The organism is Bradyrhizobium sp. R2.2-H (assembly GCF_004346455.1).
In the GTDB taxonomy this organism is placed as follows: Bacteria; Pseudomonadota; Alphaproteobacteria; order Rhizobiales; family Xanthobacteraceae; genus Bradyrhizobium; species Bradyrhizobium diversitatis.
Genome location: NZ_SMBR01000005.1, coordinates 451,285 through 507,244, shown reverse-complemented (window position 1 = coordinate 507,244; position 55,960 = coordinate 451,285). Strand labels below are relative to the sequence as shown.

Genomic DNA, 55,960 nt, shown 5'->3' with positions numbered 1-55,960 from the left:
AACAGTGACAAGGGCCGCCGCGGTATCGTCCGCGCCGCCTTCAAGTCGAGGGAAGGCCAGCAGTTCTACGCCGTCGAGAAGGACGGCGCGATGGACTATCTGGAGGAAGACCGGCTGACGCCGGCACCCCGCGTCGAGCTCGCGGCGTAAATCCAGCTCATTTGCCGTCCTCATCGGCCAGCCGATCGAGACGCTCCGCCAGCGGATCGTCGCTGCTCGCGATGCGGTCGTTCGTGATCAGCAGCAGGCGATCGCCGCCCGCCGCGTCCCAGCGTGGCAGGTCGGGACCGTTGGGATCGCCGCTTCTCGCGAAATTGATCCAATAGGCACGCATGCGGCTCGCGACCGCGCGATCACGTCGCGACAGGATGCCGGCGCCGGGCACGCCTTCCGCACCGAAGATGAACTGCAACTCCCGCCCGTGGCCAGCTTCCGGATTCGCGCGCCGGCCCTCCGGCACATAGGCGAAGCGATAGCGAAACGTCGGCGTACCACTTGCGACGTGCAGCCGAGCCAGCAATCGCACCGGCTCCGAGAAGACCTTGTCGGTGTAGAACCTTGCCGCGAGATCCGAGGATCTGGCAAGGTCCGGATAGAGCTTGCGCAGCTCGTCACTGGGAATGCCGGACGACGCAAGCGCCATCTTGATGTCGATCTCATTGTCCAGACCCGTCTCGTCGTCGTTCGAGCCGATCATCAGGGGAATGCGGCTTTGACGTCCGGCCGTAAAGCCCGGGGCGAGATCCTCGGTCACCAGGCGTCCATCCATCATCGGCGCGAAGCTGCGGGGTGACTTCTCCAGCAATTGCTGTTCGGCGGCCAGCACGCGCCGCGGCTCGGCTGCGCGCAAATCTGCATCCCGTCCAAGCGCGGCCACGAACTGCCGGCCGATGGCCTCCGCCTCTTGCATTGAGCGCAGGCGCGCGCGGCCGGGCACCGATTGCAGAATGGCTTTCTGGAAGAGGTCGCGCGATTGCGCAGACAGCATCAGGAGTGCGACCGACGTCGCGCCTGCATCGCTGCCAAGCAAGGTGACGTTATCAGGATCGCCGCCGAAGGCCGCGATGTTGTCGTGCACCCAATGCAGCGCGGCAATCTGGTCCATCAGGCCGTAATTTCCGCCGCTGTCCGAAAGCGCGGGATGAGTGAGCCAGCCGAGCGCGCCGAGGCGATAATTCACGGTGACCACGATGAGGCCCGCCTGCGCCAGCCTGGCGCCATCGAACAACGGATCGTTCGCGGTGCCCGAGACGAAGCCGCCGCCATGGATGAACACCATCACCGGCAATGGGCCGTCGACCCCGAAGGGACGGAACACGTTCAGCGTCAGGCAATCCTCGCTCGCATCCTGCAGCGACGGTTGAAGGCACGGCGCACCATAGCCGTAGGCGGTACGCATCTCCGAGCTTTCGGTCGTCGGCTGCGGCGCGCGCCAGCGCAACGCGCCGACCGGCGGCGCCGCGTAGGCCAGCCCCTTGAAGGACGCCACCTCGCCTTCCACGGCGCCGAGCATCTGTCCTTCACGCGTCAACGCGAATGGAAACTGTCCGACCGGCTGGCCCACGGCCGATCGTGCGCAACACAGGACTGCGCAAGCCGCAACGAGTGCAAGCAAAGACCGCATCTTCGAAGATCTCGATGAAGGATCCCGGGCAGGTTATGTCCAGGGCCGTCAGCGAGGCAAGCCTCGCGCCCCGCGCCTAGCCGCCTTTGCCGATCAACTCCGCCAGCGCGCGCCGCGCGACGATGCCGAGCTCGCCGAGCGTGCAGTGGCCGGACTCCGCCGCCTCGATCAGGCGCTCGGCGATGAACCTGCGGCTGTCATGATCGCCGCCATGCGGCAATTGGCGGCATGTCTGCTCGAGAACGACGTCCATGTTCGCTTTGGTTCGCTCACTCAACTCTGTCATGGCGCCCGGCCGGTACGCGTGGCTTGTAAGCGCAAGCATACACAGAAGGATGCGCTCTGATTACCCCGGGCTATCACGGCCATTGTGCATCGCGATGCGTGTGGTGCCGCAGGCATTCGCGCGGTCACGATGCGCCGCAAACAACCACCGGGGATTGCACTTGCTCTGATGACAAGCTGAACCTGCGGCGATAGCCTGCCGGCAAAACAAAACATACGGGAGGAATGCCATGCCTGACGCAATGGTTGCCACACGTGTCTCCGATGAGCGCGGAACCGCTCAGCAGGTCGACGTCGCCGTGGTCGGCGCCGGATTTGCCGGCCTCTACCTCTTGCACCGCCTGCGCAAGGCCGGCTTCTCCACGGTCGCCCTCGATGAGGCCGGCGATGTCGGCGGCACCTGGTACTGGAACCGTTATCCGGGCGCGCGCTGCGACATCCAGACCATCGACTACAGCTACACCTTCGATCCGGTGCTCGAGACCGCCTGGACCTGGTCGGAAAAATACGCGACCCAGCCCGAGATCCTGCGCTATCTCGGTTTCGTCGCCGATCGCTACGGTCTCAGGCGCGACATTCGTTTCAAGACCAAAGTCATTGAAGCCAGATGGGACGAAGCGTCCGAGCGCTGGCAGCTCACGACCGACAATGGCGCACCGGTCTCCTGCCGCCATTACATCATGGCCACCGGCTGCCTCTCCGCGCCGAAGCCGCCGGAGATCGACGGCGTCAAGGACTTCAAGGGCGAAGTCTATTTCACCGGCCGCTGGCCGCATGACGGCGTCAACCTCGCGGGAAAACGCGTCGCCGTGATCGGCACGGGCTCGTCGGCGATCCAGTCGATCCCGCTGATCGCCGAGCAGGCCGCACATCTCACCGTGTTCCAGCGCACGCCGAATTTCGCGTTGCCTGCGCATAACGGCCCGGCGCCGTCGGACCGCATGAGCCTGCTGCAGGGCGATCGCGCCGCCTATCGCGAGCAGGCGCGCCAGTCGATGGCCGGTGTGCCCTATCCGCAGCAGACGGTCGTGAGCTGGCAGCTCACCGACGCCGAGCGCCGCGCGCGGTTCGAGGAAGCCTGGGACAAGGGCGATCTCGTCTACATCCTGACGCAGTTGTGGGCCGACCAGGCGGTCGACCTCGAAGGCAACAAGCTGATCTGCGATCTCATCCGCGAGAAGATCGCAGCCGCCGTGAAGGACCCGCAAACCGCCGCGGCGCTGATGCCGGACGATCATCCCTTCGGCGCAAAACGTCCCTGCCTCGACACCAACTATTACGCCACCTACAACCGGCCGAACGTGACGCTGGTCAATCTGCGCCAGGAGCCGATCAAGGCGATCACGGCAGGCGGCATTACGACGGCCAGGCGCAGCATCGACCTCGACGTCATCGTGTTCGCGACCGGTTTCGACGCGATGACCGGCGCGATCCGCGCCGTGCACCCGATCACCGGGCGGGGCGGCAAGTCGCTCTCCGACGTCTGGGCGAAGGGACCGGAGACCTATCTCGGCCTCACGGTCGCGGGCTTCCCGAACTTCTTCATGATCACCGGCCCCGGCAGCCCGTCGGTGCTGTCGAACATGGCGGTGTCGATCGAGCAGCATGTCGACTGGGTCGTGGATCGCCTTGCCGCGCTGCGCGAGGCCGGCTTCACCACGATCGAGCCGACAGAAACTGCGCAGGCCGGCTGGGGCCGGCACATGGCGGACTGTTCGACGCTGACGCTGCACCGGCTCGCCAATACCTGGTACACAGGCGCCAACGTACCCGGCAAGGTCCAGGGGCTGATGCCCTATACCGGCGGCGTCGGCCCCTATCGCAGCATCTGCGACGAGGTGGTCAGCCGCGGCATGCTCGGCTTCAGGCTCACCGGACCCTACGTTGCTGCGCAGTGCAATGACGGCGAGGTGGTACGCCTGCAGCCGGACGTGCGGCTGGTGCTGAACCTGCTCGCATCGCTCAATCTGCCGCCGATCGAGTCGATGGGAGCGATCGGGGCACGCGCCTTCGTCAACGAGTTCAACAAGAGCCGCCCGGCCGGACGGCCGATCGGCGAGATCGTCGACGGCACCCTGCCCGGCGCGGACGGTCCGCTGCCCTATCGCGTCTACAAGCCGGCAACGCCCGGGCCGCATCCGGTCGTGGTCTATTTCCACGGTGGCGGCTGGGTGCTCGGCGACGAGCAGTCGGACGAGCCGTTCTGCCGCGACATGGTGCGCCGAACCGGCATGATGTTCGTCAGCGTCGGCTATCGTCACGCGCCGGAGCATCGCTTCCCGACCGCGGCAGAAGACGGCTATGCGGCGACGCGCTGGATCGCCGAGCACGCCGGCGAGCTCGGCGGCAAACCGGGCCCGGTGCTGGTCGCGGGCTGGAGCGCCGGCGGCAACATCGCAGCCGCCACCTGCCAGCTCGCGCGCGATCGTGGCGGGCCCGAAATCGCGGGCCAGCTCCTGATATGCCCGGTCACGGACTGCACCTTCGATCGCCCGTCCTACAACGACAATGCGACCGGCTATTTCCTGACGCTTTCGCTGATGTACTGGTTCTGGGACCTCTACTGCTCGCCGGCCGACCGCACCGATCCGCGCGTCTCGCCGCTGCGCGGCAAGGTCGAAAGGCTGCCGCCGGCCTTCGTCGTCACCTGCGAGTTCGATCCGTTGCGCGACGAGGGCGTCGCCTATGCCGAGGCGATGGCTGCAGCCGGCGTCCCGGTCGAGCAGCTTCAGGCCCGCGGCCATTTCCACTCGTCCTTCACCATGGTCGATGTGGTGATCACCGGAGTGCCAGGCCGGGTGCGGATGGCCGAGGCCTTGCGCCGCTTTGCCGGACTCCCGCCGGAGGTCAGCCGCGGCGACGAGCACAGCAGCGGTCGGGCCAGCCTCAAGATCGCGGCGGCGGCGAGCTGATCGCGACGAGACGGCGGGAACCTTTTTCCTGCTGCCGCGTTGAGGCGCTTGCGGCATTGAGATGCAGCGATAGGTGCGAGCCCCGGCACGTCGGCGTGCTGGGGGCTTCTTGCGTGAGGCGAGACGATGGGGGATGCGGTCGCGGTTTCAAAGGTCGATTTTGGTGCGCTCGCGGCGCTGCATAAATGGCCGTCGCTTGCAAACCAGCGCCGGCCGGACCGGGAATCATACCAGATCAGCGAAGGTACCCTCGACGAGTGCATCTCGGCCTTCATGGAGAAGCCGAGAGCGACCCGGCATCTCTATGAGATCCGGACGGCGCCGCAGCCGCCACTCGTGACCGAGATTCTGTCGCCCGAGCACGTCATCGAGCTGTCGCGGCTGAGGGAGTTTCTCTGACGGCAGCTTGCAAGCACGCGCGTAGGAACCTTCGTCCGGTCCTCTCCGTTGTCAGCGATCGGAAGCCAAGGCGTGAGCACCTCAGATGCTTGAAGCTGGCATACCCTCACCTGTCGTGCCCTACGGCGCAGACCAGACTGTGTTCGTGGTGATCGATCGCCTCGACCGGTCGACCGAAATCCGCATTGAGCGGAGCGATCTCGAAACCACGATCGACGAACTTGTCGCCGGCTGCTTCAGCGATCCCGTCAAGGTGATTTCGTTCAACACGCTCGAGCATTGGATGAAGGACATCTCGGCCGATGTCGCCGGCGAGATAAAGGCGCGCTGCGACATCGATGGCGTGATGCTGCCCGACTATCTCAGCGACTTCGTCGAGAGCCACTGCTAAAGCCCGTTGCGCTCAAAGCATGGTTTACGGGGAACGAGTGCCGCGGTGCTTGCCGGCGATGACCTCGATCTCGCGGCGGCGCTCGCCGGCGAAGCTCAGGAGCTTTTCGATCGTCAGCGTATCCGTGATCCGTTTGGCGAGCCGCTCGGCGCGCGCAGCCTGATCTTCGAGATACTTGATCGTGTTCAAGCGCCACCTCCCCGAATGCCCCGAATTGTGTGGGCAACCATGGTGATCGAGAAGCAGCTAACAGCCGGTTAAGCGCACCGCATTGGTCTTGCCGAGTCGTGCCCTATTGCACGACCTCCAGCCTGACATTGGTGATGCCCTTGTCGACCATGCCGAGCGCCTCGGCCGCAGAAGGGGTGATGTCGACCACGCGCCCGCGAACATACGGTCCGCGATCGTTGACCCTGACGGTGACGAAGCGGCCGGAAGAGGTATCGGTGACCCGCAGCTTGGTGCCGAACGGCAGGGTCGGATGCGCCGCGGTCAACTCGTTCTTGTCGAACTTCTCGCCGCTCGCGGTTTCCGTATCCGAATAGAAGCTGGCGACGCCATGCGAGGGGGTCTGCTTGGCATCACGGTCCGGGGCACGCGCCCGCCTGATCGGGCGAGGATGCAGCGCCGCCACTCTGTGCGGCCGCTCCACCGCGGCATGCCGGGTGGTAGCGGCGAGATCGGCCTTTTGGCGGCCCACCGGCGCTTGCGCGCAGGCGGCGAGCGATGCTGCGGCGACGACCGCGAGCAGCGGCCGGCACGAGGTTGCGAAGGAAATCCGGGCAGTTTCGGCACGTGCAATGCGAGACATGGTACGCCCTCCGAACGGACGGATTTTCCGTCGGCAATGAGGGCAGAACCTTGTCGGAACAAAAGCGGCTCTGGGGCTGCGGCCGTTTCACGACCGGCTGTGACGATTCCACCACAGTGCGTGTTCTGAATCGGGACGGAGAGGGTCAAGCTCGCGCCCTCTCGCCGTTCTTACGGGCAGGGCTATCGCATCTGAATTTTGCAGAGGTCGTCATGCCCGGGCTTGTCCCGGGCATCCACGTTCTTTGTGCCGCGTGGAAAGGCGTGGATGGCCGGGACAAGCCCGGCCATGACGATGTGGAGACGTTGGCGTGAACCGAGCCGTTCCGGTGCCGCAGGCCGCTCAGTATTTCGGCTCGTACATCTGCGATTGGACCAAAGCCTTCACGTCATTCGGCGCAGGTCCGTCCGCGAGCCCGCGCTGATAGGCGACGTCGGCAACGGCCGCAGCGATGCGGACCGAGACCTCGCGGATGCGCGGCAGTGCCGGATAGAGACTGCCTTGCGCGAGATCCTCCTTGCCGACGCAATCGGCAAGCGTATGGGCCGCCGCCATGAACATCTCGTCGGTGACGAGGCGCGAGCCGCTGGCGATGACGCCGAGGCCGACGCCGGGGAAGATGTAGGAATTGTTGCCCTGGCGCGGCACGAAGCTGCGGCCGTTGAGCTTCACCGGGTCGTACGGGCTGCCGCAGGCGAACAGCGCGCGGCCCTCGGTGTAGCGATAGGCATCCTCCGCCGAGCACTCGGCCTTCGACGTAGGGTTGGATAATGCGAACACGATCGGCCGCTCGTTGAGCTCGGCCATCGTCCCGAGCACGTCGGGTGTGAAGGCGCCGCCAACCGCGGCAACGCCGATGATTGCCGTCGGCTTCAGCGTCTTGATCGCGGTGAGGAAGTCGGCGATCGGCGCCTGGTCGGTGTGGGCATAACGGAGCTTGTGACCGGAGAGGCCCTCGCGGCCGCCGACGACGAGACCGCGGGAATCCACCAGCCAGTTGCGGCGGAGCGCCTCGGCCTCGGTGGCACCCTCGGCGATCATGGCGGAGACCACGAGATCGGCGATGCCGGTTGCGGCCTCGCCCGCGCCGAGGAACAGGATGCGCTGATCCCTGAGCTTGCCGCCGGAAATGCGCAAGCCTGAGAACAGGCCCGCGAGCGCCACCGCCGCGGTGCCCTGGATATCGTCGTTGAAGACGCAGGCTTCATCCCGGTACTTGTGCAGCAGCTTGAAGGCGGAGTGATTGGCGAAATCCTCGAACTGGATCAGCACGCCCGGGAACGTCTTTCGCGCAGCCTGCATGAACTCGTCGACGAAGCTGTCATAGGCTTCGCCGGTCAGCCGCCGCTCGCGCAGGCCGATATAATAGGGATCGTTCAACAGCTCCTCATTGTTCGTGCCGACGTCGAGCACGATGGGCAGGCACGCTTCCGGATGCACGCCGGCGCAGGCCGAATAGAGCGAGAGCTTGCCGACCGGAATGCCCATGCCGTTGGCGCCGAGATCGCCGAGGCCGAGGATGCGCTCGCCGTCGGTGACGACGATCAGCCTGGCCGGATAGGGCCAGTTCTTCAGGATCTCCGCGATCTGGCCGCGATCGCGCGAGGAGATGAACATGCCGCGCGGCCGCTGGAAGATCAGGCCGTATTTCTGGCAGGCGAGCCCGACCGTCGGCGTGTAGATGATCGGCTGGATTTCGTCGATATTGTCGACGACGACGCGGAAGAAAAGCGCCTCGTTGCGGTCATGCAGCGCGTTCAGGGCGACGTATTTCTCCAGATCCGTCGGCAGCGTGCGCAGATTGGTGAGCACGCGCTGGGCCTGCGTCTCCATCGTCAGCACGCAAGGCGGCAGGAGGCCGCGCAGGCCGAGCGTCTCGCGCTCCGCTTCCGTGAAGGCGGTCCCCTTGTTGAGCAAGGGATCGCGCAGCAGCGTCATGCCTTGCTGCGAATTGGACGACGTCGATTGGGCAACGACCCGGGCAGGTCTATTCACGAATTCCCCCAAGGAGCTTCTATTTGAACCGCGGGCATTGTCGGCCAGTGCTCCATCCAGATCAAGGACGGAGAGACGGGGGCATTGTGATCTCGCACCGCAGCGAGCTTTTCGCGAACGCTTGGCAGTCTGCACGCGGAAAAAAAGGGGTTAACGCGCTACTCCGGCTTGATGTCGGCCGTCTCAACGAGAGGCTACCATTTCACCGTCTCGGCCTCATGAAAGCGGCCATGGTCGCGCGCTCGGATGCGGACTGAACGCTGCCGAATCAAGCGAGGCAAGCCGAAAATCTTGGGGACTGCTTATCCAGCCGCCCGCCGCGGCGTCAGACTGGCGGCGCCATCCGCCGGTGGCGCGATGTGCATCAAAATGGTCTGGGTGGCGGATGCGACCTCGATACCGTTCTGCTGGAAGCGCAGCTTCATGCGCCGGTTGAATTCGCGCTGGACCGGCCAGCGCCCGGCATCGGTGCAGCGGATCTGGCCGACGATCGACACCATCGCACCGTCGACCTTGTCGACGCCCCAGAGCTCGAGGTCGCCGCGGATCAACGCACGGAATTCCGGTTCGCGGCGCATCTCGTCGACAATGTCCCTGAGGATCTGGCCGGCACGGTCGGTGTCCTCCTTGTAGGCGACGTTGACGCTGACCGAGGCGTTGCCGGCGCCGCGGCTGGCATTGGTGATGGTCGTGACCGCGCTGAAGGGCACGATGTGGACGGCGCCGTCGCCGGCGCGCAGGCGGATGGTTCGGATCGAGACATTCTCGACCACGCCCGAGAGCCCCGAGACGCTGACATTGTCACCGACCTGGACCGTGTTTTCCAGCAGCAGGAACAGGCCGGTGATGAGATCCTGCACCAGCTTTTGCGAACCGAAGCCGATCGCGATGCCGACGATGCCGGCGCCCGCGAGCAGCGGCGCGACATTGACACCGATCTCGCTCAGCGCCGTGAGGCCGACGACGGTTGCGATCAGACAGAGCAGCGCCGTGCGCAGCATCGGCTGGAAGGTGCGCAGACGCGCGGCGCGGGCATAATGGCCGTCCCGGGACAGCGCATTGATCTGGCGGTCCAGCAGCGCGTTGCTGGCTTCCCATATCGCGGCTGCGATGAACACGGCAATGCCGATCGTCACCACGGCGGAGATCAGCCTGCTGCCGATCTGGCCGCCATAGAACCAAACGATGGCGTCGACGCCCCAGACTTCGAGCACGGCGACGAAGCCGATGAAGGTGATCACGCCGGACACGATCCTGCGCAGCAGCGGCAGATAGCGGTTGGCGCGGATCTCGAGACCCGGAAAGCGCTGGAGGATCTCAGGCTTGATGCGGAAGCCGCGGTCGATCAGGCTCAGCGTCACCATGATGACGACGCGCGTAACCAGCACCACCACGGCCGTGCCGACGAAATATTGCAGCAGCAGCGAATAGCCGTTGCGGATGTTGAGCGCCCAAACCGCCCACAACGCGAGATCGAGCGCGATGGCAGGATAGTGCCAGCCCGCGGCGATGCGGTTGCGCAAACGGGCCGCAATCCCCTGCCGCTCGGCCGGCGCGCGGATGGCGTCGGCGACCTGGCGGCGGCATTGCAGGATGATGACGACGATGAAGAGGTGCACGACCAGCATCACCATGCGCAGCAGTGCGGCGTAGCCGGCGCGATGCAGGCCGAGCAGCAGCGCCACATTGGCAAGGGCGATGCCGGAAACGCCGACAGCGACGATGCGACGTGCCCAGATCTCGATATAGGCGGCAGTCTCCGCGCGCACCGCAAACAGGCCGAACGGCCCGGCCAGCGCCCGCACGACGCAGATCAACCCACGCGAGAACGCATAGGCGTTGACGACTGCGAGGATGACGAGGCGGACGGTCGTGGGCTGGCCGATCTCGGTCCCGAGCAGCGCGGTGGCGACGGCGACGAAGACGACGAGCGGAAGCAGTTCAAGGACGATGCGGCCCAGCACGAAGGGCAGCCGCAGCATGACCTGCCAGACCCGCGCAAGGCTGCGACGACGCCTGTGCAGCTCCGGCGCGGGCGTGACGTCCGCGACCGATGGCGGCGGATCGGCGATCGGCAGCGCCTGTATTGGCGGGCGGGCGGTTTGTGGCGCGCGTGCTTCCAGGAACGCGGCCGGACGCCGGATCAGGCGGAAGATCACCCATTCCGCACAGAAGGCCGAGCCGAACACCAGCGCCAGCTTCCAGGCGATCTCGATCAGGAGGTGATAGGCCGCCGGATCGTTCGCAGTCCGCACGATCCAATAATAAAACGCCGGGAAGTGTGTGAGCGTCCGCGCCATGCCAGCGATTTCGCTCGAGATTTGACCGATCTCCTCCGAGACGGTGAGCAGGAGCTGCGCGCCTAGGCCGTCGGCCGAGAGCGGGATCGGCGACTTCGGCTCGGGCACGGGCGTCGCGGGCTGCTGCGGGCCGGATGCATTGGCGATCGCGCGCAGCGTATCGATCATCTGCGCGCGCTTCTTGTCGTCCTGGAGCGTCTCCAGCGCGCGCCTGGCCTCCTCGCCTGACAGTGCGGCACCATTGTTCGTCGCTGGCCGGGGCGCCTCGGCGCGGGCGGCGGGGACAGAGCAGATCGCGAGGAAGAGAACAGCGAGAAGCGCCGGGGCCAGCTTGGGCGACACGAGAAGTCCCTGAAAAAAATGCATGCGCCGACGGTGTCGGGACCGTCACCGCCAAATCGCATGCGTCATGTCGGATAGCCGCTATTCGCCCGCGGCCTGTGTCGGAAATTGGCCTTCGCGGCGACATTCTCTTGGCATTTGCCGCAATGCGAAGATCGGAACCGCAGAGGTCAGTGCGCGCAAAATACAAACGGAGCCGTGCGTTGTTGAACCTGCCAGAGCCGTCATGGCCGGGCTTGTCGAGGCCTGTCCCGGGCATCCACGTTCTTCGTGCCGTGCTGCAAGGCGTGGATGGCCGGGCCTTCGCCGCGTCGAAGCGGCTACGGCCGCGCAGGCGGGACAGGCCCGGCCATGACGATGTGGAGACCAATGTGCCCCAAGCAAATCGTCCCTAACTACTCGCCACTATTCCGGGCGTCGGCCCGGAATGACGGCGAGGAGGAAGGAGGACAAAAAGCGGGATGTAAAAGGTCACGCGTCGCGGCGGCCTCAGCGCGGCCGTCAGACGCGATCAATGTGATGCAAAATACAGCGCCGGGAAGGTAGGGGCTTTGCCTCACTGATGCAGCCCGCTAAACCTTGTCCCGGCGTGCCGTTCGCGGTTTCTGCCGCTATGCGATAGTCCGAACGAGCTCCATCGCAATTAACGCGGCTGGATTTGCGGAGGTGGCGTCATAGACCTCCCCTTGCTCATGAGGTGGACATTGCGTGTCGCTTGTTTGCGACCGCTAATAATGCTCCTCCTGGGACACAAAACTGTCAAGCAAGATCAATGATCTGACGATCACATTTGTCGACCCGGGTTCCCTGGAAGGCCCGCTGTGTCCAGCGCTTCCGCGCGAAGCAAGGATATTGGGAAGGCAGCGGGGCATGGTGACATCATGCTCCTGTCTTGCCCGACGAGTCAAATCCGCTTCGTAAAATCAGCATTACAATGACGCGCCTGCAAAGCCATTGATTCTGCTATGCCCGGCTACTGTGCATGGGGTTGTTTTCGCACTTTTGGTCGATGGCCGGCTCGGCCGCCTAGAGAAACATCTCCGCCAGGTCGACCGTCGAGGCCTTTCCGATCTGGTCGAAGTTTCGCGCCAGCCAGCTCCGCGCCGCCGCGCGGCCCTCGTCGCGCAGGCGGCACAACAGGCTCCATTCGGGATGGAACTGCGTGGCCGTGCCGAGCTGCGACATCAACGCGTCGTTGCCGATCCAATGCATGTACATGCGGCTGTGCTTGTTGCTGTCGAGCTCGCCATCGTCGATCAGCCGGGTGGCGAAAGCGATCGCGCGCATCTCGCGCATCAAGGACGAATTGAAGCTGATCTCGTTGATGCGGTGGAGGACGTCCGCGGCACTGGCCGGCAGCTCGTCGCGCCGGATCGCCGTCACCTGCACGATGACGACGTCGTGACTTCCCTTGCGGTAGATCAGCGGATAGATCGCGGGATTGCCGAGATAGCCGCCATCCCAATAATGCTCGCCGTCGATCTCGACGGCCTGGAAATAGGGCGGCAGGCAGGCCGAGGCAAGCACGGTTTCCGCCGTGAGAAGCGGGCTCTGGAACACCTTGATCTTGCCGGTGCGGACATTGGTGGCGTTGAGAAACAGCTGCGGCGCGTCGGGCGAGGAATTGAGCCGGTCGAAATCGACCACGCGCTGCAGCAGCGCCCGGAGCGGATTGAAATGAAAGGGATTGAGCAGGTTCGGCGGCAGCGTATGTGTCAGCGTATGGATGAATGCGTGGACCGGATGATATTCCGGCGGCAGCCTCAAGGCCTGGATCCACTGGTTCAGCGGCGACATCAGATCGTACGCCATGTCCATGCGCGACACTTCGTACCAGAATGCGTGCAGGCTCTCCCGCGCGGCCTCAGCGCCTCCATGCGCCATGCCGGAGGCCATCGCCACCGCATTCATCGCGCCGGCACTGGTCGCACTGATCGCCTCGATCGCGAGCCTGCCGTCCTCGAGCACCTGGTCGAGCACGCCCCACACGAAGGCGCCGTGCGCGCCGCCGCCCTGGAGCGCGAAGTTGACGTCCTTGCAGTTCGTGGTCCCGCTGGCTGTCACTTTGCTTGCTTCTTGCCTCCCGTCCCTTCTTTCTCCAGCGCCTTGCGCACCTGCTTGAACTCCTCCAGCGAGGCCTTGTCGGCACGGGGGAAGCGCAGGTCGAGCTTTTCCAGCTCGGCATTGATCACCGAGCCGATCACGACGCGGGCGAACCATTTGTGGTCGGCGGGCACGACGTACCACGGCGCATGGGACGTCGCCGTGTGCCGGACGATGTCCTGATAGACCGCCTGGTAGCGCGGCCACAGCGCGCGCTCCTTGATGTCGTCCATCGAGAACTTCCACTGCTTGGCCGGATCGTCCAGCCGCGCGAGGAAGCGCTCGCGCTGCTCATCCTTGGACACGTTGAGGAAGAATTTCAGCACCACGGTGCCGTTGCGGCAGAGATAGCGCTCGAACGCCGAGATGTCCTCGAATCGCTCCCTCCAGATGTTCTTGGTCACGAGCTTTGGCGGCAGCTTCTCCTTGGCGAGAATCTCCGGATGCACCCGCGTCACCAGGCATTCCTCGTAGTGGGAGCGGTTGAAGATGCCGATACGCCCGCGCTCGGGCAGCGCAATCATATGGCGCCAGAGGAAGTCATGGTCGAGCTCCTTGCTGCTCGGTGCCTTGAAGGCATGAACCTCGCAGCCCTGCGGATTGATGCCCTCGAAGATCGCCTTGATCGCAGAATCCTTGCCGCCTGCGTCCATCGCCTGGAACACGATCAGGAGCGACCAGCGGTCCTGCGCGTAAAGCCTCTCCTGAAACTCGATTAGCCGCTTCTTGTTCGAATCGAGGACCGCCTGCGCCTTCTCCTTGTCGAGATCGCCCCTCTCGTCGGTCTTGTGGTCCTTGAGGTGAAACTTGCCCGAACCATCGTGGCGGAATGGCGAGATGTAGCGGTCAAGCTCCTGGGCGAGCGATTTGGACGGCTTCTTGTTCATGAGCGCGGGGCACCTTGCGTTGCGGCTTCAATCGGTCGAGCAAGCTACCAAGGATGCCCTTGGGAAGGAATATGATGAAAAGGACGAGCAGCACGCCGTAGACGAGGTTGTCCCAGCCGACCGCCTTGGTACCGAAGCCGATGCGCAAGGTCTCGGCCAGCAGAATGGTGATGATGGCGCCGACCGTCGGGCCGAGCGAGACGAACAGGCCGCCGACGATGGCCGCGAACACCATCTGGAGCGACACCGCGATGCCGCTGACCGTGTCAGGCGTGATGAACATCTGGTACTGGCAGTAGATCGCGCCGGCGAGCGCCGTCATCAGCGCGCTGAGCAGCGTGATCTTCAGCTTCTCCGCCGTGACATCGACGCCGGCGGCGGCAGCGGCATCCTCGTCCTCCGAGATCGCCTCCAGCGCATAGCGAGCCATGCTGCGATCGACCCAGTGCCAGACCACGATGCCAAACAGCCAGACCGCGAGCGCAATCAGGTACCAGGTCGTCTTGTCGTCGAACTGCAGCGCTAGCAGCTTGCCGCCCGAGGTCCGGTTCGGCGTGTAGCCCAGCGAGCCGCCGGTGTAGTCGCGTGTTGCGGTGATGACCTGGAGCACGATGCCTGACAGCGCCAGCGTCACCAGCACGAAATAGTGGCCGGTGATGCGGAAGCGGAAGCAGGGATAGCCGACGATCAGCGCCAGCGCGCCGGCCGCGACCATGCTGATGGGGATGCCGATCCAGGGCGACAGGCCGAGATGATTCCAGAGCAGCGCCGTGACATAGGCGCCGATCCCCATGAAGCCGCCGTGGCCGAGCGAGACCAGGCCGAACCGCCCCATCATCGACCAGGAGGTGTAGGCGAACGACCAGATCAGGATCAGCACCAGAATGTGCAGATGATAGGGATCGCGATAGACGAAGGGCAGCGCGACCAGCGCCGCCAGGCCTATTCCCCAGGCTGCAAGCCGCCCCTGCCCCATCATCGGCGCCTCGCAAGCAGGCCCGCGGGCCGGATGAACATCATGACGATGAAGAAGGCGAAGGCGAGCACATAGCCCCACTCGAGATCGGAGAACAGGCCGCCGAGCGAGATGATCTCGGCGAACACGAAGGCGGCGATGAAGCCGCCGATGAAATTGCCGAGGCCCCCGAGCACGCAGATCAGGAAGGTGATCGGCCCGAAGGAGAGGCCGACGAAGGGATGCACGTCATATTGCAGGACCAGGAGGCAGGCGGCGAGGCCGGCCAGCGCGCCGCCCAGCGCCGAGGTGATCAGATAGATCCGCCTGGTGTCGACGCCCATCAAGGCCATGATCTGGCGGTCCTGCGAGATGGCGCGGATCGCAGTGCCGGTGAAGGTTCGCGTCATGAACAGATAGACGGCGACCATGCCAACCAGCGCCGCCAGGAACGATAGCAGCCGTGCGTAGCTGAAGTTCATGTCGCCGAAGGCAAGCACCGGCAGGCGGATGCCGAGATTGCGGAAGTCGATGCCGAAGGCGACCGTGGCAAAGCTCTGGAGCACGAACAGCACGCCGCCGGTCGCGAGCAGCTGGTTGATCGGCGGCGCGGTCAGCAGCGGCGCGATCACGAGGTAGTGCAGCGCTGCGCCAAGCACCGCGACCAGCAGGATGGTGAGCGGCGCGGCGACGAAATAGCTGAGCCCGTAGTACTGCACCATGAAGTACATGCCGTACATGCCGATCATCACGAGCTCGGCATAGCAGATCCACGTGACGTCGATGACGCCGAAGATCAGATTGAGGCCGAGCGCGAGCAGCGCCAGCACACCGCCGAGCAGGATGCCGTTGATCACGGCCTCCAACAGGTAGATGTCGAAAATGTCCAGGAACGCCTGCATGCCCGTCACACCCCGAGATATGCTTCCTTGACCGTGTCGCTCGCCAGCATCTCGGCCGAGGTGCCGGAGGCGCGGATCGAGCCGGCCTCGATCAGATAGGCGCGATCGACCACCTTCAGCACCTGCTGCACGTTCTGCTCCACGATCAGCACGGTCAGGCCGCTGGCGCGAATCCGTTTCACCAACTCGAACACCTGCTGCACCACGACCGGCGCGAGGCCCGCCGAGGGCTCGTCGAGCAGCAGCAGCTTCGGATTGGACATCATCGCGCGGCCGATCGCGCACATCTGCTGCTCGCCGCCGGACATGGTGCCCGCCATCTGGTGGCGGCGCTCCTTCAGGCGCGGGAACAGCTCGAACACGACGTCGAGCCGCTCGGCATAGTGCCCGCGCGCTTTCTTCATGAAGGCGCCCATCTTGAGATTGTCGTCCACCGTGAGCTGCGGAAACAGCCGGCGGTTCTCCGGCACATGCGCGATGCCGAGGCTGACGATCTTGTGCGAGGGCGTCGCCACGAGGTCGACGCCTTCCATTCTGATCGAGCCGCGCGAGGGCCTGATCAGGCCGGAGATGACGCGCATCAGGGTGGTCTTGCCGGCGCCGTTCGGGCCGATGACGCCGACGGCCTCACCGGCCTTCACGTCGAGATTGACATCGAACAGGGCCTGGAAGGTGCCATAGCCGGCATTGACGCCGCGAAGCTCCAGCATCGGCTAGCCTCCCGCCCGGCGGCGCGCTTCGGCGGCCGCGGCCTGCGTGGTCTCGGCATCGGTGCCGAGATAGACCTCGATCACCCGCGGATCGCCGGCGACCGCACTCGGCAGGCCCTCCGAGATCTTCTCGCCGTGATCCAGCACCATGACGCGATCGACGACCCGCATCAGCACGCCCATGATGTGCTCGACCCAGATGATGGTGATCCCGAGCTCGTCGCGGATGTTGCGCAGCATGTCGGCGGCCTGATCCATCTCGGCCTCGTCGAGGCCGCCGAGGCTCTCGTCGGCCAGCAGCAGCTTCGGCGCGGTGGCGAGCGCTTTCGCAAGCTCGAGCTTCTTCAGGCCGGCAGCGCCGAGGCCATCGACGCTGGCATGGCGATCGGTGGGCAGGCCGACCATGGCGAGCGAGCGCTCGGCCGCCTCGTCCGCCCTGGCACGGCTGTGGCGGCCCTGGCCGTAGAAACCGGCGAGCGCAACGTTCTCGAAGATGGTCAGGCGGCGGAAGGGGCGCGGAATCTGGAAGGTGCGGCCGATGCCGCTGTTGATGATCCGGTGCGGCGCGAGGCCCGCGATCTCGTGGCCGGCGAAAAGTATCGAACCTGATGTCGGCGCCAGCGTGCCGGAGAGCATGTTGAAGATCGTGCTCTTGCCCGAACCGTTGGGGCCGATCAGGCCGAGGATCTCGCCCTCGTCGACCTTGAACGACACGTTGTTCACGGCGGTGAAGCCGCCAAACCGCTTCACCAGCCCGTTCACTTCCAGCACCGCCGTTCTCCGCCGCTACTGGTTGCTGTAGGTGGTGCCTTTCGGCAGCGGCAGCACGGCCTCGCGCTGCGCCTGACTCTTGGGCCACACCACGTAGGACTTGTCGTCGACGTATTGGATCACGACGGGGAACGAGCGCTCGTTCTGGCCGGCCATTGGCGAGCCCTCGCCGTGGAATTTGACGCCGAAGCCGAGCATGGTGCCGCCTTCGGGTATGTCGGTGTCGAGTGCTGCCTTGCGCAGGGAGTCGGGATCTATGCCGCCATATTTCTTGATCGCTCGCGGCAGCACGTCGGTCAGGAACAGGTAGGTGTTGGACGCAGCCATGCCGACATGAGCCGAACGGATGGCGACGCCCGGCTTGCGCTTGTCGAACTCCTCGCCAACCGCCTTGATGATCGGCGGCAGCTTCGGATCCATGCTCTTCTGGTTGGCGAGCCAGATCGAGATCGGATCGGTGTTGAAGACGTAGTTTACATCGGCGCCCAGGCCTTCCTTCAGCTTCTCATAGACCCCGTAGCCGGCGCCATGTCCCACCAGCGCACCGAACTTCAGCCCTTGTTCGCGGGCTTGCCGGAGCAACAGGGTGATGTCGGGATTGTAGCCGGTGTGGAAGATCACATCCGGCTTGGCCCGCTTCAGCTTGGTGACCAGCGCAGACAAATCCGGGGCCGTGGCCGAATAGCCTTCCCTGAGCACGATGTTGAAACCGGCCTTCTTGGCACCGGCTTCATTGCCCTTGGCAACGTCGACGCCGTAGGCGCCGTCCTCATGGATGATGGCGACCCGCAGGTCCTTCGGATCCTTGCCCAACTTCTCCTTGGTGTTCTGCGCGATGAAGTCCATCGTCATCATGCCGAACTGATCGCCGGAAGCCTGCGGCCGAAACACGTATTTGTAGTTCTTGTTCTCCAGCACCGCGGACGAAATGCAGGTTGTGATCCACATGAACTTCTTCAACTGCTCGACGCGCGCCGCCACCGGCACGCACTGCGCCGAGGAGAAGAAGCCGAGCAGCATGTCGACCTTTTCCTGCTCGATCAAACGGATCGCTTCATTGATGGCGACGTCCGGCTTGCTCTGAGCATCGGCATAGATCGCCTCGATCTTGTAGCCCTCGACATCCTTCGCGCTGTACTGATCCAGCATGATCCTTGCGCCGGTATATTGCAGCTCCGAGCCGCCGCCGGCGAGCGGGCCGGTCAGATCGTAGATGACGCCGATCTTGAGCTTCTTCTCCTGAGCCTTGTCTTGGGCCTCGGCGGACGCCGCCAAGCCCGTCGCCGATACGGCGACCAACAACCCACGTACCAAACGGGCAGCCATGCGCAGGCGCATCAAAACCTCCCTGGACGATTGTGCATTGCATTCTTGGTGCAATTCTTCGGCCCATCACATGGGCTGCGCGCGGCGATGTCAAGCCTCGCGCATCAGCGCGCTGCGAACTGCTGCTCGACGAAGGCCGTGACAAATCGCGGCATGGACGGCCTGAGATCGCTGGTCCCGCGCACGAGGTGAATGGCCGACAGCTCCGGCTCGGTTTCGCGCGCAAGGTTGGCTTCGATCCGGGCGCGAGCCATGTCGCCCGGCATGTCCAGGTTGATGACCTGCAACATCGCGATCGTGGGGCCTGTGACCACGCAATGCCAGCCCGGCTCGATCCGATAGTCAGCCGCGGTCAGGCCGGTCTCCTCGCCGAGTTCGCGGACAACACTGCCGGGAATGTCGAGCGCGCCGTCCCTGACATCGTCGAGATCAGGCGTTCCCGAGGGGAAATAAATGCGGCCCGCATTGGCGGTGTGGGGCGCCATCTCGCCCATGATGAAGGCGCCGTCGGAGGCGCGCAACGCGCCCATGCCAAAGCCGTTGAACACGGCCTTGTCGGGAAAGTCCCAGTCGCGCCAGGCGAGGAAGCTTGCGAAATCAGTCTCGAAATAGGTCGCCGTCAGGTGACCGTTGCTGAACACGGCGTCGCGCCCGAGCAGGACGCGGCCGTTCCAGATCTTCGGCCGCTCACGTTGCTTCTCGGCGAAATGCGCCGCGATCTCGGCACGCCGTTCCTCCGCGAACGGCCACACGATCGGCCGCACCGCAAGATCGAGCGTCGTGACGCGATGTATGACCGGTGACGTCATGACCGGGCGATTGCCACGCCTTCGCGTCGGCTATTTGGCATTGCCCGTGGTCTTCTTGGCCTGCTCGACGAATTTGTTGGTGAAGGTCTTGCTGACGTCGATCTTGGCGTTCGCGACCTCGGGCGAGCCGACGCTGAACACCGCAAGCACGGCATCCGCGCCCTTCGGATCCATCTTGCCGGTTTCCGAGAACATCGGGATCGTGTTCTTCAGCGCGGCGAGATAGAGATCCTTGTTCTTGCCGACCACCTGCTCTGGCATCTTCGCCATGATCTCCTCGGGCGAATGGGAATGGATCCAGGCCAGCGTGGCGAGGATCGCATTGGTGAGCGCCTGCGTCTCCTTCTCATGGCCGTTGATCCAGGCCGCGGTCGAGTACAGCGCGCCGCCCGGATATTCGCCGCCGAAGGTCTCCAGCGTGTCCTTCTGGGTGCGGGTGTCCGAGAGGATGCGCAGATCCTTGTGGCCGCCCTGAAGCACGGTGACGGACGGATCGAGCATCACGGCCGCATCGATCTGGCCCTGCTGCATGGCGGCAACCGCGGTGGCGCCGAGGCCGACACCGATCACGGCGGTATCGGCGGGATCGACGCCGTTCTTCTTGAGCATGTATTTGACGAAGAAGTCGGTGGAGGAGCCGGGCGCGCTGACGCCGACCTTCTTGCCGGCGAGATCCTTGACCGATTTGATGTCGTTGGTGCGCGAGGGTGCGACCACCAGCACGAGACCGGGGTAACGGTCATAGACCACGAAGGACTGGAGCTCCTGCTTCTTGGCCGCGAGATTGACGCAATGGTCGAAATAGCCGGAGACCACGTCGGCGCTGCCGCCGAGCACGGCTTTGAGCGCGTCCGAACCGCCCTTGAGGTCGACGAGCTCGACACTGACGCCGGCCTTCTCGTATTCGCCGAGCTGCCTGGCCAGCACCGTCGGCAGATAGCACAGGCAGGAACCGCCGCCGACCGCGATGGTCACCTTGCTTTGCGCCGCGGCAAGCGAGGTGGTGAGCGTCAGCGCGAGCAGCGCGCCGGCGAGCCTGGCAATCGTGTTCTTCATTGGTGTCCTCCGTTCGGCCGGCGGCACCATAGAGCAGCGGGACGGGCTTGAGAAGCGCTGCCTCGGTGGGCTGGCCATCGGCCTTGGCGCAATAGCATGCCCGGACAAGAGCAATTCCTGATGGGGAGGATCAAGACGCCGCCGCAGGCGCCTGACGACGTCACGCTGCCGGATTGAGCCCTCGCGATCGGGCTCGCGCCGATGCGCGGGCCCGTTTCGTGAATTTCGCCGCTAGATCGGACGCGCCTGCTTCCGGATCTCGTTCGCGATCGGCTTGAGGGTGTCTGTCGGAAGCTGGCCGACGAGGGTATAGCCAAGGCCGTCGTCTATCCAGGCAAAACCCGCGACGTCGCCGGACGACTGCGGCATCATCGGCGCATCCTGATTGCGGCTGCTCATCGGACGCGTCAGTACCACGAGGCGATCGCCGCGATCGTCGTCGTACATGAACATCGCGGCCGGACCGTGCGAGGTCGCGACCAGACGCCCGCCCATCAGCCGATAGCCCGAGACGGAGAGGTCCGGTACCTTGACCGGCTGTTTCAGCCGGTTGGATATCCATTGCGTGAGCTCTGCGCTGTCGGACGCCCGTATCTCGACCGGACGCACGCGATCCGGTGCGAAAACGCCATAGGTATAGGCTGCTTCCTGGGCCAACGCGGATAGTCCGTTCGAGCTATCCTGCAGTACGCTGCGCATGGTCCATCCGCCGAGGCCTCCGATACCTAGAAGCAACATCGCAGCGATTGCCCGCCACGCCCGCAGGGGACGGCGCTTCCGGCTCTCGATGATGTGCGACAGGTTCAATTCCGCGGGCAATGGCTCGTCGGCGATTGAAGCGAGCGCGCCACGCAGCTGCTCGCGCTGGTTGGCGAAGCCCGCAACGCGGTTCGCGACATCCGGATGCTCGTCCAGATAGGATGCGACCTCGGCGCGACGCTCGGGCTCGAGCGCCTGGTCCACATAGGCGTGGAGATCATCTTCCGTGATCGGCCGCTGGTTCATTTCAAGCTCCGCAATGCGACGACGTTCCTCGGCCCCACCGCATCCATTTCCTGCTGCAACCGCTCCCGTGCGCGCGACAGGCGCGACATCACGGTGCCCACGGGAACGCCGAGGACTTTCGCAGCATCCGCGTAGGAGAGATCCTCGACTGCGACAAGCAGCAAGACCGCTCGTTGCTCTTCCGGCAGTCGCGCAAGCTTGCTCAGGAAGTCCCGGTAGATCAGGCTTTGTTCCTGCGCTGCCGCGCTGACAAGCTCCTGCTCACCCGCATCGTCGATCGGCATATGCCTTCCCCGCGCTGTGGCCTGGCGGAATTGCGTGATCGCCAGATTGTGAAGGATGGTGAAGAGCCAGGCGCGGACGCTGCCATCGCGCCGCTGCTGCCAGCGGCTGACGGCGCGCTCCAGGCAATCCTGGACCAGATCGTCAGCCGCCGCGCGATCGCGCATGAGCGCACGCGCATAGCGGCGGAGCGCGGGGATCAGCGGCTCGACCTGAACCAGCATATCCTTCATGACGCGCTCCGCCTCATCTCGGTTGATGCCCGCCGAACGTCATCGCGCCTCGATTTGAATGACGTCGCCCGGCATGGCCGCGTCGCCGGACGCAATCACCAGATATCGCCTGGCAGCCGCGGCAGACTGGTCGACGATCTGCCGGATCGGACCGACCGCGTTGACGATGGCTGATCCGGCCGGATTGGTCATGAACGCTGCCAATGGCTGCAGCGGCCCGCTTCCATCGCCATGGTCCGCCAGCGCCAGCACATATTTCTGCCTGGGTTGAAGTCCCGTCACCGAAGCCTGCAGGACCTGTATCAAGCCCTGATCGAACAACGACACGCTGGTCGGCGCCTGGCCCCCCGCACCACCTTTCGATACAAGCGCGAGATGGGCAACCTGGCCGGCAACACCGAGAGACTGCAAGTTTTGGCGGTCATCCGGGTCAGGCGCGGCGTTTGGGACATAGGCGATCGCCTGCGGCGCCTGGCCGATCGGAACGTTTGCGATGACCTTGTTGGTTGCCGTATCGATAGCCGCAAGCGCGTCGGCATTCTCCAGCCCGACATAGATGCGGGTCCCGTCGCCGGACGGCCACACACCGTGCGGAAGACTACCAACCGGGATCGTCGCGACCTGCGAGAAGTCGTCGGTGCGGAATACCTTCACTTCGTTCAGGCCACCGACAGTGACATAGGCATACGTGCCCTTGGTCGTATGCGCGAAGTTGACGTGATTTGTGATCGGGCCGGTTTCGATGGTCTTGATCGCATTGAACGGCGGCCTCGCGTTGAACACCTGGGTCCGGCCCACGTCTTTCAGCGTGAACCATACTTGGTTCCCATCCGGCGTCGCCGCGATGTTCGGGCAGAATGGGCTCTCCTGCTTCACCCTCGCTATGATCTTGTGCTCGGCAACAGCGACCACGTCAGTTTCCGGATTGAAGGACGAGCAGATGTAACCATACTTGCCGTCGGGTGAGAAAATCTGCATGCCGGGCCCGTTCGGGGTCGCGATGCGGGTTTTCTCCTTGAAGCTGGTCGGGTCGATGACGGAGATGTAGTTTTCGCCGCGGACGGTGACCCACACCTCTTTGCCGTCCGGCGTGTAGAACGCCTCATGTGGCGACCTCCCGACGTAGGTCACGTGCTTGACAGCGTTGGTCGCGGTATCGATGAAACTCACGGAGTTCGAACCGATCGAAACCACGGCGAGCGTCTTGTGATCCGGCGAGAAGCCCATGCCGTGCACGAGGACCTGGCCCTTGTAGAGCGGGCTGAAATTGCCGGGTTGCGGGTCGCCCAGCCGGATCACACCAAGCAGCTTGTTGTCGACGGGGTCGGTGACCGAAACCGTATTCGAGAATTGTTCTGCGGCGTAAACGCGGTCGTGATGGCTGATCGGAATATCGGGGGCGGACAGCGCGCCCGGTGCCTGCCCCGCCCATGCGGCGGATCCGCCTGCAAGCATCGTGGCGGCCAGGAAAATGCTTCTCACAACCCTGCATTTCGATGTGTTCATGTATGTCGCTCCTATTTCTTTATTCCGGCGGGCATATCCATCTGCATGCCCGAATGATGATGAACGTTGGCAACCGGAGCGGATGCCGGTTGCGTCGGAGCAGGTGCGGTGTCCGTGGCCGGCTCGCCTATGGCGAGCTTCATGGCCGCGATCTCCTGCATCTGATCGACAACGATTTCCTGGGCGATGCGCCGCAGCTGCTCGTTCTTGCCATAGCGCAATTCGATGACCGCCATGTCGATCGCGCCCTGATGATGCGGATTCATCATCGCGACGAAGTCGCGATCGACGTCGCCGGTCGGCTTGACCGCCATGTCGTTCATCATCTTGTTCATGGCGGCTTCATTTTCTTCCAGAAAGGCCCGTTCCTCCGTGCTCAGCGCAGCCGGCGGGTTGCCCGGATGGGACTCATGCGCGAACGCGAGCGGAGGCACCGCGAACGCGACGAGAATGCGCGCGGCGAGGAACGCCGCGCCGAAGCCAGAGCCGGGCCATCGACATCTGGCCGAGAGCGCCGCTACGGCGCAGCGAAACTGTGACGGGTACATCAAGAACTCCCATGCGAGTGGTCGCATGGGGGTTTGACGCGCGGCCGCGCGTTCTATTCCGGCCCGCCGATCACATAAATGTCAGCGCGCAACGAGGCGGCTTAACCACGCCCGTCCGACGCAGCCGGCCGCCACACCAGCAGCCGCCGCTCCACCAGCGTAACGCCGTAGTCGATCAGGATGACGAAGGCGGACAGCACGAACATGCCCGCGAACACGCCGCCGACGTCGAACACGCCCTCCGCCTGCTGGATGAGATAGCCGAGGCCTGCGGCCGAGCCCAGGTACTCGCCGACCACCGCGCCGACCACGGCGAAGCCGACCGAGGTATGCAGGGAGGAGAACATCCAGGACAGCGCCGACGGCCAATAGACGTGCTGCATCAATTGCCGCTCGCTCATGCCGAGCATGCGGCCGTTGTCGAGCACGGTGCGGCTGACCTCTTTCACGCCCTGATAGACGTTGAAGAACACGATGAAGAACACCAAGGTGACGCCGAGCGCGACCTTGGACCAGATGCCGAGCCCGAGCCACAGCGCGAAGATCGGCGCCAGCACGACGCGCGGCAATGCGTTGACCATCTTCACGTAGGGATCGAACACGGCGGCGACCAGCGGCTGGCGTGCGAACCAGAAGCCGACCAGCACGCCGCCCAGCGATCCGATCACGAAGGCGAGGATCGATTCCGCCAATGTGATGCCGAGATGCTTCCAGATCACGCCGGAGGCGAACCATTTCACGATCTGGCTGAACACGTCGAACGGGTTGGAGAAGAAGAACGGCGGCAGCAGGATCTTGCCGAACACGGGCACGGTCGTCAGCACCTGCCACAGCACGATGCCGACGACGGCGACCAAGATCTGCAGCGCGAACAGCGTCGGGCGCGACATCAGACCGCCTCCGCCGCATGAGTCGATTGCGCGTAGCCCTTCATCACCTCGTCCTTCAGCACGCTCCAGATCTCGCGATGCAGCGCATGGAATTCCTTGTCCAGCCGTACCTCGAAGATGTCGCGCGGGCGCGGCAGGCTCACCTGCCAGTCGCCGATGATGCGCGAGGACGGCCCGGCCGACATGATCACGACGCGGTCGGCGAGCGCGATCGCCTCTTCCAGATCGTGGGTGACGAACAGCACGGCCTTGCGGTCGGCGTTCCACAAGTCGAGCAGAAGGTTGCCCATGACCTGGCGGGTCTGTGCATCGAGTGGCCCGAACGGCTCATCCATGAGCAGGATTTTTGGATCGCGGATCAGCACCTGCGCCAGCGCCACGCGCTTGCGCTGGCCGCCGGAGAGCATGTGCGGATAACGGCCCGCAAAGGCGCCGAGGCCGACGGAGGTCAGCCATTTCTGCGCCCGCGGCAGCGCATCAGTGCGCGGCGTGCCCTTGATCTCGAGCCCGATCGCGACATTGTCGAGCGCGGTCTTCCACGGGAACAGCGCGTCGGCCTGGAACAGGTAGCCGGCATCCCGGTTCAGCCCCGCCAGCGGCCGGTCGAAAATCCGGACGCTACCGGCGGCGGGCTTGAGCAACCCGGCCGCAACGTTGAGCAGCGTCGATTTCCCACAGCCGGTCGGGCCGACGATGGCGACGAACTCGCCCTGGGCGACCGTGAGATGGGCTTTCTCGACCGCCGTATAGACCCGCCCGTCCCCGAGGCGGAACGCGACCTTGGCATCTTCCAGCGCCACTGCCGTGGGCGTCGTCATGTGCTTCCTCCGAATTCAGGCCGATGCCTTAGCCGCTCGCGCGGCCAAGTTCAATCAAGGCGCCAAGCGTGCTACGCATGGGTCCCGTCACCCCGCCCCTCAGAGGCAACCGAGCCGAGCGCAGGTCTGATGCCGTCCAGTCCCATGATCGGCTATGCACACGTCACCAAGAGCTTCGGCTCCCTCAGGGCTCTGAGCGATGTATCGCTCGACATCGCCGAGGGCGAGTTTGTGGCGATCGTCGGCGGCTCCGGCTCGGGCAAGACCACGCTGCTGCGGCTCACCAACCGGCTGATCGAGGCCGACGGCGGTACCATCACCGTCGAGGGCGAGGATGTGAGAGACGTCGATCCGGTCGCGCTGCGGCGGCGGATCGGCTACGTGTTCCAGAGCGGCGGGCTGTTCCCGCATTTGAGCGTCGCCGACAATATCGGGATCACGCCGAGACTACTGGGTGTGTCGGCGGCGGATATCGCGGCGCGTGTCGACGAGCTGCTCGAGCTGGTGCAGCTCGACCGTGCTGCGCATCGCGACCGTCTGCCGGAAGCGCTCTCGGGCGGCCAGCGCCAGCGCGTCGGCGTGGCGCGGGCGCTCGCGGCAAGGCCTCGCATCGTGCTGATGGACGAGCCGTTCGGCGCGCTCGATCCCCTCACCCGCGATGCGCTCGGCGACGACTATCGCTCGCTGCATCGCAAGCTCGGCCTGACCACAGTGATGATCACCCATGACATGACGGAGGCTCTCTTGCTCGCCGACCGCATCGCAGTGATGCGCGGCGGACAGCTGCGCGCGCAGGGCACGCCCGATGAGCTCACCAGGAGCGGCGACGGCTACGTGCTGGAGCTGCTGCGCACGCCGCGGCGCCAGGCCGAGCGGCTGAATGCGCTGTTGCCGCAGGGCGGCGCGGCATGAGCCTCCTCACCGATCCGCGCTGGGGCGAGGCGCTGGCGCATCTGCCCGACTACCTCGGCAACCATGTGCAGGTCAGCCTTGCCGCACTGGCGCTCGGTCTCGCCGTCAGCCTGCCGCTGGCGATCCTCACGCGCAATCGCCCGGCGCCTCGCGGCTTGCTGCTCGCGTTCGCCAGCATCGTGCAGACCGTGCCTGGGTTGGCGCTGCTTGCACTGTTCTATCCGCTGCTGCTCGCGGCGGCCTCGGTCGCGCTGGCCTGGTTTGGCGTTTCCTTCTCCGCCTTCGGCTTCCTGCCGGCGATGCTGGCGCTGGCGCTCTATTCGATGCTGCCGGTGCTGCGCAACGGCATCACCGGGCTCAACGGCATCGATCCCGCGCTGATCGAAGCCGCCAAGGGCGTCGGCATGACCGGACGCCAATCGCTGCTCATGGTCGAGCTGCCGCTGGCACTGCCGGTGATGATGGCGGGCATCCGCACCGCCGCAGTCTGGGTGATCGGCACCGCGACGCTGTCGACCCCGATCGGGCAGACCAGCCTCGGCAATTACATCTTCGCCGGGCTCCAGACCCAGAACTGGGTGTTCGTCCTGTTCGGCTGCCTGGCCTCGGCCCTGCTCGCGCTCGCCGTCGATCAACTGCTTGGCCTGATCGAGAATGGTCTGCGTCGTCGCAGCCGTCTGCGCGCGGCGCTCGGCTGCATCGGGATCGCAGCTCTCGTTGCCGCAACATTGGTGCCGACAATGGGCCGCTCCTCGCAGGGCTACGTCGTCGGCGCCAAGACATTTGCCGAGCAGTATGTGCTGTCCGCGCTCCTCAGGGACCGTCTCCAAGCCGCCGGCCTGTCCGCGACGGCGCGCTCGAGCCTCGGTTCGAGCGTGATCTTCGAGGCGCTGAAGGCCGGCGACATCGATCTCTATGTCGACTATTCCGGCACGCTTTGGGCCAACCAGCTGCATCGCAGCGATATCAAGCCGCGCACCGAGCTGCTCGCGGAACTCAAGACAGCGCTCGCCAGGGACAACATCACCCTGCTCGGCGACCTCGGCTTCGAGAATGCCTATGCGCTGGTGATGCCGAGGAAGCGCGCCGAGGCGCTCGGCATCCGCACCATCGCCGATCTCGCCGCACACGCATCGACGATGTCGATTGCCGGCGACTACGAATTCTTCTCGCGGCCCGAATGGGCGGCCCTGCAAAGGGCCTACGGCCTTTCGTTCCGCGCCCAACGCCAGATGCAGCCGGATTTCATGTATGCGGCAGCCGCCAGCGGCGAGGTCGACGTGATCGCCGGCTACACCAGCGACGGCCTGATCGCGAAGTACGATCTCGTCGCGCTGGACGATATCAGGCACGCCATCCCGCCCTACGACGCCATCCTGCTGCTCGCGCCGAAACGCGCCGGTGACGAGCGACTGCAGGCGGCGCTGAGGCCGCTGCTCGGCAAGATCGACATCGCCACCATGCGCGAGGCGAACCTGCGCGCCAGCGGCAATGACGCGAACTCCTCGCCGGATGCGGTCGCGAAGTGGCTGTGGGGGAAGGTTCAGCAGTAGGTCAGCGGTTCACCCCGTCATCCTGAGGTGCGAGGCGTGCGCTGCGAAGCGGTGCGCGCGGAGCCTCGAAGGATGAGCGGCCCCGATGTGGATGCAGCCGGGCAGTCGCCCATCGAGGCTCACCAAGCGGCCTACGCCGCTTGGTGAGCACCTCAGGGTGACGGTTAGAGAGTGGCCGCAGATTTCGTAGAGCGGCGATCGAGGAGTTGGGTCCGCAATCCAACGAGATGCTAAAGCCCCCTGATCATCCCCGCGTCGATCAGCAGCCGGTTCAACCGCCGCGCCTCAGCGCCGTCCTTGCAGCCATAGAAGATGCCGTTGCAGCGGAGCATGATCTCCTTCTGCTCGGCGAACGACGGGTCCAGCGGGATGCCGGCGGCTTCCTGGATCACCAGCGGCAGATAGGGACCGTCGATTGTGTCCATCACCGCCGCGCTCTTCAGCGGCTCGAAATTGACCGCGTCGATCGCATAATAGGTCGCATAGAGACGCGGATCGTAATTGTCCAGCTTCTTGCCGAGAGCGCCCTCGTCGAGCCCGGGTTCGAGGATCTGCGGTGCGAATTCCGGCTGGTGATCGCCGTAGCGCACGATCAGGAAGGGCTCGCCCGGAAAGTTCTTCTTCAGGCCTGCGACGAAGGCCTTGTACTGCTCGGCGCTGATTGCCTGCCGGCGCAGATATTCGTCGATCGACGGCACATTGCCCGGCGCGCGCCAGTTCGGCAGCAGGTCGGGACGGAAGCGCGTCTCCCAGGGGAAATGATTGGCGCCGAGATAGATAAAGGTGAACAGCGGCTTGTTCGGCGGCTGCTGGCCCATCAGCTGGAGCGCCTTGTCGTAGAAGAAGCTGTCGGGCTCGACATCCTTCGCGCCGAGGTCCTTCGCATCGAGAAAGCGCTCGATGCCGGTCGTCATCTGGAAGCTGCGCGCGCCCATGAAACCGCCATTGGCGGGATAGAGCGAGAGCGTCTCGTAGCCGCAGCGGCGCAGCGCCAGCGGCAGGCCGCGCTCAACCCGGCTCGAGGCAATGCGCGTCACGAAATAGGCGAAGCGTCCGAACGAGCGCGAGGAAAGCCCCGCGAGCACGTTGTATTCGGTGAACCAGCTCGGTCCGCCATTGCTCTCGGCGAGGAACGTGCGCTGCTTGCCGTCCCAGGACGTGAAGTGGCTGCCATAGCCCTGCGACACCTTGATGCCCTGCGCCGCGCGGATATCGAAGCTCGATTCATCATGGATCATGATGATGTTCGGCCGGCGGCCGGCGGGGTGGCAGGCATCGACCAGTGGCATGTTGAGCCGTTCATCGGTCGAAGCGGCCGCCTCCATGAAGCCGTATTGCGCGAAATCCGACACCGCGCTGACGCCCGAACGGAAGAATTTCGAGAGATAGCCGTCGTCGTAATAGCTGCGCCAGGCTTCATCCGGATGATAGAGCGAATACCCGACAAGCCCGGCGAGGCAGGCGAGCTTGCAGGCCAGCGCCGGCAGGCGGCGGACGCGGAACGGGTCGAGCCACCACAGCGAATACATCAACGGCAGCGTGATCAGGCCGGCCAGAATCACCGACCAGCGCAAGTTCGGGAAGATCGTGAACAGGAACGCGACGGTGTCGCGGTCGATCATCATCAGGTCGATGAAATTGACCGTCATCTGCACGACCTCGTGCTTGAGCTGCGACAGCAGCACCAGCACGACGACCATGGTCAGCGACAATGCGCCCGAGAGCGCCGGCCGCCGCAGCAACGTGATCCAGAAGAAGTTCAGGATGCCCCAGGCGAGCGCAAAGGACAGGCGCGAGCCGAAATCGGTCTCGGTTTCGTACATCAGCGCGAGGGCAGCGAGATGCGGCGCTGCAACCGCGAGCAGGCGCCAGATGCCGAGCGCGGCGACGCTCGCCAGCACGGCGGTCGCGGCAGAAGGACCTGGATTGGGCGCGGACGCCATCGAAAATACGCTGAACTTCAAGTCCGGCCCGGTGACACGTCTGACCGGCCGGTCAGGGCGTCCGGCGCAGCCGGAAGCCTGCACCGTGTCATAAAACTGTAACGGAATGGTCAAGGACAGGCAACGCACGGAGCGGCCCGACCTTCGCCTAATGTTAGCGAGCGGCGAAGCTGCTACGGCTTGGCAACGCCCGCGATGAACAGGTCGAGCACCGCCTCCGCCACCCGCTCGATTTCACGCTCCTCCACGCGCCAACGCCATGGACGAAATCGCGCCCGTTGGAGATGATCTGGACATGCGCGGGGTTGCGCCGTGGCCCAGCGCAGACAAGCGAGGCGGAACGCGTGAAAGCCGGCCAGCGGGTCGGCGGCCGGCAACGAGGCCAGCGCCGTCTCGATCTTGGCACGAAAGCGCCGCTGCGCCTCCTCTGCCACGGCCACCATCAAGGCATCGCGGTTTCGGGAAGCGCCGGAACGGTGCCCCCCGCCGACATTGCCGCCCGGCAGGCGGCCTCACGGACGGAGATCTCGATTCCCTCCGCCGCAGGTTGCAGCGCAGCATCGATCAGTACGCGGCAGCGGCAAGACGGCCCCGATCAGGTGGCGCATCGGCTCCGGCGTGATCTGACGGCGCACCTTGGGACCTGCCGCGGTCAGCGCTCGAGCACGATTTCGGCGATGCGCTCGGCCGGCATGCAACGGCCCGGCTCTCAGTGGACACGAGATGAGAATGTGGATGAAGAGCCGAATCCTTGCCCCTGAAGACGCAGAGGTTTTGATGTTCGGAATGCAGCGAGAAAGTGCGACAAACGCCGCGATGCCAAGAATGTGGTTTAAAAGTCGGTTCTTCGCGTTCAGGCCGCGCGTCAACTTGCGAAGAATTTGAATAAAGCAGCACTGCTTCGCGCGGGATGGAAAGAGCGAGACCACTGTTTGCGATCTCGCTCGATCATAGCCGCGAAGATTTAAGATTTGGTTTGGCGAGCAAGGTTGCGTTCGTTCGTCATTCCGGGGCGCGCGTTAGCGCGAACCCGGAAATCTCGATCCACAACCTCTGGATTCCGGGTTGCGCTTCGCGCCCCCGGAATGACGGCGTAGCCGTCAGTTCTTGCTCTTGTCGACCAGCGCGCCCTTCTTGATCCAGGGCATCATGTCGCGCAGTTTCGCGCCGACTTCCTCGATCGGGTGCGCGGCGAGCTTGGCGCGGGTCGCCTTGAACGAGGTCTGGTTGACCTTGTTCTCGAGCATCCAGTCGCGCGCGAACTTGCCGCCCTGGATGTCGGCCAGAACTTTCCGCATCTCCTTCTTGGTCTCGTCGGTGATGATGCGCGGGCCGGTGACGTACTCGCCGTACTCGGCGGTGTTGGAGATCGAGTAGTTCATGTTGGCGATGCCGCCTTCATAGATCAGGTCGACGATCAGCTTCACTTCGTGCAGGCACTCGAAATAGGCCATCTCGGGCGCATAGCCGGCTTCGACCAGGGTCTCGTAGCCGCCCTTGATCAGTTCGACCAGGCCACCGCAGAGCACCACCTGCTCGCCGAACAGGTCGGTCTCGCATTCTTCCTTGAAGGTGGTCTCGATGATGCCGGCGCGGCCACCGCCGATGGCGGAGGCGTAGGACAGGCCGAGGTCATGGGCGTTGCCCGAGACGTCCTTGGCGATCGCAATCAGGCAGGGCACGCCGCCGCCGCGCTGATATTCCGAGCGCACGGTGTGGCCGGGGCCCTTCGGCGCGATCATCAGCACGTCGAGGTCGGCGCGCGGATCGAGCAGGTTGAAGTGGACGTTGAGGCCGTGCGCGAACACCAGGGCGGCGCCCTTCTTCATGTTGTCGTGCAGGTGCTCGCGGTAGATGTCGCCCTGGAGCTCGTCCGGCGTCAGCATCATGACGAGGTCGGCCCATTTGGCGGCTTCGGCGACTTCCATCACCTTGAAGCCGGCGTTCTCCGCCTTCTTGGCCGAGGCCGAACCCTTGCGCAGCGCAATGGCAACTTCCTTGACGCCGGAGTCCTTGAGGTTGAGCGCATGGGCATGGCCCTGGCTGCCATAGCCGACGATGGCGACCTTCTTGCCCTTGATCAGGTTCAGGTCGGCGTCGCGATCGTAATAAACACGCATAGGTCGTTTCCTCGTTCAGGGCCGAAAATCGGCCGATGGTCAGTGTCCGAAGGGTGAAATTTGCGGATTTCGGGGGCTGTCTAGAGCATTTTCAGCCCTGAGGGAAACCCGTTTCTGCATGGAAATCCGCGGCATCATGCATCCATGAAAACGGGGTAGAGGGAAGCGAGCAGCAGGACCGCCATCAGGATATTGAAGGCGCGGACCAGCCGCTCGGAGGTCAGGACCGGGCGCAGCGCGGTGCCGAACAGGGCCCAGACCACTGTCGAGACCGTGCCGACGACGAGGCTGATCACGGTCTGAATGGCGATGTTGAGCGGGAATTGGGCGATCGCGGCATAGGCGGTGATGGTACCGATCACAATCACCCAGCCCTTGGCGTTGATCCACTGGAACATCGCCGCGCCCCAGAAGGTCATCGGGCCGCGCGCCTTCTCCTCGCCCGGCTTCGCCGGACCGGACATCGCGATCACGGCGGCAAGATAGATCAAGTAGGCGGCACCGGCATATTTCAGGATGGTTTGCAGGATCGGATAGGCCAGGAACACGGTGCCGAGCCCGAGGCCGACGGCTGCGATCATGAAGGCGAAGCCGATGACGATGCCGACAATATGCGGGATCGTGCGCCGGAAGCCGTAGGTCAGGCCGGAGGACAACAGCATGATGTTGTTCGGCCCCGGGGTGAAGTACATCACCGCCATGAAGGCGAGGAAGGCGTAGAACAGCGAGTAGGTCATATTCACCTCACGCGGTCTTGGGCAGGACTTGCGGGCGCTTCGCCAGCACCATCACGGCGATGCCGCCGATCACGGTCAGCATGCCGGCGAGGCGCAACGGTCCGAACCGCTCGCCGAACATGATGCTGGAGGCGGCCGAGCCGACGAACGGCACGAGCAGCGCGAACGGCACCACTTGCGCGGCGGGATAGTCGCGCAACAGGCGGCCCCACAGCCAATAGGCGATGCTGGTGGAGATGCCGCCGAGCATCAGCATGCAGAGCGCCGACGTCAGCGATAGATGCGTCAGCGACGTCCAGGTCGGCGACGGCCCATCGGCGATCAGCGCCAGCGCGAACAGCGGCACGGCGGCGCTGAGGCACAGCCAGGCGAAAAGATCGAACATCGGCACGCCGCGTGCCTGGCGCAGCAAGAGATTGCCAACCGCAAAGCTGATCGGCGAGATCATCAGCACCGCGAAGGCGGCAACGCTGAAGTCGTAGCCGACCGTTCCGCAGATCATCAGCAACCCGGCAGCGGCGATCATGATACCGAGCGTCTGCACCAGCGTCGGGCGTTCGCCGAAGACGAGCGCAGCGAAGCCGATCGTGAACAGCGCCTGGCTCTGCACGACGACGGAGGTCAAACCCACCGGCACGCCATGGGCGATGCCATAGGCCTGGCTCAGGAACTGACCGAGGAACAACGTGAAGCTGATCGCGATCAGGAGCGACCAGGCAATCTTCGGCTTGCGAATGAACAGGCAGGGCGCCGCGGCAATGGTGAAGCGCAGCGCCGTCATCAACTCCGGCGACAGCTCGTCGAGCGCCATTCGGCTCGCCACGAAGGCAAGCCCCCATACGATCGCCACCATGACGGCGATGAGGATGTCGGCCGGCTTCATTGTTGTTTCCGGTTCTGTCTTGTCGTGCAGCCTTGCTTATTCTTGTTCTCGTCTAGCCTTGCTCGCCGGCTTTCGGTTTGCGCAGCAGATACGTGCCGTGCATCGGTGCGTGGTAGTCGACCGAGACCAGCGTGAAGCCGACGTCAGTCAGCATCCGCTCCATCACCCAGCCGAAAGTGGAATATTCGTCGCGCATGTGGGTCACCACGCCCTCGCGGGAGAAATCGTGGTTCTTGATCTGGAAATCGGCCCATTGCTCGACGTCGCGCTCGATCGCGTCGGGCATCGATGAGTAAACAATGTCACGGAGATAAAACGTCGCTCCGGGCTTGAGCGCGCGAAAGATCCGCGACATCGCCACCGCTTTCCAGAAATCCGGCAGATGGTGCAGCGTAAACTCGCTGACGATGAGATCGTAGGATTCCGGCCGGTAAGCGAAGCTGAGCAGACCGGCGGATTGGGTGCGCACGGGCGCCTTGCGGTCGCGGGCATAGATCTCGGCCAGCGCCAGCATCGCCGGCGAAATGTCGATGGCGTCGACGTCGGCCCCCATCAACGCCGCTTCGGTGGCGAGCACGCCGTTGCCGCAGCCGATATCGGCGATGCGCCAGCCACGCTGGACCCCGAGCATCTTCAGCGCGGCGCGCGCCTGCAGATCGGCATCGTCATGGCTGTCGTAGATCGAGGCCACCGCGGGCTCGATCCCCATCCGGTTCCGCTCGTTGTAGTACCAGTCGCGCGCCAACATGGCTCACATCCCTTCAGGTCCGCGACCGATCGCGGCGACGCCGGTGCGCGACACCTCGACGAGGCCGAGCGGACGCATCAGGTCGATGAACTGGTTGATCTTGTCCGTATTGCCTGTGATCTCGAACACAAAGCTCTCGGTGGTGGCGTCGATCACGCGGGCGCGGAATGCATCCGCCAGCCTGAGCGCCTCGACCCGGTGCTCGCCCTGCCCGCGCACCTTCACCATGGCCAGCTCGCGCTCGATCGAGCGCCTGGTCAGGGTCATGTCGACGACGCGATAGACCGGGATCATGCGATCGAGCTGGTGCTTGATCTGCTCGATCACCATCGGCGTACCCGTGGTTACGATGGTGATTCGCGACAGATGCTTCTGGGCCTCGGTCTCCGAGACCGTGAGGCTCTCGATGTTGTAGCCGCGCCCCGAGAACAGGCCGATGACGCGCGCGAGCACGCCCGGCTCGTTCTGCACGAGCACCGCGAGCGTGTGCGTCTCGTTGGGATCGTGGCGGTCCTCGATGAAGTAGGCGGATGCGGGCTGGTTCATTGTCGTCCCCTTCAAATCTCTCTTGTCACACCAGAGCCTTGCCGCCGGCGAATGCCTTCGCCGTGGCTTCATCGTTCGCCTGCTCCGGCAGCAGCATCTCGTTGTGCGCCTTGCCGGAGGGGATCATCGGGAAGCAGTTTTCCAGCGCGGCGACGCGGCAGTCGAACAGCACGGGGCGCTTGACCGAGATCATCTCCTTGATGGCGCCCTCGAGATCGGCGGGCTTGTGCACCTGGAGGCCGACGGCGCCATAGGCTTCCGCGAGCTTGACGAAATCCGGCAGCGCCTCCGAGTAGGAATGCGACAGCCGGTTGCCGTGCAGCAGCTGCTGCCACTGGCGCACCATGCCCATGTACTGGTTGTTCAGGATGAAGATCTTGATCGGCAGCTCATACTGCACAGCCGTCGACATCTCCTGCATCGTCATCTGCACCGAGGCATCGCCCGCGATGTCGATGACGAGACTGTCGGGATGGGCGACCTGCACGCCGACCGCCGCCGGCAGGCCATAGCCCATGGTGCCGAGACCGCCCGACGTCATCCAGCGATGCGGCTCCTCGAAGCCATAGAACTGTGCCGCCCACATCTGATGCTGGCCGACCTCGGTCGTGATGTAGGTGTCCTTGCCGCGCGTCGCCTCGAACAGGCTCTGGATCGCGTGCTGCGGCAGGATGACGTCGTTGCTCTTCTTGTAATAGAGCGAGTTGCGGGCGCGCCATTGCGCGATCTGCTGCCACCACGACTTGATGTCGGGCTTCTTCGCCTCCGCCTTGAACACCTGGAGAATGTCGCCGAGGATGTTGCCGCAATCGCCGATGATCGGCACGTCGACGCGGATGTTCTTGTTGATCGAGGACGGATCGATGTCGATGTGGATCTTCTTCGAGCCGGGCGAGAACGCATCGACGCGACCGGTGATGCGATCGTCGAAGCGCGCGCCGACGCACAGCATGACGTCGCAATCATGCATGGTCATGTTGGCTTCGTAGGTGCCGTGCATGCCGAGCATGCCGAGCCAGTTCTTGCCTGAGGCCGGATACGCACCGAGGCCCATCAGGGTGGAGGTGATCGGAAAACCGGTGACCTCGACCAGCTCGCGCAGCAGCCTGGTCGCCTCGGGGCCGGAATTGATGACGCCGCCGCCGCTGTAGATCACGGGACGCTTGGCATTGGCCAGCAGCGCCACGGCCTTGCGGATCTGCGTCGCGTCGCCCTTCACGCGCGGCGCATAGGAGCGGTGCACGTCGGACTTGCGCGGGGGATGGTAGGTGCCGGTCGCGAACTGCACGTCCTTGGGGACGTCAACCAGCACCGGGCCCGGACGGCCCGAGGTTGCGACATAGAACGCCTCATGCAGCACCTTGGCCAAATCGTTGACGTCGCGCACCAGCCAGTTGTGCTTGGTGCAGGGACGCGTGATGCCGACGGTGTCGCATTCCTGGAAGGCATCGTTGCCGATCAGATGCGTCGGCACCTGGCCGGAGATGCAGACCAGCGGGATCGAGTCCATCAGCGCGTCGGTGAGCGGCGTCACCATGTTGGTGGCGCCGGGACCGGAGGTCACCAGCGCAACGCCCGGCTTGCCGGTCGAACGCGCATAGCCCTCGGCGGCATGCCCCGCGCCCTGCTCGTGGCGGACCAGGATGTGCTGGACCTCGCTCTGCTGGAAGATCTCGTCATAGATCGGAAGCACGGCGCCGCCGGGATAGCCGAAAATGTCGGTCACGCCGTGATCGATGAGCGCGCGGACAATCATCGCGGCGCCGGTCATCTGGTTCGGGTCGTGGCTCTTGTCGCTCATTGGCTTGCTCCGGATGCGCTGTTGTCAGCGGCTTCGTTCGTGTCGGGTTCGGGAAATAAAAAAGGCCCCGAAGAGGGCCCATGCACACCGCCTGTCTTGTGGATGGCAGCTAGCCATCCCCGGCGGTGTGCCTGGGTACGACGGCGATAAGGAGTTTGGTAATAATGTTACGCATGGCAGGCGATCGGCTTCCCAAAGGTTGCGCGAAACATAGCGGCCAAAGCCCGGATGTCAAGGCAATGCGGCCAATCCCGCGCGATTTCGGCAGTGTAGCGGTGTTCCCCGGTTTCGGCGAGGGGTAAATTCCCGGAACCACGCACAAAAGCGCGTCAACCCGGGTCCGCCGCATTCACGACCGCCGCGAGCCAACCCCTTGCCTCCTCCGGCCTGATCCATTCGAATTCCGGCAATTGGTGCCGGAACCAGGTGAATTGCCGCTTGGCGTAGTGGCGGGTGTCGGCGCGGCCGATGCTGGCGGCCTCCTCCAGGCTGAGCTCGCCGCGCAGATGCCGGATCAGGGCCGGCACGCCATGGGCCTTCATCGCCGGCAGCAGCGGATCGAGGTGTCTGGCGGCGAGCCGCTCGACTTCCCTCAACGCACCGGCACCCAGCATGACGTCGAAGCGGGCGTCGATGCGGGCGTAGAGCTCGTCCCGCTCAGGCGCGAGAAACACCGCGCGAAAGCTGTCCTTGGGCAGCAGCGGTGGCTGTCCCTCCCGGTGCCAGTCGAGCAGTGAACGCCCGGTCGCCTCGATCACCTCGAGCGCGCGCGCAATCCGCGTGCGGTCGCGCAGGTTCAATCGCTCGGCTGCAGCTGGGTCCCGGCGCGCAAGTTCCGCGTGCAACGCCTCGACGCCCCCCCGTTCCAACCGCGCACGCACATCGTCGCGCACCTCGGCCGGGATCGGCGGCACCACGGAGAGGCCGGCCGTCAGAGCCTTGAAATAGAGCCCCGTGCCGCCGACGAAGATCGGCAGACGGCCTTGAGCCCTTGCTTCATCGAGCGCCGTCGCCGCGTCGCTGACCCAGGCGCCCGCCGAAAAATTCACGGCGGCATCGACATGGCCATAGAGGCGATGCGGCACGAGCGCCTCGTCCGCCGCTGTCGGCCGCGCCGTGATGATGCGGAGGTCGCGGTAGACCTGCATGGAATCGGCATTGATGACGAGACCGCCGGTGGCGAGGGCAAGCTCGAGCACCAGCGCAGACTTGCCGCTGGCGGTCGGGCCTGCGATAAGCACGGCCTTGCTTGAATGCCCCTCGCTCACGAAACCCTCAATGTCCCTCGTTGCCACGCTGATCTGCAACCCCGACAATCCCGCGCTCGACTCGACCATCGTCGACGGCGCCCGCGCCGTGCTGCCACAAGCGGCGCCCGCGCACTGGCTGTTCGACGGGGTCGCGGTCGACATCCCCTTCGGCACCGACAGTAACCTCGGAGGCGACCGTCACGCCATCGAGCAGCGGTTGCGCGAGCTCCGCGGCGACCTGCCCATCGATATCGTCGTGCAGCCTGTTGGCTTCAGGCGCAAGAAGCTTTTTCTCGCCGACATGGATTCCACCATGATCGGCCAGGAATGCATCGACGAGCTCGCCGATTTCGTCGGGGTGAAGGCGCATGTCGCTGGCATCACCGAGCGCGCGATGCGCGGCGAGATCGAGTTCGAGCCGGCGCTGCGCGAGCGCGTCGCGCTGCTCAAGGACCTGCCCGCAAACGTGGTCGACGAGGTGCTGGCCAAGCGCATCACGCTGACGCCGGGCGGCAGGACACTGGTCGCGACCATGCGCGCGAACGGCGCTTACACCTGCCTCGTCTCCGGCGGATTCACGCTGTTCACGCGCGCGGTCGCCGCCGAGATCGGCTTCCAGGAGAACCGCGCCAACGAGCTCGTCGTACGCGACGGCAAGTTCACCGGCGAGGTGAAGGAGCCGATCCTCGGCCGCGCCGCAAAGCTCGCGACGCTCGTGGATTTGATGGAGTCGTTCGATCTCGACGACATCGACTCGGTGGTGGTCGGCGACGGCGCCAACGATCTCGCGATGATTCAGGCGGCAGGGCTCGGCGTCGCCTATCACGCCAAGCCCGCAGTGGCCGCTGCCGCGGCCGCGCGGATCGATCACGGCGATCTCACTGCGCTGCTCTATGCGCAGGGGTATCGCCGCGACGAGTTCGTCGAGGCGTAGCTTCCCTGCGTCATTCCGGGCCGGTGCTTGCGCGCCATCCCGGAATGACAGCCCGGCTTACTGCACGCTCAGCGCGACGAAACGCAACTCGCCCTCGCCGTTCGAGACCAGCAGCAGCACCGACTTCTTGCCGTCCTTCTTGAGCTGATCGACCCGCTTCTGGATGTCGGCGCCGCTGGACACTGCCTCCTGCGCGACCTCGACGATGACGTCACCGGCCGAGAGGCGCTTCTCGGCAGCATCTGAATTGGCGTCGACATCGGTGACGACCACGCCCTTGACACTGTCCTTGATCTTGTAACGCGTGCGCAGATCCTTGTTGAGCGCTGCGAGGTCCAGGCCAAGCGCCTTCTGCGTCACCGGCTTCTCGGGCGCGGGCTCGTCGGTCTTCACCGCGGCCTGCACCTTTTCGGGGTCCTGGAGGCGGCCGAGCGTGACCTTCTTGGTCTCTTCCTGTCCCTTGCGGATGATGACGACGTCGACCTCCTTGCCGACCGCCGTGTCGGCGACGACGCGGGACAAGTCCTTCGGGTCCTTGACGTCCTTGCCGTCGAACTTGACGACGACGTCGCCCGGCTCGATGCCGGCGGGCTTGGCCGGACCCTTGTCGTCGACGCCGGCGACCAGCGCACCGCGCGCCGGCTTGATGTTGAGACTCTCGGCGATCTCGTCAGTGACGCTCTGGATGCGCACCCCAAGCCAGCCGCGGCGCAGCTCGCCGAACTGGCGGAGCTGATCGACGACGCCCACCACCGTCTTCGACGGCACGGCGAAACCGATGCCGATGGAGCCGCCGGATGGGGAGATGATCAGCGTGTTGACGCCGACGACGTCGCCGTCGAGATTGAAAAGCGGACCGCCGGAATTGCCGCGATTGATGGAGGCGTCGGTCTGGATGTAGCTGTCGTATGGCCCTGAGGAGATGTCGCGGTTCTTGGCCGAGACGATGCCGGCCGTCACCGTGCCTCCCAGGCTGAAGGGGTTGCCGATCGCGACCACCCAGTCGCCGAGGCGCAGCTTGTCGGAGTCGCCGAACTTGACCGCGACCAGCGGCTTCGGCGGCTTGATCTTGAGCACGGCGAGATCGGTCTTCTTGTCGACGCCGACCAGCTCGGCCTTGATCTTGGTGCCGTCGTTGAGAATGACGTGAATCTCGTCGGCGTCCGCAATGACGTGGTTGTTGGTGACGACGACGCCTGACGCATCGATGATGAAGCCGCTTCCGAGCGAGTTGGTCTTGCGCGGGGGATTGTTGTCGCCGCCCTTGCTGCCGCCACCGGGGCTCCGGCGGTTCTTGAAGAAGTCGTCGAAGAACTCTTCGAACGGCGAGCCGGGCGGCAGTTGCGGCATGGTGTTGCTGCCGCCGCCGCCCTTGGCCGCGACCGTCTGGGAAGTCGAGATGTTGACGACCGCGTCGATCACCTTCTCGGCGACGTCGGCGATGCCATCCGGCCCACGCGCATGGGCCGGCGTGCCGAACGCGCTGAAAGCACTGACGGCGAGCGCGGCCAGCCCAATTCGCACACCAAGTCGCACGCAACGGCGCGAGCGGGACGGGGCAGTGGTGGCAGCGATCATTGTGATCTCCAGACAAAGGGATTCGGCGCCAGACTGCGCTCGAACGGGGGCACGGCGCAAGCGCGGAGCTTAACGGGCTTCAAGACCCCGACAATATGACGAAAACCAGTCTGTCGCCTTCACTTTGGCGTTGGCCTGATGCCCTAAATCGGGCGCCGGATAACCCAGATCAGGACCAGACCGGCCACGGCAGAGCCGATCCCAACCGCCCGCAGGACGTTGTCCGGCGTAGCGATGGCGCTCTTCATGGCCTTGCGCATCCAGTTGGGACTGGCCGCGAACATCAAGCCTTCAAGCACGAACAGGATGCCTAGGCCGATGAGGAAGTCGGCGAACGCAATGGACCTCATCGGAATGGAACCTCCCGCTATACTGTTCTTGTCTGGACAAAGGGCGGCCAGACCGGCCGCCCTTGTCTAGCTTACGGCTTCGCCGGCGTCTCATTTGCCATCTTGCCCGACGGATTACTGAAGTACCGGAAGAAATCCGAGTCCGGCCGCAGCAGGAAGCGGGTGTCGTTCGAACGCAGCCCGTTCTCATAGGCCGTCATCGACCGGTAGAAGGCGAAGAAGTCGGCGTCCTTGCTGTAGGCTTCCGCAAACAGGCGGTTGCGCTCGGCATCGCCCGCACCGCGGGTCTGCTCGGCCTGCGAATTGGCCTCCGCGACGATGACGGTGGCCTCGCGATCGGCCTTGGACTTGATCTCCTGCGCCTTCTGTCCACCCTGCGCACGGAACTCGGCGGCCTCGCGCTCACGCTCCGTCTTCATGCGCTGGTAGACCGCCTGGCTATTCTGCTCCGGCAGGTCGGCACGGCGGATCCGGACGTCGACGACCTCGATGCCGTAGCCGTCGGCCTCGCGATCGAGCTGGTCGCGAATGCGCTGCATCAGCTTCTCGCGGTCGTCGCGCACCACGTTGATGAAGGTGACCTCGCCGAGCACGCGGCGCAGCGCCGCGTTCAGGAGCGTGGTGAGCTGGACGTTGGCAGCCTGGATCGAGCCGATGCTCTGATAGAAGCGCAACGCATCCTTGATGCGGTAGCGCGCGAAGGCGTCGACCACGAGCCGCTTCTGGTCGGACGCGATCGCTTCCTGCGACGGATTCTCCAGGTCGAGGATCCGCTTGTCGATCTTGATCACCGAATTCCACGGCGCCTTGAAATGCAGGCCGGGCGCGGTGACGACGTCGACGGGCCTGCCGAACTGGAGCACGATGGTCTGCTCGGTCTGCTGCACCGTAAACAGCGACATGTAGGCCACGATCACGACCAGAAGCAGCCCGAGCAGCGTGACGAAACCTGTAACCGGCGACCTCATCGGCTGCCTCCGCTCGACTGCGGACCGGTGGTAGGCGGCCGCTTGGTCGTCAGTTCGGGAAGCGGCAGATAGGGCACGATGCCCTGCCCCGAGGCGCCGCCGTCATAGACGAGCTTGTCGGCGCCGCCGAGCACGCGCTCCATCGTCTCCAGATAGATCCGTTCACGCGTCACGTCGGGCGCCTTCTTGTATTCCTCGTAAACCTTCAGAAAGCGCGCGCTCTGGCCCCTGGCCTCGGCGACCGCCTGCTCCTTGTAGCCCTCGGCAGCCTGCAGGATCTGCGCGGCACGGCCGCGCGCCTGGGGGATCACCTGGTTGGCGTAAGTCTGCGCTTCGTTCTGCAGCTGCTCGAGATTGGCGCGCGCTGCCTGCACGTCGCGGAAGGCGTCGATCACCTGCGCCGGCGGATCCACCTTCTGCATCTGCACCTGGCTGATCTGGATGCCCGCGCCGTAGCTGTCCAGCGTCCTCTGGATCAGTTCGTGCACGTTCTGCTCGGTGACGTTCCGCGCGCCGGTCAGGATCGGCTGGATCTGCGAGCGGCCGATCACCTCGCGCATCGCGCTCTCGGCGACCGCCTTGACCGTGCCTTCGGGGTTCTGGATGTTGAAGAGGAAGTCGCCGACGCCGTCCGGCTTGATGCGCCAGAGCACGGTGAAGTCGACGTCGACGATGTTCTCGTCGCCGGTCAGCATCAGGCTCTCTTCCGGCACGTCACGAACCGAGCGGCCGCGCCGCGCCGGATCGTCGATCAGCGTCATGCCGATGGAGATGGTGTTGACGCGCAGAGCCTTCGGCAGCAGCACGGTCTCGATCGGGTAGGGCAGGTGATAGTTCAGGCCCGGCTGCACGGTGCGGACATGCTTGCCGAAGCGCAGCACGACACCGAGCTCTTCGGACTGCACGCGGAAGAAGCCCGACAGCAGCCAGACTGCCACAATCAGCAGGATGATCAGCGTGATTCCGATGCCGGAGAAATAGCCGCCCGGCATGATCTGCTGGAGGCGGTCCTGGCCGCGCCGCAGAAGGTCTTCCAGATCCGGCGGCCTCGGCCCGACCGGTTGCGGGCCTGAGCCCCATGGTCCCTTTGGACCCGAGCCCCACGGGCCACCGCCCTGATTCTTCCACGGCATTCGACGCTCTCCTCGGCAGGGTGGAATTGCCCCCGCCCGCTTTCTCCGGTCCGGCTTTATAGGGGACAGGCAGGTCCCTTACAACGCAGCCCGGGTCGTCTTCCGAGCTATGCTCGGGCACGAAAAAGTCAATGTAAACATTGGCGAATGCGGTTAATGGCCCGCCCGCCGACGATATGTCACATAGGAGAAGTCGGCGCTGTCATCGGGTCCGGCAGGATGACGTATGCGCGCCGTCTCCTCCCACCCGGCCTTGTCGATGTCGAAATGCGTATCGCCTTCGGGCCGCGCATGCACTTCGGTGATTTCGAGACGATCGGCGCGATCGAGCCATTGCCGATAGATCTCGGCGCCGCCGATCACGGCGATCTCAGTGACCGAACGTCGCAGGGCATCGCCGCGCGCGACCGCCTCCGCATCCGGAGCCGACGTCGTGACGACGGCACCAGCGGCACGATAAGCCGCATCGCGCGTGATCACGATGTTGGTGCGGCCCGGCAGCGGCCGGCGCAGGGATTCGAAGGTCTTGCGGCCCATGATCACCGGCTTGCCGATCGTGAGCGCCTTGAAGCGGGCCATGTCGGATTTCAATCGCCACGGGATGGCGCTGCCGGCGCCGATGACGCCGTTCTCCGCAATAGCAACGACGAAGACGATCTCCATCAGGGCGTGTTCCCGGCAAGCCGCGTCAGCGCAGGCCCGGTGACGCGGCACAGCGTCCAGTCGTCCATCATGACGGCACCGAGCGACTTGTAGAACGCGATCGACGGCGCGTTCCAGTCAAGCACCGCCCATTGCAGGCGCGACCAGCCGTTCTCGATGCATTCCCTGGCGAGATAGACCAGCAGCGCCTTGCCCAGGCCCCTGCCCCGATGCGACGGCCGCACATAGAGATCTTCGAGATAGATGCCGTGGCGGCCGCTGAAGGTGGAAAAATTCGCAAACCACACCGCGAAGCCGACCGGCTCACCTTTCCATTCGGCGATCGCGCAATAGAGTTGCGGCCTATCACCGAACAGCGCGTCGTTGATGTCAGCCTCGGTCGCCTCCACCTCGTGCGAGAGCTTTTCGTATTCGGCAAGCTCGCGGATGAAGGACAGAACGAGGCCGGCTTCTCCAGCCTGGGCACGACGGATGGCCAACGACATCTGCGCTAGACCGCGACTTCCGCCTTAATATGTGGATGCGGATCGTAGCCGACGAGCTCGAAATCCTCGAAGCGGAAGGAGAAGATGTCCTTTACAGCAGGGTCGATACGCATCAACGGCAGCGAGCGCGGCGCGCGGGTGAGCTGGAGCTTCGCCTGCTCCAGATGGTTGGAATAGAGATGGGTATCGCCGAGCGAGTGCACGAAGTCGCCTGGCTTCAGCCCGGTAACCTGCGCCACCATCATGGTGAGCAGCGCATAGGAGGCGATGTTGAAGGGCACGCCGAGGAAGACGTCGGCGGAGCGCTGATAAAGCTGGCACGACAGTTTGCCGTTCGCGACATAGAACTGGAACAGCAGGTGGCAGGGCGGTAGCGCCATCTTCTCGACGTCGGCCGGATTCCAGGCGGTGACGATCAGCCGGCGGGAATCGGGAGTGCGCTTAATCATGTCGACGACATTGGCGATCTGGTCGATGCTGCGCCCGTCGGCCGTGGGCCAGGAGCGCCATTGATGGCCGTACACCGGGCCGAGATCACCATTGGCGTCCGCCCATTCGTCCCAGATGGTGACGCCGTTGTCGCGCAGATATTTGATGTTGGTGTCGCCCTTCAGGAACCACAACAGCTCGTGCACGATCGCCTTTAGCGGCAGCCGCTTGGTGGTCAGCATCGGGAAGCCGGCGGACAGATTGAACCGCATCTGGTGGCCGAACACGGAAAGCGTGCCGGTACCGGTCCGGTCGGTCTTCTCGGCGCCGTCGGAAAGAATCCGCTCGAGCAGGTCCTGATACTGGTGCATGTGCCAAAAACCTTAGGAAGACGGCAGCCTCTGGGGGAAGCGGCGAAGTTAACGGCCGCCCCCATGCTACGACAGCAGCGATTCGCTGTCTGTGGCGATTATACCCGGAAAAATGAGCGGTCCCGGCACAAACGACAAGGGCGGAACCTGCGTCCCGCCCTTCCGGCCTATCAGCTTGATCGCATTGCCTAAGTTGCCGGCTTGAGCACCGGGGTCCACTTCGCGATCTCGCCCTTGACGAGGGCGGCCAGCGATTCCGGCGTCCGTTCGGCAGCACTTGGGATAACGCTGCCGAGCTCGAGCAAGCGCTTGCGCACGGTCTCGTCATCGAGCGCCTTGACCCCCGCAGCGTTCAGGCTGGCGACGATCGCGGGCGAGGTTCCCTTGGGCGCGAATATCGCGTTCCAGGCCTGGGCCTGGAACTTCGGCAGGCCCGCTTCGGTCGTCGTCGGCACGTTCGGCAGCGACGGATTGCGCTCCGGCGTTGCGATCGCATAGGCCTTGATGGTGCCGGCGTTGATCTGCGGCACGGCGTTGACGATCTGGTCGCACATGTAATCAACCTGGCCCGCCACCAGCGCGTTCATCGCAGGGCCGGTGCCGTTGAAGGGCACACCGACCGGCTTGATGTCGAGGATCGAGTGCAGCAATTCGCAGGAGACATGCGACACGGAGCCGACGCCGGCATGTGCGGCGTTCACCTTCTCGGCGTTCGCCTTCACATAGGCGACGAACTCCTTCAGGTCCTTCGGTGGAAAGTCCTTGCGCGCGAGGATCAGGATCGGCGTGCCCGCGAGCAGCGCGATGGGCTCGAAGTCCTTCTCGGGATGGTAGGCGAGCTTCGGATAGAGCGGCACCGATGCGGCATGCGTGCCCATATGCCCGGTGATCAGCGTATAGCCGTCATTGGCCGCGCGCGCGGCGCGCGTGGTCGCGGTGGTGCCGCCGGCACCGACGACGTTCTCGATGATGATGCTTTGTCCCAGCGTCTGCGCCATGTGCGAGGTGACGATGCGCGCGACGACGTCGGTTGGCCCGCCGGCCGCAAACGGCACGATCATGGTGATGCTGCGCGTCGGATAGGTCTGCGCTTCGGCCGGTGTAACAAAGGCGCCCAGCGAGGCGAGCGCCGCGGCACATGCGCCCGCGAGCGCGCGAATAAAGGTCATGTCGATCCCCTGTAGTCCCCTTGGCTATACACAAATGCCGGCCAAGAGACCGGCATTTTCACTTCACGAAGCCGTCACACAAGTCGATTCGACTTTCGAATGCGGCACGCCGACGCAGGACCCGAGCCGACGCAAGGCGCAGGCGACCTCAGTTCTCGGACTCCGTGAACACCTCGTCGCGCTTGGCGCGCAACACCGGTAGCACGGTGAGGATCAAGAGGCTCGCCGCGACCGCAAGCAGCACCGCCGACAACGGGCGCGTGACGAACACGCTCCAGTCACCGCGCGAGATCAGCAGCGCACGGCGCAGGTTCTCTTCCATCAGCGGTCCGAGCACCATGCCGAGCAGCAGTGGCGCCGGCTCGAAATCGTGCTTGATCAGCCAATATCCGACCAAACCGAACACGCCTGCGAGGATGACGTCGACCGGCGCGTTGTTCACCGAATAGATGCCGATCGCGCAGAAGATCACGATCGAGGGGAACATCAGCCGGTACGGCACGCGCAGCAGCCGCACCCAGATGCCGACCAGCGGCAGGTTGATGATGATCAGCATCAGATTGCCGATCCACATCGAAGCGATCATGCCCCAGACGAGATCCGGCTGCTTCTGCATTACCTGCGGACCCGGCACGATGCCGTGAATCGTCATCGCGCCCACCATCAGCGCCATCACCGCGTTCGGCGGGATGCCGAGCGTGAGCAGCGGGATGAACGAGGTCTGCGCCGCTGCGTTGTTGGCGCTCTCCGGCCCCGCCACGCCCTCGATCGCGCCGCGACCGAACCGCGACGGGTTCTTGGCGAGCTTCTTCTCGAGCGTATAGGCCGCGAACGACGAAATCACGGCGCCGCCGCCAGGCAGGATGCCGAGGATCGAGCCGAGCACGGTGCCGCGCAGGATCGGCGGCGTCGCATCGCGCAGATCCTTTCTGGTCGGCATCAGGCCGGTGATCTTCTGCTGCACGAGATCGCGGTTCATCTCGGCGCCATGGTCGAGATTGCGGATGATCTCGGCAAAACCGAACACGCCCATCGCCACGGTCGCAAAGCCGAGACCGTCGGCGAGCTCGGGAATGTTGAAGGCCATGCGCGAGGCGCCGGTCTCGATGTCCGAGCCGACCATCGACAGCAGCAGGCCGAACACGATCATCGCGATCGCCTTCAGCACGGAGCCCTTGGCCAGCACGACCGCGAAGATCAGGCCGAGCACCATCAGCGAGAAATATTCGGCCGGGCCAAACGCCAACGCGAGCTTCGTGAGCGGCGCACCGAGGATGGCAATCAGGACCGTCGCGACGCAGCCGGCGAAGAACGAGCCGATCGCGGCGATCGCCAGTGCCGGGCCGGCACGGCCCTGCTTGGCCATCTGGTGACCGTCGATGGCGGTGACGACCGATGTTGCCTCGCCGGGTATGTTGACCAGGATCGACGTGGTCGAGCCGCCGTACTGGGCACCATAATAGATGCCGGCGAGCATGATCAACGCGCCGACCGGCGGCAGTCCGAAGGTGATCGGCAGCAGCATCGCGACCGTCGCAATGGTGCCGATGCCCGGCAGCACGCCGACCAGCGTGCCGACGAGGGCGCCGATCAGGCACATCAGGAGGTTGATCGGAGAGAAGGCGACGGTGAAGCCGAGAGCGAGGTTGGCAAAAATATCCATTACGCCCTCACTGGTTCAGGAAACGCGGATACATCGGCATCGGCAGCCCGAGCACGTAGGGAAACAGGATGGCGCAGCCGACCGTCAGGCAGGCGCCGACGATCACCGCTTCCAGCCACCGCGTCTCGTGCGAGCCCGTCGCTGCAATCATGAAGCTCGAAAAGGCCGTAACCACGAGGCCGAGCGATCGAATCGACAGGGCGAAGAAGAGGATCGCGGCCACCACGAACAGCGGTCCGCGCCAGGAGTAATGGGCCATCGGCGGCCCATCGGTGAGAAGACCGGTCAGGGCAATGCCGGCGGACAAGGCAACCAGCAGCCCGCCGAACATGCGCGGCGCGGTGCCCGCGCCGAAGGAGAAGCCCCGCATGCCCTGCAAGTCGCTCCCTGCCCACAAAGCGAATAGAGCAAGCGCCATGAGAACGACGCCGCCGACATAGTCTTGCGCCGAGCGGATCGTCATGAACAGCGTGAGGATCGCCACCACGAACAGCGGATAGGAATAGATCAGCGCCAGCAGCACCTCGGACGACATCTTCTTGGTGCCACTGCCCAACGAGCCGAAGATGGCACTGGGCGCACCGGCGAGCAGCGCCGTCACGTGGCTGGTGATCACCGTCACCGGGCCGCGGCCGGCCCCCCAGCCGAAGATCGTTCCGATCGACCAGATCAATTCGAAGATCTGCGGCGCAATCGCCAGCAGACAAAAGCCAACCGCCAACCGGGTATTTCGGGTGGCTGTCGCTGAACGGCCCATCGTCTCGGCCATGCCTGTCTCCTCCGCGACCGTAAGTCACGAGCACTGTTGTTCTAAATCGGCTGGAACTGGGTCCCCCGCCCGGATCACTGCCTAGCGATTTTCATCACACAATGCCAGCAAAACCCAACATGCCCCCGGCGAGCAGGAGCCACAGTGGATTGACCCGCGAGACGGATGCCACCACCGCAACCATTGCGGTCAGAAGCAATGCAGCAATACTGCGATCGGTGGACTGGGCCAGGATCAGGGCACTCGCCGCCATCAAACCAATCGAGAGCGGAACCAGTGCAGCCTGGATCAGGCCGGGCCAGCGCGATTGGCTGGGGCGATTCAGGAGCCGGCTGACATAATAGGCAAGCAGCGCCGTCGGCAGGCACATCGCCAGCGTCGCCGCCAGCGCACCGGGGACGCCGGCCACGGCATAGCCGATTAACGTCACGATAAGCACGTTCGGACCTGGCGAGAGCTGCGCGATCGCATAGGCGTCCGCGAACTGCTTGTCGGTCATCCAGTGATTCACCTCCACCGCGATCCGGTGCATCTCGGGCACCGCTGCCGCGGCCCCACCAACGGCAAATAGCGACATCAGACCGAAGGTGGAGATCAGCGACCAGATCGGGCTGTGGCCGGTCATGCTGCTACTTTCCGCCGCAGGAAATAAGTGAGGCCGATACTGATGGGGATCGCGATCAGCAGCACCGCCTGGAGCGGCAGGCGAAGCACGCCGATGGCGAGGAACACGCCGAGCATCAGGATCACCGCGAAGGGATCCGCCCGCTTGAGCAGGGGCATCATCATGCGGAAGACCACGGCGATCAAGAGGCCGACCGCCGCGCAGGAGATGCCGGCAAGGATGCGGCGCAGCACCTCGAGATCGCCGAAACGGGCGTAAGCGATCGCAAGCGCCGTCATGATCAGCGTCGGCGGCAGCAACAACCCGGCAAAGGCGGCAACGCCGCCGGCGATGCCGCGCAGCCGCGATCCGAACACCATCGACAGATTGACGATGTTGGGCCCGGGCAGGAAGTGGCAGAGCGCAAAGGTTTCGTTGAACTCGTCCGCCGTCATCCAGCGGTGCTGCTCGACGATCGCTCGCCGGGCAAACACCAGGACTCCGCCGAAACCCGCCAGCGACATCCTGGCGAAGGCCAGAAACAGCGCGACCAGACTTGGCGGTGCGGTGGCGAGATCCGGCTCTTGGACGGCCGGTGCTGAACCCGAAGACATGGCAGGAGCTTAGAACGAGGGTCGCGCCGTGGCCAAGACGATCCGGAACCTATCCAAAGGGAACCGCAGCCAATCCGCTCGAAACCCCTGTTTTTCGAAAGCTTTGCGTCCTATATTGGGAGTGCCGGTTCGCCGGCTATGGAAATAAACGGTCGTCGCAATAAACCATTCGGACCCGGGGGCGGTACCCGGCGCCTCCACCAAAGCCCACCATCGGGCAGTCCCGAAGCGGGCTTTGGCGGGGGCGAAATAGGATCGACGAGGGCGTAAAGGGCGTACTTTTTCCCGGTATTGTTCCGCCGTTATCGGGCTACTGCAATAGTTGCCAACGACAACTTTGCTCCGGTTGCTCAGGCTGCGTAACGCAGTTTGAAAGACCACTCTAAAGTCCTAGCGGGTTAAGCTCCGCTAGGCGGGGTTCGGAGGCACCTGGCAACAGAAGCCTCCACTTAACTCTTTCATTTCTTCCCGGCGGGGACTCCTGCTCACCCGTCAGGCGCGGTACTATCGCGGCTTGGCGAGTCGGGCCGGCAGGGTCCGGCTTCGGGGATGCAACAGGACCACCATGGCGACCGATCATATCCGATATGATGTGCTGGCCCGCGACGCGCTGCGCGGCGTGCTGCGGAAGGTGCTGACCGATGCCGCGGCCCATGGCCTGCCGGGCGAGCACCATTTCTTCATCACCTTCGTGTCGAAGGCCGAGGGCGTGAAGCTGTCGCCGCGGCTGCTCGCGCAATACCCGGAAGAGATGACGATCATCCTCCAGCACCAGTTCTGGGACCTGACCGTGCTCGAGGACCGCTTCGAGGTCGGCCTGTCCTTTGGCGGCATTCCGGAGCGGCTGGTGGTGCCGTTCAGTGCCATCAAGAGCTTCCTCGATCCGTCCGTGAAGTTCGGCCTCCAGTTCGACACCTCCGACGTCGCCGAGGTCGCGCCCGAGACTTTGCCTGCAGCGCCCGCGCCGTCGGCTGTATCGGTCCCGGCACCTGCGACCGAGACAGCGGAAGCCGCCGACGAGCCGACCCCGCCGAGCCAGGGCGGCGCCGAAGTCGTGCGGCTCGATCGTTTCCGTAAGAAATGATCTAGGTTGGCCTCGAGCCCGTCGCACGCAGCCAAACTGCGTATATAGAGAAGCACATGAAATGGCCGTGCGGCTTTCGCGCGGCGGAATGGATGTGCTCATGGCCAAGAAGACCCGCCCCTCAAGCTCCGCGACCCGCATCGAAACCGACAGCTTCGGTCCGATCGAGGTCCCCGCCGACCGCTATTGGGGGGCCCAGACCGAACGCTCGCGCCAGAATTTTCGCATCGGCACCGATCGCATGCCGATCTCGCTGGTTCATGCTCTCGGCATCGTCAAGCTCGCTGCGGCGCAGTCCAATCTCGAGCTCGGCCTGCTCGACCGGCGCCGGGCGGGCGCCATCATCCGCGCCGCGCGCGAGGTGATCGAAGGCAGGCTGGACGATCATTTTCCGCTTATCGTGTGGCAGACCGGCTCCGGCACGCAGAGCAACATGAACCTCAACGAGGTGATCGCCAACCGCGCCAATGAGCTGCTCGGCGGCGAGCTCGGCGCCAAGAAGCCGGTGCACCCCAACGACCACGTCAACATGAGCCAGTCGTCGAACGACTCGTTTCCCACCGCGATGCACATCGCGGCTGCAAGCCGCATCAATGCCGATCTCGTCCCTGCCCTCGGCGAATTGCTGCGTGCGCTGCGCAAGAAGGAGAAGGAGTTCGCAAGGATCGTCAAGATCGGTCGCACCCACACCCAGGATGCGACGCCCCTGACGCTGGGCCAGGAATTTTCCGGCTATGCCGCGCAGGTCGAAAGCGGCATCGCCCGGCTCAAGGTCGCGGTGAAGGACCTCTATCCGCTGGCGCAGGGCGGCACCGCCGTCGGCACCGGCCTCAACTCGAAGCCGCGCTTTGCAAAACTGTTCGCAAAGCATGTTGCCCGCATCACGAAGCTGCCGTTCACCAGCGCCGCCAACAAATTCGAGGCGCTGGCCTCGAACGACGCCTATGTGCTGGCGCACGGCGCCATCAATTCGGTCGCGACCGGCCTGTTCAAGATCGCCAACGACATCCGGCTGCTCGGCTCCGGCCCGCGTTCGGGCCTCGGCGAGCTGATCCTGCCGGAGAACGAGCCGGGCTCCTCGATCATGCCCGGCAAGGTCAATCCGACCCAATGCGAGGCGATGACCATGGTGTGCTGCCAGGTGTTCGGCAATCACACCGCCATCACCGTCGCCGGCAGCCAGGGCCATTTCGAGCTCAACGTCTACAAGCCCGTGCTCGCCTACAACATGCTGCACTCGATCCGCCTGATGGCGGATGCCGCACGCTCCTTCACCGAACATTGCGTCAGCGGCATCCGCGCCGACGAAAAGCGCATCAAGGAGCTGATGGAGCGCTCGTTGATGCTGGTCACGGCGCTGGCCCCGAAGATCGGCTACGACAACGCGGCAAAGGTCGCCAAGACGGCGCATGCCAACGGCACCACGCTGAAGGAGGAGGCGCTGCGGCTCGGCTTCGTCTCGGCCGACGAGTTCGACCGTCTGGTACGCCCCGAGAAGATGACCAGCCCGGGATAGATTTCCGAATTCCGACAGCCATCCGTAATGATACGGAGCCTCGGCCCTCCAGAAATATGCGGTTTTGGGGGAGGGATTTGATTACCGTCAATGTTACGGCGGAGCGGCGTGTTACGCAGCTCTACTGCCCTCGACGGGCGAAATTCATCGTTTGATGGCCCGATGGGCCGATTGACGAGGACGAGCGAATGGCGATCAAGTCTTTCGGGGCGCAACGCGGCACCCTGTTTCTGAATGTTTCATCCTGCCTAGCGAGGATCGGATGATGGAGACACGGCATGGGGAACGTCATCAACCTGAATCGATTCAGGAAGCGCGCCGAGCGGGAAGCCTCGGCGAAGCAGGCGGACGCCAACCGGGCGAAATTCGGTCGCACGAAGGCGGCCCGCTCGGCGGAGGAGAAGCGGGCGGACCAGGCCAAGGAGCATCTGGACCAGCACCGGATCGATCACGAGGAGCAGCCATGAAGTCGCCCGTCGTGAAACGGTCGATCGTCGTCGCCGGCCACAAGACCAGCGTCAGCCTGGAAGAGGCGTTCTGGAACGGCATGAAGGAGATCTCCGGCCTGCGCAACATGACGTTGTCCGAGCTGGTCGGCGAGATCGACAACAACCGCCAGCAAGGCAATCTGTCTTCGGCGATCCGCCTCTTCGTCCTGGACTACTTCAAGAGCCGCGCCATGGCCGCCCAGCCGGACAAGGTCCCGGCCCAGTAGCCCTCCGGGGCGCCCACGACGGCACCCCGGCTGCAACACTTTAAAATCACTCTAAGGTGCAGCTTCCGCGGGCACGCGCGCTTGACCTCAATGCCTTGCGTTGAAAATACAGGGCATGACCGACACCACTGACACGCGTCCGCACATGCCGCTGGGTCTGGCCCAGCGCGGCTATACCGGCGTCATCCAGCACCTTTCCGCCAAGCAGGCGGGCTCGGCGCTCTCGGACGTCGAGCTCGAAAGCCGCCTGATCGAACTCGGCTTCGTCGAGGGCGCCCGGGTCGAGATCCTGCATGAGGGGCTGGTCGGGCGCGATCCGATCGCCGTACGGGTCGACAGCATCACCATCGCGGTCCGCCGTCGCGAAGCCATGGCCATCATCGTCGCCTAGATCGCGACGGGACGCCTCATCCGGGCCCTGATTACATGGAACTCCCCCTGCTGCATCTCGCCCTGGTGGGCACGCCGAACAGCGGCAAGACCTCGCTGTTCAACGCCCTGACCGGCAGCCGGCAGAAGGTCGCGAACTATCCCGGCGTCACGGTCGAGCGCAAGGAAGGCTTCTTCGTCACCCCCCTGGGACGCCAGGTCTCGGTGGTCGACCTGCCCGGCACCTATTCGCTGCGCGGCCGCAGCCCGGACGAGGAGATCACTCGCGACTTCGTGCTCGGCAAGGCCAGCGGCGAGACGGTGCCCGATCTCGTGCTGTGCGTCGCCGATTCCACCAATCTGCGCCTGACCATCCGCCTGCTGCTCGAGCTCAAGCGCACGGGACGGCCGATGATCCTCGTGCTCAACATGTTCGACATCGCGAGCCGTCGCGGCATCACCGTCGACGTCGAGCGGCTCGCCAAGGAGCTCGGCGTACCCGTGGTCACCTCGATCGCGGTGCGCAAGGGCGGCACGGCCGATCTGCTCCAGTTGACCGACGACATCTCGGCGAAGCTCGCCGAGCCGCAGGAGAACAGCTGGCGCGTGCTCAGCGTCAGCGAATTGCGCGCCACCCAGCGCGAGGCCGACCGCATCATCGCCGACTGCGTCAGCCTGCCTGCCAGACCCGACACCTGGACCGCGCGGATCGACGCGGTGGTGCTGCATCCGGTCGGCGGCCTGATCGTGCTCGCGCTGATCCTGTTCGTGATGTTCCAGGCGGTGTTCGCCTGGGCGCAGCCGCTGATGGACCTGCTCAATTCGGGCTTCGATGCCCTCGGCGAGTTCGTCCACGACACCCTGCCCGGCGGCCTGCTGCAGAGCTTCCTCCAGAACGGCGTGATCTCGGGCGTCGGCAGCGTGATCGTGTTCCTGCCGCAGATCATCATCATCTTCCTGTTCATCCTGCTGCTGGAAGATTTCGGCTACATGGCGCGCGCCGCCTTCCTGATGGACCGCATCATGGGCGGCGCAGGCCTGCACGGCCGCGCCTTCATTCCGCTGCTGTCGAGCTTTGCCTGCGCCATTCCCGGCATCATGGCGACGCGCGTGATCGACAACAAGCGCGACCGGCTGACCACGATCCTGATCGCGCCGCTGATGACCTGCTCGGCGCGCATTCCGGTCTACACGCTGATCATCTCCGCCTTCATTCCCGCGAAGGACGTTTGGGGCTTCATCAACCTCCAGGGGCTCGTGATGTTCGGCCTCTATGCCACCGGCATCGTCAGCGCGCTTGCCGTCTCGTTCGTGATCAAGTTCTTCATGATCCGCGACTTTGCGCCGGCGCCGTTCATGCTGGAACTGCCGGACTACAAGATGCCGCGGCTGAAATCGATCGCGATCGGGGTCTATACGCGCGCCAAGATGTTCCTGCACCGCGCCGGCACCACGATCTTCTCGATGATGGTGCTGATCTGGTTCCTGGCCTCGTTCCCGCAGCCGCCCGCGGGCGCGACCGAGCCGGCCATCGACTTCAGCCTGGCGGCGATGATCGGTAAGGCGCTCGCCCCGCTGCTCGCGCCGGTCGGCTTCAACTGGCAGATCGCGGTCGCCCTGATCCCGGGCATGGCGGCGCGCGAAGTCGCGGTCGCTGCCCTCGGCACCGTCTACGCCATCGAGGGCGGCAAGGAGGCGGCCGAGCAGATCGGCCAGGTGCTGGCGACGAAATGGTCGCTGGCGACCGCCCTGTCGATGCTCGCTTGGTACGTGTTCGCCCCGCAATGCGCCTCGACGCTGGCCGTGATCCGGCGCGAGACCGGAAGCTGGGCCTGGATGGCCGTGACCTTCGCCTACATGCTGGTGCTGGCCTATGCGGCGAGCCTCGTGACGTACAATGTCGCGGTCGCGCTGGGCGCGGGATGATCCCCCAAAACAAAACTGCGAAAACAACCCCATGCACAGTAGACCGTGGGTCGTGAAATCAATGACTTACGGATTATCCTAAGTCCGCTTGCGCCGTCGGGCAAAACAGCGGCATAATGGCATCATCGGCCCGCTACGGCATGGCGACCTTCTCGAAATGCATCCATCTGGCTCCATCGATCGCTTCGTCACCGAACGACTGACCGCCGAACGACTGCGCGAGGCCGATCTCGCAGATCTCGTCGCATTGCATCTCGATGCCGAGGT

56 protein-coding genes and 1 other RNA gene (2 of these 57 running past the window's edge) are annotated in these 55,960 nt (G+C 64.6%); 15 read left to right on the top strand and 42 right to left on the bottom strand.

The features are described from left to right. Positions 1-150 carry the 3' portion of a hypothetical protein gene (locus tag EDE08_RS16540; protein WP_126255372.1) on the top strand. Its footprint begins 30 nt before the window's first position, so the window shows 150 of its 180 coding nt (coding positions 31-180); the start codon falls outside the window, past its left edge; the stop codon is at positions 148-150. Positions 151-157: 7 nt separating this feature from the next. On the opposite strand, the gene EDE08_RS16535 is transcribed toward EDE08_RS16540, so the two are convergent. Next, positions 158-1,624: a carboxylesterase/lipase family protein gene (locus EDE08_RS16535; protein ID WP_131869840.1), complete on the bottom strand. Its 1,467-nt coding sequence runs from the start codon at positions 1,622-1,624 to the stop codon at positions 158-160. A 76-nt stretch (positions 1,625-1,700) separates the two neighbouring features. Next, positions 1,701-1,949, bottom strand: coding sequence for a hypothetical protein (locus tag EDE08_RS16530; RefSeq protein ID WP_131869839.1), 249 nt, complete (start codon positions 1,947-1,949; stop codon positions 1,701-1,703). A 190-nt stretch (positions 1,950-2,139) separates the two neighbouring features. Between EDE08_RS16530 and EDE08_RS16525 the strand changes: the two genes are divergently transcribed. From EDE08_RS16525 to EDE08_RS16515, 3 genes are all read left to right on the top strand, one after another. Further along, positions 2,140-4,821, top strand: a complete 2,682-nt coding sequence (locus EDE08_RS16525; protein ID WP_131869838.1) for a flavin-containing monooxygenase — start codon at positions 2,140-2,142, stop codon at positions 4,819-4,821. Between the two features lie 126 nt (positions 4,822-4,947). Beyond that, positions 4,948-5,220: a hypothetical protein gene (locus tag EDE08_RS16520; protein ID WP_131869837.1), complete on the top strand. Its 273-nt coding sequence runs from the start codon at positions 4,948-4,950 to the stop codon at positions 5,218-5,220. Between the two features lie 85 nt (positions 5,221-5,305). Next, the gene (locus tag EDE08_RS16515) at positions 5,306-5,611 is read left to right on the top strand and encodes a hypothetical protein (RefSeq protein ID WP_131869836.1); all 306 of its coding nucleotides are present in this window, start codon (positions 5,306-5,308) and stop codon (positions 5,609-5,611) included. 24 nt (positions 5,612-5,635) lie between these two features. On the opposite strand, the gene EDE08_RS38465 is transcribed toward EDE08_RS16515, so the two are convergent. From EDE08_RS38465 to EDE08_RS16425, 19 genes are all read right to left on the bottom strand, one after another. Then, the gene (locus EDE08_RS38465) at positions 5,636-5,800 is read right to left on the bottom strand and encodes a hypothetical protein (protein ID WP_165935930.1); all 165 of its coding nucleotides are present in this window, start codon (positions 5,798-5,800) and stop codon (positions 5,636-5,638) included. A 103-nt stretch (positions 5,801-5,903) separates the two neighbouring features. After that, positions 5,904-6,422 carry a septal ring lytic transglycosylase RlpA family protein gene (locus tag EDE08_RS16510; protein ID WP_131869835.1) on the bottom strand — a complete coding sequence of 173 codons (519 nt, stop codon included), beginning with the start codon at positions 6,420-6,422 and terminating at the stop codon, positions 5,904-5,906. Between the two features lie 342 nt (positions 6,423-6,764). Next, entirely contained in the window at positions 6,765-8,417 is a 1,653-nt protein-coding gene (locus EDE08_RS16505; protein ID WP_131869834.1) for an NAD-dependent malic enzyme, read from the bottom strand. Between the two features lie 302 nt (positions 8,418-8,719). Then, positions 8,720-11,059 (bottom strand): mechanosensitive ion channel domain-containing protein, encoded by a 2,340-nt coding sequence (locus EDE08_RS16500; protein WP_131869833.1) that lies wholly within the window; start codon positions 11,057-11,059, stop codon positions 8,720-8,722. Positions 11,060-12,085: 1,026 nt separating this feature from the next. Beyond that, entirely contained in the window at positions 12,086-13,123 is a 1,038-nt protein-coding gene (locus EDE08_RS16495; protein ID WP_131869832.1) for a patatin-like phospholipase family protein, read from the bottom strand. Beyond that, positions 13,120-14,049, bottom strand: coding sequence for a polyphosphate kinase 2 family protein (locus EDE08_RS16490; protein WP_131869831.1), 930 nt, complete (start codon positions 14,047-14,049; stop codon positions 13,120-13,122). The genes EDE08_RS16495 and EDE08_RS16490 overlap by 4 nt, the downstream gene beginning before the upstream one ends. After that, on the bottom strand, positions 14,009-15,028 hold the full coding sequence (locus EDE08_RS16485; RefSeq protein WP_131869830.1) for a branched-chain amino acid ABC transporter permease: 1,020 nt from the start codon (positions 15,026-15,028) through the stop codon (positions 14,009-14,011). The genes EDE08_RS16490 and EDE08_RS16485 overlap by 41 nt, the downstream gene beginning before the upstream one ends. Next, on the bottom strand, positions 15,025-15,906 hold the full coding sequence (locus EDE08_RS16480) for a branched-chain amino acid ABC transporter permease (RefSeq protein WP_131869829.1): 882 nt from the start codon (positions 15,904-15,906) through the stop codon (positions 15,025-15,027). Before EDE08_RS16480 ends, EDE08_RS16485 begins: the two co-directional genes overlap by 4 nt. Positions 15,907-15,911: 5 nt before the next feature. Further along, complete coding sequence (locus EDE08_RS16475) at positions 15,912-16,616, bottom strand: ABC transporter ATP-binding protein (RefSeq protein ID WP_131869828.1); 705 nt, start codon at positions 16,614-16,616, stop codon at positions 15,912-15,914. 3 nt (positions 16,617-16,619) lie between these two features. Continuing rightward, on the bottom strand, positions 16,620-17,387 hold the full coding sequence (locus tag EDE08_RS16470; protein ID WP_131869827.1) for an ABC transporter ATP-binding protein: 768 nt from the start codon (positions 17,385-17,387) through the stop codon (positions 16,620-16,622). A 15-nt stretch (positions 17,388-17,402) separates the two neighbouring features. After that, entirely contained in the window at positions 17,403-18,725 is a 1,323-nt protein-coding gene (locus EDE08_RS16465) for an ABC transporter substrate-binding protein (RefSeq protein ID WP_131869826.1), read from the bottom strand. 92 nt (positions 18,726-18,817) lie between these two features. Continuing rightward, positions 18,818-19,522: an NUDIX hydrolase gene (locus EDE08_RS16460; RefSeq protein WP_131869825.1), complete on the bottom strand. Its 705-nt coding sequence runs from the start codon at positions 19,520-19,522 to the stop codon at positions 18,818-18,820. A 30-nt stretch (positions 19,523-19,552) separates the two neighbouring features. Then, positions 19,553-20,578, bottom strand: a complete 1,026-nt coding sequence (locus tag EDE08_RS16455; RefSeq protein ID WP_165935931.1) for an ABC transporter substrate-binding protein — start codon at positions 20,576-20,578, stop codon at positions 19,553-19,555. A 231-nt stretch (positions 20,579-20,809) separates the two neighbouring features. Further along, complete coding sequence (locus EDE08_RS16450; protein WP_131869824.1) at positions 20,810-21,583, bottom strand: anti-sigma factor family protein; 774 nt, start codon at positions 21,581-21,583, stop codon at positions 20,810-20,812. Next, on the bottom strand, positions 21,580-22,098 hold the full coding sequence (locus tag EDE08_RS16445) for a sigma-70 family RNA polymerase sigma factor (RefSeq protein ID WP_131869823.1): 519 nt from the start codon (positions 22,096-22,098) through the stop codon (positions 21,580-21,582). Before EDE08_RS16445 ends, EDE08_RS16450 begins: the two co-directional genes overlap by 4 nt. A 39-nt stretch (positions 22,099-22,137) precedes the next feature. Continuing rightward, positions 22,138-23,604: a YncE family protein gene (locus EDE08_RS16440; protein WP_131869822.1), complete on the bottom strand. Its 1,467-nt coding sequence runs from the start codon at positions 23,602-23,604 to the stop codon at positions 22,138-22,140. 11 nt (positions 23,605-23,615) lie between these two features. Further along, entirely contained in the window at positions 23,616-24,152 is a 537-nt protein-coding gene (locus EDE08_RS16435; protein ID WP_165935932.1) for a DUF305 domain-containing protein, read from the bottom strand. A gap of 101 nt (positions 24,153-24,253) precedes the next feature. Further along, positions 24,254-25,042: an ABC transporter permease gene (locus EDE08_RS16430; RefSeq protein ID WP_131869820.1), complete on the bottom strand. Its 789-nt coding sequence runs from the start codon at positions 25,040-25,042 to the stop codon at positions 24,254-24,256. Continuing rightward, complete coding sequence (locus tag EDE08_RS16425; protein ID WP_131869819.1) at positions 25,042-25,860, bottom strand: ABC transporter ATP-binding protein; 819 nt, start codon at positions 25,858-25,860, stop codon at positions 25,042-25,044. The genes EDE08_RS16430 and EDE08_RS16425 overlap by 1 nt, the downstream gene beginning before the upstream one ends. A 129-nt stretch (positions 25,861-25,989) precedes the next feature. Here EDE08_RS16425 and EDE08_RS16420 point away from each other — a divergent pair, with 129 nt between their 5' ends. Together EDE08_RS16420 and EDE08_RS16415 are read left to right on the top strand one after the other, a co-directional pair. Beyond that, the gene (locus EDE08_RS16420; protein ID WP_131869818.1) at positions 25,990-26,772 is read left to right on the top strand and encodes an ATP-binding cassette domain-containing protein; all 783 of its coding nucleotides are present in this window, start codon (positions 25,990-25,992) and stop codon (positions 26,770-26,772) included. Beyond that, positions 26,769-28,325, top strand: coding sequence for a glycine betaine ABC transporter substrate-binding protein (locus EDE08_RS16415; protein ID WP_131869817.1), 1,557 nt, complete (start codon positions 26,769-26,771; stop codon positions 28,323-28,325). The genes EDE08_RS16420 and EDE08_RS16415 overlap by 4 nt, the downstream gene beginning before the upstream one ends. Before the next feature lie 230 nt (positions 28,326-28,555). Here EDE08_RS16415 and EDE08_RS16410 read toward each other — a convergent pair whose 3' ends face one another. The 9 genes from EDE08_RS16410 to miaA form a co-directional block, all read right to left on the bottom strand. Beyond that, entirely contained in the window at positions 28,556-30,268 is a 1,713-nt protein-coding gene (locus EDE08_RS16410) for a sulfatase-like hydrolase/transferase (protein ID WP_131869816.1), read from the bottom strand. Positions 30,269-30,441: 173 nt separating this feature from the next. Next, on the bottom strand, positions 30,442-30,711 hold the full coding sequence (locus EDE08_RS16405; protein ID WP_245524797.1) for a hypothetical protein: 270 nt from the start codon (positions 30,709-30,711) through the stop codon (positions 30,442-30,444). Positions 30,712-31,368: 657 nt separating this feature from the next. Next, positions 31,369-32,388 (bottom strand): ketol-acid reductoisomerase, encoded by a 1,020-nt coding sequence (gene ilvC / locus EDE08_RS16395; protein WP_035700280.1) that lies wholly within the window; start codon positions 32,386-32,388, stop codon positions 31,369-31,371. A gap of 134 nt (positions 32,389-32,522) precedes the next feature. Continuing rightward, positions 32,523-33,125, bottom strand: a complete 603-nt coding sequence (locus tag EDE08_RS16390; protein ID WP_165935933.1) for a LysE family translocator — start codon at positions 33,123-33,125, stop codon at positions 32,523-32,525. Positions 33,126-33,132: 7 nt separating this feature from the next. Beyond that, entirely contained in the window at positions 33,133-34,008 is an 876-nt protein-coding gene (locus EDE08_RS16385; protein ID WP_131869814.1) for an EamA family transporter, read from the bottom strand. Between the two features lie 52 nt (positions 34,009-34,060). Beyond that, positions 34,061-34,756 (bottom strand): class I SAM-dependent methyltransferase, encoded by a 696-nt coding sequence (locus tag EDE08_RS16380; protein WP_131869813.1) that lies wholly within the window; start codon positions 34,754-34,756, stop codon positions 34,061-34,063. 3 nt (positions 34,757-34,759) lie between these two features. Then, positions 34,760-35,302, bottom strand: a complete 543-nt coding sequence (ilvN, locus tag EDE08_RS16375; protein ID WP_028177127.1) for an acetolactate synthase small subunit — start codon at positions 35,300-35,302, stop codon at positions 34,760-34,762. Positions 35,303-35,327: 25 nt separating this feature from the next. Next, positions 35,328-37,103 carry an acetolactate synthase 3 large subunit gene (locus EDE08_RS16370; RefSeq protein ID WP_131869812.1) on the bottom strand — a complete coding sequence of 592 codons (1,776 nt, stop codon included), beginning with the start codon at positions 37,101-37,103 and terminating at the stop codon, positions 35,328-35,330. A gap of 329 nt (positions 37,104-37,432) precedes the next feature. Continuing rightward, positions 37,433-38,371 carry a tRNA (adenosine(37)-N6)-dimethylallyltransferase MiaA gene (gene miaA, locus EDE08_RS16365; RefSeq protein ID WP_207913000.1) on the bottom strand — a complete coding sequence of 313 codons (939 nt, stop codon included), beginning with the start codon at positions 38,369-38,371 and terminating at the stop codon, positions 37,433-37,435. 10 nt (positions 38,372-38,381) lie between these two features. Here miaA and serB point away from each other — a divergent pair, with 10 nt between their 5' ends. After that, positions 38,382-39,287, top strand: coding sequence for a phosphoserine phosphatase SerB (serB, locus tag EDE08_RS16360; RefSeq protein WP_131869811.1), 906 nt, complete (start codon positions 38,382-38,384; stop codon positions 39,285-39,287). Between the two features lie 57 nt (positions 39,288-39,344). Here the strand turns inward: serB and EDE08_RS16355 are convergent, their stop codons facing one another. The 12 genes from EDE08_RS16355 to EDE08_RS16300 all read right to left on the bottom strand — a co-directional run bounded on the left by EDE08_RS16355 (position 39,345) and on the right by EDE08_RS16300 (position 50,083). Further along, positions 39,345-40,865 (bottom strand): Do family serine endopeptidase, encoded by a 1,521-nt coding sequence (locus EDE08_RS16355; RefSeq protein WP_131869810.1) that lies wholly within the window; start codon positions 40,863-40,865, stop codon positions 39,345-39,347. Positions 40,866-41,008: 143 nt separating this feature from the next. Continuing rightward, positions 41,009-41,215 (bottom strand): DUF2065 domain-containing protein, encoded by a 207-nt coding sequence (locus EDE08_RS16350; protein WP_028177121.1) that lies wholly within the window; start codon positions 41,213-41,215, stop codon positions 41,009-41,011. A 71-nt stretch (positions 41,216-41,286) separates the two neighbouring features. Further along, a complete protein-coding gene (hflC, locus tag EDE08_RS16345; protein WP_131869809.1) occupies positions 41,287-42,183 on the bottom strand; it encodes a protease modulator HflC in 897 nt (298 codons plus the stop codon). Then, positions 42,180-43,316 (bottom strand): FtsH protease activity modulator HflK, encoded by a 1,137-nt coding sequence (hflK, locus tag EDE08_RS16340; RefSeq protein WP_131869808.1) that lies wholly within the window; start codon positions 43,314-43,316, stop codon positions 42,180-42,182. Before hflK ends, hflC begins: the two co-directional genes overlap by 4 nt. A gap of 153 nt (positions 43,317-43,469) precedes the next feature. Further along, a complete protein-coding gene (locus tag EDE08_RS16335) occupies positions 43,470-43,979 on the bottom strand; it encodes a dihydrofolate reductase (protein WP_131869807.1) in 510 nt (169 codons plus the stop codon). Then, positions 43,979-44,464: a GNAT family N-acetyltransferase gene (locus tag EDE08_RS16330; RefSeq protein ID WP_131869806.1), complete on the bottom strand. Its 486-nt coding sequence runs from the start codon at positions 44,462-44,464 to the stop codon at positions 43,979-43,981. The genes EDE08_RS16335 and EDE08_RS16330 overlap by 1 nt, the downstream gene beginning before the upstream one ends. Positions 44,465-44,469: 5 nt before the next feature. Then, positions 44,470-45,264: a thymidylate synthase gene (locus tag EDE08_RS16325; RefSeq protein WP_131869805.1), complete on the bottom strand. Its 795-nt coding sequence runs from the start codon at positions 45,262-45,264 to the stop codon at positions 44,470-44,472. A gap of 188 nt (positions 45,265-45,452) precedes the next feature. Next, positions 45,453-46,433, bottom strand: a complete 981-nt coding sequence (locus EDE08_RS16320) for a tripartite tricarboxylate transporter substrate binding protein BugD (RefSeq protein WP_131869804.1) — start codon at positions 46,431-46,433, stop codon at positions 45,453-45,455. A gap of 148 nt (positions 46,434-46,581) precedes the next feature. Beyond that, positions 46,582-48,096, bottom strand: coding sequence for a tripartite tricarboxylate transporter permease (locus tag EDE08_RS16315; protein WP_131869803.1), 1,515 nt, complete (start codon positions 48,094-48,096; stop codon positions 46,582-46,584). 7 nt (positions 48,097-48,103) lie between these two features. Beyond that, complete coding sequence (locus EDE08_RS16310; RefSeq protein WP_131869802.1) at positions 48,104-48,865, bottom strand: tripartite tricarboxylate transporter TctB family protein; 762 nt, start codon at positions 48,863-48,865, stop codon at positions 48,104-48,106. Positions 48,866-48,959: 94 nt separating this feature from the next. Beyond that, on the bottom strand, positions 48,960-49,490 hold the full coding sequence (locus EDE08_RS16305) for a chromate transporter (RefSeq protein WP_131869801.1): 531 nt from the start codon (positions 49,488-49,490) through the stop codon (positions 48,960-48,962). Then, positions 49,487-50,083, bottom strand: a complete 597-nt coding sequence (locus EDE08_RS16300) for a chromate transporter (RefSeq protein WP_131869800.1) — start codon at positions 50,081-50,083, stop codon at positions 49,487-49,489. The genes EDE08_RS16305 and EDE08_RS16300 overlap by 4 nt, the downstream gene beginning before the upstream one ends. A gap of 84 nt (positions 50,084-50,167) precedes the next feature. Here EDE08_RS16300 and ssrA point away from each other — a divergent pair. The 8 genes from ssrA to EDE08_RS16260 form a co-directional block, all read left to right on the top strand. After that, positions 50,168-50,533, top strand: a transfer-messenger RNA (tmRNA) gene (ssrA, locus tag EDE08_RS16295). Positions 50,534-50,648: 115 nt separating this feature from the next. Continuing rightward, positions 50,649-51,167 (top strand): SspB family protein, encoded by a 519-nt coding sequence (locus tag EDE08_RS16290; RefSeq protein ID WP_131869799.1) that lies wholly within the window; start codon positions 50,649-50,651, stop codon positions 51,165-51,167. 88 nt (positions 51,168-51,255) lie between these two features. Further along, a complete protein-coding gene (fumC, locus tag EDE08_RS16285; protein ID WP_131869889.1) occupies positions 51,256-52,683 on the top strand; it encodes a class II fumarate hydratase in 1,428 nt (475 codons plus the stop codon). Between the two features lie 278 nt (positions 52,684-52,961). Next, positions 52,962-53,150 (top strand): DUF4169 family protein, encoded by a 189-nt coding sequence (locus tag EDE08_RS16280; protein ID WP_028177109.1) that lies wholly within the window; start codon positions 52,962-52,964, stop codon positions 53,148-53,150. Beyond that, positions 53,147-53,398 carry a ribbon-helix-helix domain-containing protein gene (locus EDE08_RS16275; RefSeq protein WP_025038043.1) on the top strand — a complete coding sequence of 84 codons (252 nt, stop codon included), beginning with the start codon at positions 53,147-53,149 and terminating at the stop codon, positions 53,396-53,398. The genes EDE08_RS16280 and EDE08_RS16275 overlap by 4 nt, the downstream gene beginning before the upstream one ends. A 115-nt stretch (positions 53,399-53,513) precedes the next feature. After that, the gene (locus EDE08_RS16270; RefSeq protein WP_061879324.1) at positions 53,514-53,789 is read left to right on the top strand and encodes a FeoA family protein; all 276 of its coding nucleotides are present in this window, start codon (positions 53,514-53,516) and stop codon (positions 53,787-53,789) included. Positions 53,790-53,824: 35 nt separating this feature from the next. Continuing rightward, entirely contained in the window at positions 53,825-55,693 is a 1,869-nt protein-coding gene (gene feoB, locus EDE08_RS16265; RefSeq protein WP_131869798.1) for a ferrous iron transporter B, read from the top strand. 175 nt (positions 55,694-55,868) lie between these two features. Then, a protein-coding gene (locus EDE08_RS16260; protein WP_165935972.1) for a GNAT family N-acetyltransferase crosses the window boundary here: on the top strand, positions 55,869-55,960 show its 5' portion. 406 nt of this gene lie beyond the right edge of the window; the window shows 92 of its 498 coding nt (coding positions 1-92); it begins with the start codon at positions 55,869-55,871; the stop codon falls past the right edge of the window.

Excerpts from the sequence above, each read along its gene's own strand:
- EDE08_RS16520 (WP_131869837.1), top strand. The coding sequence starts at position 4,948 with ATGGGGGATGCGGTCGCGGTTTCAAAGGTCGATTTTGGTGCGCTCGCG.
- EDE08_RS16270 (WP_061879324.1), top strand. The coding sequence starts at position 53,514 with ATGACCGACACCACTGACACGCGTCCGCACATGCCGCTGGGTCTGGCC.
- serB (WP_131869811.1), top strand. The coding sequence starts at position 38,382 with ATGTCCCTCGTTGCCACGCTGATCTGCAACCCCGACAATCCCGCGCTC.
- EDE08_RS16405 (WP_245524797.1), bottom strand. The coding sequence starts at position 30,711 with ATGGTGGCCGTGGCAGAGGAGGCGCAGCGGCGCTTTCGTGCCAAGATC.
- EDE08_RS16480 (WP_131869829.1), bottom strand. The coding sequence starts at position 15,906 with ATGCAGGCGTTCCTGGACATTTTCGACATCTACCTGTTGGAGGCCGTG.
- EDE08_RS16370 (WP_131869812.1), bottom strand. The coding sequence starts at position 37,103 with ATGAGCGACAAGAGCCACGACCCGAACCAGATGACCGGCGCCGCGATG.
- EDE08_RS16435 (WP_165935932.1), bottom strand. The coding sequence starts at position 24,152 with ATGTACCCGTCACAGTTTCGCTGCGCCGTAGCGGCGCTCTCGGCCAGA.
- hflC (WP_131869809.1), bottom strand. The coding sequence starts at position 42,183 with ATGAGGTCGCCGGTTACAGGTTTCGTCACGCTGCTCGGGCTGCTTCTG.
- EDE08_RS16475 (WP_131869828.1), bottom strand. The coding sequence starts at position 16,616 with ATGCTGGAGCTTCGCGGCGTCAATGCCGGCTATGGCACCTTCCAGGCC.
- hflK (WP_131869808.1), bottom strand. The coding sequence starts at position 43,316 with ATGCCGTGGAAGAATCAGGGCGGTGGCCCGTGGGGCTCGGGTCCAAAG.
- EDE08_RS16390 (WP_165935933.1), bottom strand. The coding sequence starts at position 33,125 with ATGACCTACTCGCTGTTCTACGCCTTCCTCGCCTTCATGGCGGTGATG.
- EDE08_RS16460 (WP_131869825.1), bottom strand. The coding sequence starts at position 19,522 with ATGACGTCACCGGTCATACATCGCGTCACGACGCTCGATCTTGCGGTG.
- EDE08_RS16420 (WP_131869818.1), top strand. The coding sequence starts at position 25,990 with ATGCCGTCCAGTCCCATGATCGGCTATGCACACGTCACCAAGAGCTTC.
- EDE08_RS16535 (WP_131869840.1), bottom strand. The coding sequence starts at position 1,624 with ATGCGGTCTTTGCTTGCACTCGTTGCGGCTTGCGCAGTCCTGTGTTGC.
- EDE08_RS16315 (WP_131869803.1), bottom strand. The coding sequence starts at position 48,096 with ATGGATATTTTTGCCAACCTCGCTCTCGGCTTCACCGTCGCCTTCTCT.
- EDE08_RS16290 (WP_131869799.1), top strand. The coding sequence starts at position 50,649 with ATGGCGACCGATCATATCCGATATGATGTGCTGGCCCGCGACGCGCTG.
- EDE08_RS16445 (WP_131869823.1), bottom strand. The coding sequence starts at position 22,098 with ATGAAGGATATGCTGGTTCAGGTCGAGCCGCTGATCCCCGCGCTCCGC.
- EDE08_RS16525 (WP_131869838.1), top strand. The coding sequence starts at position 2,140 with ATGCCTGACGCAATGGTTGCCACACGTGTCTCCGATGAGCGCGGAACC.
- EDE08_RS16425 (WP_131869819.1), bottom strand. The coding sequence starts at position 25,860 with ATGACGACGCCCACGGCAGTGGCGCTGGAAGATGCCAAGGTCGCGTTC.
- EDE08_RS16325 (WP_131869805.1), bottom strand. The coding sequence starts at position 45,264 with ATGCACCAGTATCAGGACCTGCTCGAGCGGATTCTTTCCGACGGCGCC.
- EDE08_RS16350 (WP_028177121.1), bottom strand. The coding sequence starts at position 41,215 with ATGAGGTCCATTGCGTTCGCCGACTTCCTCATCGGCCTAGGCATCCTG.
- EDE08_RS16305 (WP_131869801.1), bottom strand. The coding sequence starts at position 49,490 with ATGACCGGCCACAGCCCGATCTGGTCGCTGATCTCCACCTTCGGTCTG.
- EDE08_RS16440 (WP_131869822.1), bottom strand. The coding sequence starts at position 23,604 with ATGAACACATCGAAATGCAGGGTTGTGAGAAGCATTTTCCTGGCCGCC.
- EDE08_RS16380 (WP_131869813.1), bottom strand. The coding sequence starts at position 34,756 with ATGTTGGCGCGCGACTGGTACTACAACGAGCGGAACCGGATGGGGATC.
- EDE08_RS16415 (WP_131869817.1), top strand. The coding sequence starts at position 26,769 with ATGAGCCTCCTCACCGATCCGCGCTGGGGCGAGGCGCTGGCGCATCTG.
- EDE08_RS16355 (WP_131869810.1), bottom strand. The coding sequence starts at position 40,865 with ATGATCGCTGCCACCACTGCCCCGTCCCGCTCGCGCCGTTGCGTGCGA.
- EDE08_RS16430 (WP_131869820.1), bottom strand. The coding sequence starts at position 25,042 with ATGTCGCGCCCGACGCTGTTCGCGCTGCAGATCTTGGTCGCCGTCGTC.
- EDE08_RS16275 (WP_025038043.1), top strand. The coding sequence starts at position 53,147 with ATGAAGTCGCCCGTCGTGAAACGGTCGATCGTCGTCGCCGGCCACAAG.
- EDE08_RS16490 (WP_131869831.1), bottom strand. The coding sequence starts at position 14,049 with ATGAACAAGAAGCCGTCCAAATCGCTCGCCCAGGAGCTTGACCGCTAC.
- EDE08_RS16310 (WP_131869802.1), bottom strand. The coding sequence starts at position 48,865 with ATGGCCGAGACGATGGGCCGTTCAGCGACAGCCACCCGAAATACCCGG.
- EDE08_RS16510 (WP_131869835.1), bottom strand. The coding sequence starts at position 6,422 with ATGTCTCGCATTGCACGTGCCGAAACTGCCCGGATTTCCTTCGCAACC.
- EDE08_RS16485 (WP_131869830.1), bottom strand. The coding sequence starts at position 15,028 with ATGATGGGGCAGGGGCGGCTTGCAGCCTGGGGAATAGGCCTGGCGGCG.
- ilvN (WP_028177127.1), bottom strand. The coding sequence starts at position 35,302 with ATGAACCAGCCCGCATCCGCCTACTTCATCGAGGACCGCCACGATCCC.
- EDE08_RS16450 (WP_131869824.1), bottom strand. The coding sequence starts at position 21,583 with ATGAACCAGCGGCCGATCACGGAAGATGATCTCCACGCCTATGTGGAC.
- EDE08_RS16385 (WP_131869814.1), bottom strand. The coding sequence starts at position 34,008 with ATGAAGCCGGCCGACATCCTCATCGCCGTCATGGTGGCGATCGTATGG.
- EDE08_RS16320 (WP_131869804.1), bottom strand. The coding sequence starts at position 46,433 with ATGACCTTTATTCGCGCGCTCGCGGGCGCATGTGCCGCGGCGCTCGCC.
- ilvC (WP_035700280.1), bottom strand. The coding sequence starts at position 32,388 with ATGCGTGTTTATTACGATCGCGACGCCGACCTGAACCTGATCAAGGGC.
- EDE08_RS16335 (WP_131869807.1), bottom strand. The coding sequence starts at position 43,979 with ATGGAGATCGTCTTCGTCGTTGCTATTGCGGAGAACGGCGTCATCGGC.
- feoB (WP_131869798.1), top strand. The coding sequence starts at position 53,825 with ATGGAACTCCCCCTGCTGCATCTCGCCCTGGTGGGCACGCCGAACAGC.
- EDE08_RS16280 (WP_028177109.1), top strand. The coding sequence starts at position 52,962 with ATGGGGAACGTCATCAACCTGAATCGATTCAGGAAGCGCGCCGAGCGG.
- EDE08_RS16300 (WP_131869800.1), bottom strand. The coding sequence starts at position 50,083 with ATGTCTTCGGGTTCAGCACCGGCCGTCCAAGAGCCGGATCTCGCCACC.
- EDE08_RS16530 (WP_131869839.1), bottom strand. The coding sequence starts at position 1,949 with ATGCTTGCGCTTACAAGCCACGCGTACCGGCCGGGCGCCATGACAGAG.
- EDE08_RS16410 (WP_131869816.1), bottom strand. The coding sequence starts at position 30,268 with ATGGCGTCCGCGCCCAATCCAGGTCCTTCTGCCGCGACCGCCGTGCTG.
- EDE08_RS16455 (WP_165935931.1), bottom strand. The coding sequence starts at position 20,578 with ATGAAGAACACGATTGCCAGGCTCGCCGGCGCGCTGCTCGCGCTGACG.
- EDE08_RS16330 (WP_131869806.1), bottom strand. The coding sequence starts at position 44,464 with ATGTCGTTGGCCATCCGTCGTGCCCAGGCTGGAGAAGCCGGCCTCGTT.
- EDE08_RS16515 (WP_131869836.1), top strand. The coding sequence starts at position 5,306 with ATGCTTGAAGCTGGCATACCCTCACCTGTCGTGCCCTACGGCGCAGAC.
- fumC (WP_131869889.1), top strand. The coding sequence starts at position 51,256 with ATGGATGTGCTCATGGCCAAGAAGACCCGCCCCTCAAGCTCCGCGACC.
- EDE08_RS16465 (WP_131869826.1), bottom strand. The coding sequence starts at position 18,725 with ATGCGCCTGCGCATGGCTGCCCGTTTGGTACGTGGGTTGTTGGTCGCC.